This is a genomic window from Actinoplanes sp. NPDC051405 (assembly GCF_055586185.1).
On the sequence record NZ_JBVJIR010000016.1, the window covers coordinates 56,744 to 113,324 of the forward strand.

Sequence of the window (56,581 nt, forward strand, 5' to 3'; positions counted from 1 at the left end):
TCCACCACCTGCGCCCGCAGCGGATCGGCCAGCAGCCGCACGACATCGGAGCCGGCTGATATCAGCGAATCCTGATGCGAAGGCGCCGCGGAAGAGGTCAGCAGGCCACCCAGCAGGTTCATCGCCTCCTTCTTGACCCAGTAATAGACCCACGTCCCGCGCCGCTCGCAGTCCACGAGACCGGTCTCCCGCAGCACCCGCAGGTGATGCGAGATGGTCGCGCCCGTGACCTCGAACGCGTCCGTCAGGTCGCAGACGCAGATCTCCGTAGTAGCCGCGATCAGCGACAACAGCCGCAGCCGCACCGGATCGCTGAGCGCCTTGAACATCGGTGCCAGCTCGACCGCGGCCTGCGGGGCGAGCGCCTGCGCCGACAGGGGAGGGCAGCAAGCCGCCGCCGGCGGGATCTCGACCACGGGAAGAACAGACATGCGGATAGCTTGACACCCGTCTAAGTCCGATGCAAGGTGGGGAAGGAGTTAGACCGCTGTCAAGCAAGAGGAGCTAGGGGCCATGAGCGAGAAGTGCTGCGGAACCACCGAGGCGACCGTGGCGAGCCGCAGTGAGGCATCAGGCGTGACTGATGAGTTGACCGGGTTGCCGGTTGTTGTCATCGGTGCCGGCCCGGTCGGGCTTGCCGCCGCCGCTCAGCTGCGCGAGCGGGGCCTTTCCTTTCACCTTCTCGAGGCCGGTGCCGGCCCGGCCGCCGCCGTCCGCAGCTGGGGGCACGTGCGCCTGTTCTCCCCGTGGCGCTTCAACATCGACGCCGCGGCGGCCAGTCTCCTGACCGACGCCGGCTGGGTGCGCCCCGCCGACGATCAGCTTCCCACCGGCGCGCAGCTGGCCGCTGATTATCTGCAACCGCTCGCCGACCTGCCCGAGATCAAGCCGCACGTCCGCTACGGCGCCCGGGTCGTGGCGATCACCCGGCTCGGCCTCGACCGTGTCCGTACCGTCGGCCGCGCGACCGCCCCCTTCCTGGTCCGCCTGGCCGACGGCGAGGACATCCTGGCCCGCGCGGTCATCGACGCCTCCGGCACCTGGGGTACGCCCAACGTCCTCGGCGCCTCCGGCATCCCGGCGCACGGTGAGGCCGAGGCGGCCGCGTTCGTGGAGTCGGCTCTGCCGGACGTCCTGGGCCGGGACCGTGAGCGGTTCGCCGGCCGGCACACCCTGGTCGTCGGCGCCGGGCACTCCGCCGCCAACACGCTGCTCGCCCTGGCCGAGCTCGCCGAGCAGGTTCCCGGCACCCGGGTGACCTGGGCGATCCGGGCCACCGACCCGGCCCGCAGCTACGGCGGCCAGTCCGCCGACGCGTTGCCGGCCCGCGGGGCGCTGGGCAGCCGGCTGCGCGCCCACGTCGAGAGCGGCGCCATCACGCTGCTCAGCGGCTTCGGTGTCCAGCGGGTCACGGCCCGGCCGGACGGCCCGGTCGAGGTCTCCGACGGCACCCGTACGGTCACCGCCGACCGGATCGTGTCGGCCACCGGTTTCCGCCCGGACCACTCGATCGCCGCGGAGCTGCGGCTGGATCTGGACCCGGTGCTCGGCTCGACCCGCGCGCTGGCTCCGCTGATCGACCCCAACGAGCACTCCTGCGGCACCGTCCCGCCGCACGGCGTCGACGAGCTGGCACACCCGGAGCCGGGCTTCTTCGCCATCGGGGTGAAGTCGTACGGCCGCGCGCCGACGTTCCTGCTCGCCACCGGGTACGAGCAGGCCCGTTCCGTGGCCGCCGCGCTCGCCGGGGACTGGGCCGCGGCCCGCGACGTGCAGCTCGACCTGCCCGAGACCGGAGTCTGCAACAGCGACCCGGTCGACGGCGACGCCGGGCGCGGGCTGGCCACGGGAGTCGCGGGCGGGCTGCTGTCCGCGCCGCTCGCCCTCGTCTCCGTGTCGGCCGGGGACAGCCAGGCCGGCAGCTGCTGCGGGTGACCGGGGGACGCCCCGGCCCGGTGGCCGCCGATCCCGCTATCGGCGGTCACCCCGGCACCCGGGTGCGCGCCCGCCGCACGGTCGCCGCGCTCGCGATCACGCAGACCGTCGGCTACGGCACGCTCTATTACTCCTTCGCGGTTTTCCTGACCCCGCTCGCCGCCGAGCTGCACACCACGACAACCGCGATCACCGGTACGTTCACCGCCTCCGTCCTGGCCGCGGCGATCCTTGCCGTGCCGGTCGGACGGTGGCTGGACCGGCACGGCGGCCGCGCGCTGATGACCGCCGGCTCACTGCTCGGCGCGCTGCTGCTGGTGGCCTGGTCGCAAGTGGACAGCCTGTGGCAGCTGTACGCGGTCCAAGTCGGTCTCGGCGCCGCCGGTGCCGCCAGCCTCTACGAAGCCGCCTTCGCCGTGGTCATCGCCTGGCACACCGCGGCCGAACGCCCGAACGCCCTGCTCGTGCTCACCGTCGTGGCCGGCTTCGCCAGCACCGTCTTCCTGCCGCTGACCGGTCATCTCGTCGAGCGGTACGGCTGGCGCACCGCCCTGCTGATCCTCGCAGCCATCCAGGCGCTGCTCACAGTCCCGCTGCACGCGATCGTCCTGCGTCCCGCCGCGCCCGTCGCCCGTGCGGCCCGGGTCCCGTTCCGGCCCGACCGGGCGTTCTGGCTGCTCACGCTGGGCTTCACCGCCAACACCGCCGCCATCTCCCTGGTCACCGTGCACCTGGTCGCGGCCCTGCTGAGCTGGGGTCATCCGCTGTCGTTCGCGGCGACGACCGCCGGGCTGTTCGGTCTGCTGTCGGTCACCGGCCGGTTGGCCACCACCGCACTGCAACGCCGGTTCCGCACCGCCACGGTCGTCGCCGTCGTCTTCACCGTGCAGGCGGTCGCGGTGGCCACGCTGCCGTTCACCGGCCGCACCACGGTCGGGGCCGTGATCGGTGTGGTCGGCTTCGGGCTCGGCTTCGGCGTCGCCACCATCGCCAAACCGGTGCTGCTCGCCGACCGCTACGGCACCAGCCGCTACGCCACCATCGCGGCGATGCTGGTGGTGCCGGTGACGATCGCCAAGGCGACCGCCCCGCTGGGCGCCGCGGCGCTGCTGACCCGCGCCGGCAACTACACCAGCGTCTTGCTGTCGACCGCCGGCCTGTGCGCCGTGGCCGCGGCGGCCCTGTTAATCACCCGAGAGCCGTGACCGCCCGGGCGGTGTCCTCCATGATCAGATCCGCGTTGAGCTGGGCGCCGACGTGCAGGCCGGCGGCGGCCGCACTGACCACCTGGGCCATCTGGTCGGTGACGTTGCCGGCGACCCAGACCCCGGGCACGTCGGTACGCCCGTTCGGCTCGGCCACCACCGCGCTGCCGAAGTCGTTGTCGGTCGCGGTCAGGCCCAGTGCCGGCAGCGGTTCCGCGTTGGCCAGGAAGCGGGGGGCGACGACCAGGGTGTCGCGGGCGACCACGGTGCCGTCGGTCAGCCGTACCCCGGTCAGTTTGTCTCCCTCGGCCAGCACCTCGGCGACCTTCTCGGTGATCACCGTGATGCCCCGCGCGGTGAACTGCCGGGCCTGCTCGGCGTCCGGCTCGGGCGCGGTGTGCAGGAACAGCGTGATGTCGTCGCTCCACTGCCGCCACATCAGCGCCTGGTGCAGCGACATCGGCGACGAGCCGATGATGCCGATGGCCCGGCCGCGTGCCTCGTAGCCGTGGCAGTACGGGCAGTGGATCACGTTGTGCCCCCAGTGCTCGCGCAGGCCGGGGATGTCGGGCAGCTCGTCGGTGAGTCCGGTGGTGACGAGCAGGCGCCGTGCGGCGTACGACCGGCCGTCGGCCAGCGTCACGGTGAGCAGGTCGCCGTCGCGGCCGGCCGCGGTCACCCGGCCGTCGACGATCTCGCCGCCGTAGTGCCGTACCTCGCTCTGCCCGGCCGCCCGGAAGTCCGCCGGCGCGATGTCGTCGCGGGTCAGGTAGTTGTGGATGCCGTCGGCCGGCGCGTTGCGGGGCTCGCCCGCGTCGATCACCAGCACCGACCGCAACGCGCGGCTCAGGGCCACCGCGCCGCTCAGTCCGGCGGGCCCGCCGCCGATCACGATCACGTCGTATGTCATGGCACCACGGTCGCCCCATCCGGCGGAAAGTGGCAAGCTTTGTTGCCATGACGGCAAACGACGACGTGCTCGCCGCGGTCGGGCCCCGGCTGCGCGCGCTGCGCCAGGAGCACGGGACCACGCTGGCCGCGCTCTCCGAGACGACCGGGATCTCGGTGAGCACCCTGTCCCGGCTCGAGTCCGGGCAGCGGCGGGCCACGCTGGAGTTGCTGCTGCCGCTGGCCGGGGCCTACCGGGTGCCCCTCGATGAACTGGTCGGCGCCCCGCCCACCGGCGATCCGCGGATCTACGCCCGGCCGCTGCGGCACCGCAGCGGCCAGACGATCCTGCCGCTGAGCCGCCAGGCCACCGGACTGCAGGCGTTCAAGCACGTCATCGCGGCCGGCCCGGCGGCCGAGCCGGACCCCAAGACCCATGAGGGGTACGAGTGGCTGTACGTCCTGCACGGCCGGTTGCGTCTGGTGCTCGGCGAGCACGACCTGGTCCTGCCGGAGGGCGAGGCGGCCGAGTTCGACACCCGGGTGCCGCACTGGTTCGGCAGCGCTAACGGCGAGGCGGTCGAGTTCCTGAGCATCTTCGGCCGCCAGGGTGAGCGCATGCACGTCCGCGCCCGCTCGACCCGCTCGTAGCGGCTACCAGCGCAGCGGCAGCGTCGCGAGGTATGCCTCCAGCCGGTCGGTGATCACCTGGTGGTCGCGCAGGGACGGGTGCCAGTGGCAGCCGCCGAAGTCCAGCCCCGCGCTGTCGTAGTACCAGTAGCGGACCCGGCTGTCGCCACGGTCGTTGCTCTCCTGCACGACCTGCCGTGCGGTGTCGGCGAACGCCGTGGTGCCGGACACCGCCGTCGCGCTCACCACGATGATCGTCCGAGGTCCGTAGCGGGCCCGCAGCTTGTCGAGGAAGCCCAGGTAGGCGGTGCGGTACGCGGCGATCAGGCTCTCCGGCGTCCACTGCTCGCCCGGGTTGATCGCGGTGGAGAAGTCGTTGATGCCCAGGCCGACCACGACCAGCTGGGGCCGCCACCGGCCCGGCCGCCAGACGTCGCCGTCCACGCTGAGCAGCGCCCGGTCGTAGTAGGTGCGGTAGCTGGTCCCGGGTTCGCCACCGTTGTAGTTGCGGACCATGCCACGGCCGGAGAAGGCGTTGAGCTGGTAGTCGGCGTGCAGGCGCCGAGCGGTGAGGGCGCCGAAGCTCAGGTCCGCGTTGGTCGTGCGGTTGACCTCGTCGCCGGTGCAGTCGCGGGAGGCGGAGAGGTTGCCGTAGCCCGCGGTGTACGAGTCACCGATGAACTCGATCTGCCGGTGCCGGGGCGGGGGACCGGGCAGGATCGCACCACCGGCCGCGGGCACGAACCCGCCGAACTCGCTGACCGCCCACGGGCTCTCCGACCGCTTGACCAGCCGGACCCGGTGCGGGCCGGGCGCCAGGTCGCGCACCCGGTAGGTGGTCCGGCCGGGCATGACCAGGGTGGCGACCGTCGCCCCGTCGATCTGCACGTCGTAGTCGGCGGCGGCGTCGTTGAGGACGATCCCGACGCCGGTGCCGCGGAAGCGGCCCTCGAAGTAGACCCCGGGCCAGCTGTACCGCAGCGCGTTCGCGGTCGTCTGGACGCGCCCGGCGGTGTGCACAGGCGACAGTGCGGTGGCGGGCCCGGCCGGCGGAGGTGCCGCACCGGCGCTCGTGGACAGCAGCAGGGCCGGCACCAGGGCGGCGGCCAGCAGGGTTCCGGTCAGGCGGCTCGGTCGCACGGGCTCTCCTCGGGGTCACTCCCGGCCAACTCATTCGTGATCGTCGATGTCACCACTGAACCGGTCAAGTGTCAACCGGGCAGGTGTTTCGCGAACCAGTGGTCGGCGTACAGCCGGTCCCGGTGCGGCGGGATCTCGGCGTAGCCTTCGGTGGCGTACATCGCGCGGGCCTCGACCAGGTCGTGGCGGGTGTCCAGGCGCAACGTGCGCAGGCCCTGGTCGCGGGCGGTGTCCTCCACGGCGGCCAGCAGGCGGCGGCCGATCCCGAGGCGGCGGTACGGCGGGGACACGTACATCTTGGTGATCTCGCCGGTCCGCTCCTCGGCCCGGCGCAGACCCACACACCCCACCGCGGCCCCCTCCCGGTACGCGACCAGCAGCACCGCCACGTCGTCGGCGGGTTCGTCGGCAAGGACCTCGTCCACGGCAGACGCCGGCATCCGCCGGCCGTGATAGCGGTCCACCATCTCCGTCAGATAGGACCGCACCAGGGCGACAGCTTCCGGGGCGTCCACGGCCACCGGCCGGATCGAGATCATGGCCGGATCGTGCCCGCCGTGACCCCCGGACTGCGACCCAATTTGGATCACCGGACGCCGCGGACCGATAGCCCATCGGGCCCAATTGTGCGCAGCGTGATCAGGTGTTCACCCATTCGGGTGACTCGACTAACCCAAGACAGGCAAATACGTTGTCAACTGACATGAGTGCCCCTGACCATGCCCGGACACCGTCCGTCACGTGGATCCCAGATCCGGGCGACGGGCAGTTCGCGGCGTCCGGTGGACCTCGCTCAGGCCGCCCGGCGAGCGGTGGACATCTGCCGGGGCACACTCACCGTGGTGAGGGGCTGCGGCCGTCGGCCGAGGACTTCCAGCGCGTCCAGCAGCATGGTCTGAACGACCGCCGACTCGGGCAGCTGCCAGCCGGTCTGCTCCGGGGAGACGGCCCAGCGGACCGGGCCCTGCGGGGTACGGCTCGGTGCCGCCGGGATCCACGAGCCGCGACCGTGGCGCAGGACGTCCAGACAGGACCCGAGCTCCGGCCGCAGTTCCGCTCCCGGGCGTACCAGGAACATCCAGCGTCCGGACGGCGTCACCACGACCGGACCGCGGGCGTCTCCGCTCGCCGGGCCGAGGACGCCGGTGTGCAGGCGCACCGCGCCCAGCACCCGCAGGCCGACGGCCGCAGGCACCTCCAGCACGTCGAACTTCCAGCCGGTGGCCAGCAGCACCGTGTACGGCCGGCGGTGCCACCAGCGCGCCACTCGCGCCGGGTCGGTGCTGGAGTCCTCCTCCCAGGACTCGATGGCGGGGTGGCAGCCCATGATCGGGCAGCCGGGCCGGCCGCAGGCGAAGCGGTGACCGGCCAGATAGGCGCCCGGGGTCACGGCCCAGCCGTGCGCGGCGTACCGCAGGGCGGCCCGCCGCAGTCGCAGCCGATCAACGTACTCCCATGGGCCGATCGGCCATCGGTTGCTCCACTGCATGGTCGGAATACCTCCGATCCGGCACTAGTGGCCGCTATAGCAGTCGCAACTGCCGTTACCAAGCTCGACACGCCTCGTTTGTCGGGGCAGATCACGTATTGCAACTTGCATGAGAAACTATCGAGCATCGGTGGGCAGACGATCACACAACCTGTGCGACCCGCACAGAGGAGTGAGGTCCAAACTGCAGCTGACACACCGCAATGCTCACCGGCGGGGGTCGCCGGATGAGTGGGGGAGGCACCGTGGACGAGCTGCCGATCGGCCGCCGAGTCGCCTACTGGCGCGGCCGCCGAAAGATGTCCCAGCAGGTCTTCGCGGACCGGCTGGGCAAGTCGAAGAGCTGGGTCGACAAGGTGGAGCGAGGCGTCCGCCGACTCGACAAATTCTCCGTCGTCTATGAGATCGCCGACGTCCTGCAGATCGACGTCCAGCTGCTGCTGGGCAAGGACGTCGAGCGCAGGCCGGAGACGCAGAACTGCATCGACCAGGTCGAGGTCGAGGAGATCCGCGCGGCGCTGGAACGCTACGACCAGATGAGCGCCTTCTTCCACCCGGTGCCGATGGCACCGCCCCTGGCGGAGATGCGCAAGGCGGTGAGCCACGCCTGGCTGACCTACCAGCACGCCAAGTACGGCGTCCTCGCCCGCAAGCTGCCACAACTGCTGCGCGACGCCCAGGCCGCCGACAGCGCCCACGCCACCGGTGAGGAAGCCCGCGACGCGGCGCACCTGCTCGGGCAGGTCTACCAGATCGCCTCGTCGGCGCTGCGCAAGGTCGGCGAGCACGAGCTCTCCTGGCTGGCCGCCGATCGCTCGATCGCTGTCTCGCAACGCGCCGGTGACCAGCTGCTCGCCGGAATGGCGACGCACCGGGTCGGTATGGCGCTGCTCTCCCTCGGCCGGATCCGCTCCGCGCTCGAGGTCAACGTCAACATCGCCAACCGGCTGGCGCCGACCACCCCGGAGTCGGCCACCCCGGAGCGGCTCTCCGTCTACGGCCTGCTGCTGCTCACCGGCGCCATGGCCGCCGCCCGGATCGGCGACAGTGCCACGGTCCGTGACCTGGTGTGCGGCGCCGAGCAGGCGGCCGGCGCGCTCGGCGGTGACTACAACCACTACTGGTCGTCCTTCGGGCCGACCAACGTGGAGCTGCACCGGGCCGCCGCCGCGGTCGAGCTGGGCGACGGCGGCAAGGCGATCGAGACGCACAACCGGATCAACAAGGAGAGCTTCGCCGCCATGCTGCCGGAGCGGCGGGCCCACCACTACCTGGACATCGCGCGGGGCTACACGCAGGTCGGCGACGTGGAGATGGCCAGCGAGATGCTGCTGGAGGGCGATCGGCTGGCCCCCGCGGAGATCCGCTGCCGCCCGCTCGCCCACGAGGTCATCTCCGACGTGTTACGACGCACGCGGGGTACACCGCCGGCACCCATCGCGGAGCTGGCCGAGCAGATGGGAGTCGGCGTATGAGGTGGGTTCTCGGGTGATGGACATCAACACCTCACCCGGCGTGCTGTACGTCCTCGTGTGCGGCTCGCCCATCGCCCGCGACGTCGGCCTGCTGGTGGACCTGGCGCAGCGGGACGGCTGGGAGGTCTGCGTGATCACCACGCCGGACGGGCGCAAGTTCATCGACGCCGCCGCGCTGCAGGCCCAGACCGGGCACGCGGTACGCAGCTACTACAAGAACCCCGGCGACGAGGACCTGCTGCCGCCGGCCGACGCGATGATCGTGGCCCCGGCGACGGTCAACACGATCAACAAGTGGTCCGCCGGCATCACCGACACCCTGGTGCTCGGGCTGCTGGTCGAGGGGTACGGCTTCAACATCCCGACTGTCGTGGTGCCGTACACGAACAGGGTCATGGCTCTGCACCCGACGTTGCACGAGAGCATCGCCCGGCTGCGCAGTTGGGGCGTTCAGGTGCTTTACGGCGACGACGTCGTACGCCTCGGCGGACCGGGACAGAACGACCGTTTCCGGAGCCAGTTCCCGTGGCGGCGAGCGCTGCAGGCCCTGCAGACCCGTTTCCCGGCCGACAACCGAGTCGAGCCCGGAGCCCGCTCCTGAGGCTGGGTAGAGTGGGCGGCCGTGAGCGTCTCTGCCCTACCCCCACCGACCGTCCGTGACGTGGTGGGCGCCCTCGACGCCCGTTATCCGCGTGCCTGGGCCGAGCAGTGGGACAGGGTGGGCCTCGTCCTGGGCGAGTTCGACACCCCGGTCAGCACGGTTCTCTGCGTGGTCGACTGCGTCCCGGAGACCGTCGAGGAGGCGGTCGAGGCCGGGGCGAGCCTGATCGTCGCCCACCACCCGCTGCTGCTCAAGGGCGTCTCGTCGGTCGCGCCGGACACGTACAAGGGCCGGATCGTGCACCGGCTGATCAAGGCTGACATCGCGCTGTACGTCGCGCACACCAACGCTGACGTGGCCAACCCGGGCGTCTCCGACGCCCTCGCCGCCCGGCTGGATCTGGTCGATCCGCGCCCGCTTGTCCCGGCCGCGCCGGGCAGCCCGGCCGCCGGCGCGGGGCGCGGCGTGGGCCGGGTGGGCGAGCTCACCGCCGCGATGCCGCTGGCCGAGCTGACCACCTTCGTCGCCCGCCGGCTGCCGGCGACCGCTGCCGGGGTGCGTGCCGCCGGAGACCCGCAAAGACTCATCCGTACGCTCGCCGTCTGCGGGGGAGCGGGCGACTCGTTCCTGACCGACGCCGGCCGGGCCGGAGCCGATGCGTACCTCTGCGCCGATCTGCGGCATCATCCCGCGAGCGAGCACCTGGCCACCGGCGGCCCGGCGCTGCTCGACGCCGCCCACTGGGCCACCGAACGCCCCTGGCTCGACGAGCTGGCCGGGTGGTTGCGCGCCCAGTTCCCGGTCACGTCCCTCGTGTCCGACCTCGACACCGACCCCTGGACCGTGCACGCGGTCAGTGGAAAATAAGGAGACCTGACGTGAAGGCCGCCCCGCAAGACCAGCGCCGACTGCTCGATCTGCAAGCCGTCGACATCGCCCTGGCCCAGCTCGCCCACCGCCGCAAATCCCTGCCGGAGCTGGCGGAGATCGCCACCATCTCCCGCGAGCTGTCCGCGCTGGAGGACGAGCGGGTGCGTGCCCAGGTGGCCGTCGACGACCTCGACCGCGACATCGCCCGCTTCGAGAAGGACATCGAGCAGGTCCGCACCCGCAAGGACCGGGACCAGGCCCGGCTGAACGCCGGTGGCGCGCTGCGCGAGATCGAGGGCCTGCAGCACGAGCTGGCCACGCTGAACCGCCGCCAGTCCGAGCTGGAGGACGCCGAGCTCGAGCTGATGGAACAGCGGGAGACCGCCGAGCAGGCCCTCAACGACGTGAAGAAGAAGCTGGCCGAGGCGAGCGAGCGCCGGGCCGCGGCCGAGGCCCGCCGGGACGAGGCCAACGCGGAGATCACCAAGGAGCAGGAGTTCAAGACGCAGGCCCGCGGGCCGCTCGTCGCCGACCTGCCGGCCGACCTGATCACCCTCTACGACAAGATCCGCGCGGACTCGGGCCTGGGCGCCGCGTTGGTGCGCTCCGGGCGCTGCGGCGGTTGCCGCATCGAGCTGTACGGCGCCGACCTGGCCCGGGTGAAGTCCGCGCCCGCCGACGAGGTCGTCCGCTGCGAGGAATGCCGCCGGATCATGATCCGTACCGCGGAGTCCGGCCTGTGACCACCGAGCTCAGGGTCGTGGTCGAGGCGGACGGGGGGTCGCGGGGCAACCCGGGACCGGCCGGTTACGGTGCGGTGGTGCTCGAGGAGGGCACCGGCGAGGTGCTGCTCGAGCGCTACGCCTCGCTCGGCGTCACCACCAACAACGTCGCCGAGTACCAGGGTCTGATCGCCGGCCTGCGCGCCGCCGCCGAGCTGGGCGCCGCCCGGGTCGACGTCCGGATGGACTCCAAGCTGGTGGTCGAGCAGATGTCCGGCCGCTGGCAGATCAAGAACCCGGGGCTGCGCCCGCTGGCCGCCGAGGCGGCCAAGCTGGTCGACGGCTTCGCCGCGGTGACCTTCGACTGGATCCCGCGTGAGCGCAACAAGCTGGCCGACGCGCTGGCCAACCGGGCGATGGACGAGGCGGCCGGCAAGCCGGTGGGCTCGGCCGCCCCGAGTTCTGGCGCCGGGACCTCGGCGTTCGCGGAGCCGACCGAGCCCAAGGCGCCCCGGAACTGGGCGCCGCCGTCGCTGGACACGGCCACCCGGCTCATCCTGGTCCGGCACGGCGAGACCGCGATGACCGCCCAGGGCCGCTACTCCGGCCGCGGCGACGTCCCGCTCTCCGAGCAGGGCGAGGCCCAGGCGATGGCCGCGGCCGGGCGGGTGGCGGGCATCTCGCGCGACGTCACGGCCGTCGTCTCCTCTCCCCTGACCAGGTGTACGCGCACCGCCGAGCTGATCGCCGCCGAGCTGGGCAACGTCACGGTCACCGTCATGCCGGAACTGATCGAGTGCGACTTCGGCGACTGGGAGGGCCTGACGTTCGCCGAGGTCCGCGAGCGCTGGCCGGAGGAGCTGGACCGCTGGCTGGACTCGACGGCTGTCGCGCCGCCCGGTGGGGAGTCGTTCAAGACAGTGTCGAAGCGCGTACGCGGGGCCCTGGCGACGCTGCGGGCGGCGTACCCGTCGGGGACCGTTGTCGTGGTCTCGCACGTCTCGCCGATCAAGCTGATCCTGCGCGACGCGCTCGCCGCCGGCGACGCCTTCCTGCACCGGCTCTTCCTGGACGCGGCCGGCGTCTCCACCATGGACATGTGGCCCGACGGTGGGATCGCCGTTCGCTCGGTGAACGAGACGGCGCACCTGCGCTGAGGTATTGACCCCGCCGGGTGCGGACGTTTAGCTTCCTCGATTAGGAAAGTTTCTTCACCATTCCTCTTCGACAAGCTCCGTCCGCCCCTGGAGGGCTCATGCGCGGATTCTCCCGTCGTCTGCTGGCCGTCGGCGCCGCCGTACTGGTCGGCGTCACGGCCGCACCCACCACCGCCCAGGCACACCAGAAGAAGTCGTACGTCAAGGTCGGATACTTCACCCAGTGGGGCATCTACGGCCGCGACTTCCAGCTCGCCAAGGTCCAGCAGTCCGGCGCCGCCGCCGGCCTCACCCACCTCAACTACGCCTTCGGCCCGGTCACCGCGGCCGGTGTCTGCGACTCGGCCGACTCCTGGGCCGACTGGGGCGTGCCGTTCAGTGACGCGCTCAGCGTCGACGGCGTCGCCGACGTGGCCGGCCAGCCGATCGCCGGCAACCTCAACCAGCTCGCCGAGCTCAAGAAGAAGAACCCGAAGCTGCGGGTGCTGATCTCGCTGGGCGGCTGGACCGGCTCGGCGACCTTCTCCGACGCCGCCCTGACCGACGCGTCCCGCAAGAAGCTGGTCAGCTCCTGCGTGGACCTGTGGATCAAGGGCAACCTGCCCGGCCTGCCCGCGGGCGTCGCCGCCGGCATCTTCGACGGCATCGACCTGGACTGGGAGTGGCCCGGCTCCGAGGGCAACGCCGGCAATGTGATCCGGCCCGAGGACAAGCGGAACTTCACCCTGCTGACCGCCGAGTTCCGCAAGCAGCTGGACGCGCTGGCCCGTAACCGCAAGCACTACGAGCTCACGGCGTTCCTGCCGGCCGCTCCGGCCAAGATCGACGCCGGTTTCGAGGCGAAGAAGATCTTCAAGTACCTCGACTTCGGTACGGTCCAGGGCTACGACTTCCACGGCTCCTGGGAGGCCCGGGCCAACCAGCAGTCCGCCCTGCGGGTCCCGCCCGGCGCGCCCGACAACCCGGACTTCTCCGTCGAGGGCACCATCGACGCGTGGCGTGACCGTGGGGCCCCGGGCCGCAAGCTCGTGCTCGGCATCCCGTACTACGGCCAAGGCTGGACCGGCATCACCGCCGCCGGCAACGGTCTGTTCGCCCCGGCCACCGGCGGCGCGCCCGGCAAGTTCGCGGTCGGCACCGAGGACTACAAGACCCTGAAGAACCTGCCCGCGCAGGGCTTCAAGGTGCACCGGGACTGGCGATCGGGCCACTCGTGGCTCTTCGACGGCACGACCTTCTGGACGTACGACGACCCGGCGCAGATCCTGCAGAAGACGGCGTACATCCGTACCGAGGGGCTCGGCGGCGCGATGATGTGGTCGCTCGACGGCGACGACGAGAAGGCCTCGCTCACCCGTACCATCTCGGCGGGTCTCTGGACCCCCTGGCGGTAGCAGGTCCTCCGGCCGGGGTGGGGTGCCGTTCGGCGCACCACCCCGGCCGTTCGGCGCAGGGTGATCACGGCCTGGCGCACCGTCTCCGAAACCTCTCGGTAACCTGCGGTTTCATCCAGTCCCACCCTCGTCTGCGCTCCGATGAGGAGGCACCGCATGTCCGCACCGCGCAGCGACCGCAGCCCGTGGAACTGGCTGCTGGTCATCCCGATCGTGCTCCCGCTGATCACCCCGTTCTACAACTTCGACTCACCGAGGCTCTGGGGTTTTCCGGCCTTCTACTGGCTGCAGTTCGCCTTCATCTTCGTCGGCGTCATCACGACCTCGATCGTCTACCAGATGACCCGGAAACCACCGGCCGTCCCCGCGGGGGACCGCACCACGTCGCCGGAGGCCTCCGATGAGTGACCACATCACCGAGATCGTCGTCTTCACCTTCCTGTTCCTGCTGGTCAGCGCCATGGGCTTCATCGCGGCCAAGTGGCGCCGGCCGACCGACATGGCGCACCTGGACGAGTGGGGACTCGGCGGGCGCAGCTTCGGCGGCTGGATCACCTGGTTCCTGGTCGGCGGTGACCTCTACACCGCGTACACGTTCGTCGCGGTGCCCGCGCTGATCTTCGGAGCCGGCGCGGCGGGCTTCTTCGCGGTGCCCTACACAGTGGTCATCTACCCGCTGTTCTTCCTGATCCTGATCCGGCTCTGGTCGGTGTCGCACCGGCACGGCTTCGTGACCCCGGCCGACTTCGTCCGCACCCGCTTCGACTCGCCGCTGCTGGCGCTGCTGATCGCGATCACCGGCATCGTGGCGACCATGCCGTACATCGCGCTGCAGCTGGTCGGCATCGAAGCGGTGCTCAAGACGATGGGCGTGACCGGGGAGAGCACGCTGGCCCGGCACGCGCCGATCATCGTGGCGTTCGCGATCCTGGCCGCGTACACGTACCAGTCCGGGCTGCGGGCGCCGGCGCTGATCGCCTTCGTCAAGGACACGCTGATCTACATCGTGATCATCGTGGCGGTGCTGTACCTGCCGTACAAGCTGGGCGGCTGGGGCTCGATCTTCGACGACGCGAACGCGAAGTTCCAGGCGTCACCGGCGCCCGGCGACGGCATCACGCTGAATGCCAACAACCAGATCCAGTACATCACCCTGGCCCTGGGCTCGGCGCTGGCGCTGTTCCTGTACCCGCACAGCATCACCGGCGTGCTGGCCAGCAAGAACCGCAACGTGATCAAGCGGAACATGTCGGCGCTGCCGGCGTACAGCTTCCTGCTCGGCCTGATCGCCCTGCTCGGCTACATGGCCATCTCGGCCGGGGTGAAGCCGCTGCCCGGCAACACCGCGGGCAGCGTCGACAGCAACACGGTCGTGCCGCTGCTGTTCGACCAGCAGTTCCCGGCCTGGTTCGCGGGCATCGCCTTCGCGGCGATCGGCATCGGCGCCCTGGTCCCGGCGGCGATCATGTCGATCGCGGCGGCGAACCTGTTCACCCGCAACATCTACAAGGAGTACATCCGCAAGGACGCCACCCACGCCCAGGAGGCGGGCGTCGCCAAGATCGCCTCGCTGGTGGTGAAGGTCGGCGCGGTCGCGTTCATCATCTTCCTGGACCCGCAGTTCTCCATCGACCTGCAGCTCATCGGCGGCATCATCATCCTGCAGACCGCCCCGGCGGTGGCCATCGGTCTCTACACCCGGTGGCTGCACCGCAACGCCCTGATCGTGGGCTGGGCGGCCGGCATGGGTCTGGGCCTGTGGATGCTCTACCAGATCCCGAACGCGGCGACCAAACGCGCCCACTTCGGCGGCTCGGCGTTCCCGCTGGAGAAGTTCGGCTTCGACACCCCGAAGACGATCTACGTCGGTTTCGTGGCGGTCGCGCTCAACCTGCTCGTCGCGGTGATCGTGACGCTGATCCTGCGGGCCATGAAGACCCCGGAGGGTTTCGACGGCACCGAACCGGACGACTACTTCGCCGACGAGGGCGACCCGCGGCTGGAGAAGGCCCGTACCACTCCGGAGACCCTCGGCTCCTCCACCTGACCACGACCCGCTCGCGATCCGCGGCCCCGGATGTCCTATCCGGGGCCGCGGCCTTTCAGGTACGCGTCCATGTCCCGGGTCAGCCGTTCCAGCATGCCCGCCAACTCCTGGCGTTCGTCGGAGGTCCAGTCCCGCAGCACCTCGTCGTAGACTTCACGGCGGGCCTTGCTCACGGCGTCCACCTGCGCGAGGCCCTTCTCGCTGGCGGCCACGACACTGCCTCGGCCGTCCAGCGGATCAGGGGTACGCACGACGAGGCCGTCGCGGTGCAGGGCGCCGACCTGCCGGGTCACCGTGGAGCCGTCGAGATTGAGCCGGGTGGCGACGGCGGAGACGTTCTGCGGGCCGGCCTCCTGCAGGAAGCGCAGAATCACGTACGCGGCGCGGTCGAGCGCGCGATGCGGCCGCGGCGCGGAACGCCGGGTGGCCTCACCCAGCCGCATGAGCATGGCCACCTGGGTCTCGATGACCCTGAGAGCCGAGTCCTCGTCCGCCATCTTTCCTTCCCCGGTCACTGTGGATCTTCCAGCTTTCTGGGCCCGTCAGCGGAATGCCCGCCACAACAGGATGAGCCCGACAACGGTCCCAAAGGTGACGATCAGCCCTTTCAACACCCGCGCGGGCAACCGGCGTGCGATGTGCGCCCCCACATAACCGCCGACAATCGTGGCCGGGGCGACGGCGAGCACCGCACCCCAGTGCACCGGCGCGAAGAACGCGAAAACCACCACGGTGACCAGCCCGACACCGGCGGAAAGCACATTCTTGAGCGCGTTGATCCGATTCAACGTCTCGTCCAGCACCAAAGCAAGCGCAGCGACGTACATGACCCCCAGCGCGGCACCGAAGTAGCCGCCGTAGACCGCCCCGATGAAGACGACGAGCTGCAGGGTGACCTTCTTCTCGCCGGTCGACCGCCCGACCAGACCCTTCAGCCGGTCCTGGAAGAAGAGGATGGCCGCGGCGCCGAGCACCAGGAAGGGCACGACAACCTCGAAGGCGCGGGCGGGCGTGCCGAGGAGAAGGAAGCAGCCGAGGGTGGCGCCGACCAGGGCGGTGGGGACGATGGCCCGCAGCCGCCGTCCTTGGCCGGCCAGGTCGGCGCGGCTGCCGACGACGCTGGAGACGTAGCCGGGGAAGACGGCGGTGGAATTGGTGACGTTGGCGTCGACCGAGGGAAGGCCGACGGCGATCAGGGTGGGGAAGGTGATCAGCGAGCCGCCACCGGCGATCGCGTTCACTACGCCGGCGGCCAGACCGGCGGCGACGAGCAGCACGATGTGGGCGAGATCCATGATGCCGAAGAATCTACGGGCCGGGGGTGGGGGGTGCTGGATCGAGGCCCGGGTGTCGGCCTGCCCGGCCCGAGCCGGCTTTCGGTCCGTCGCCCGCGGGGACGTCGGTGGCGTCGGTAGGATGGTCACGCGACGGACGAGTCGACCGGGCGGTCGCGTCGGTGTTCCTCCGGGAGCATCGCCGAGGAACGTCCGGACTCCACAGAGCAGGGTGGTTGCTAACAGCAACCCGGGGTGACCCGCGGGAAAGTGCCACAGAGAAGAGACCGCCGGCCTCGTGCCGGTAAGGGTGAAACGGTGGGGTAAGAGCCCACCAGCACCCCGGGCGACCGGGGTGGCTCGGTAAACCCCACCCGGAGCAAGGCCAAGCAAGGCCACCGCCGCGAGGCGGGGGCCGGCGCAGGCATTCGAGGGCTGCTCGCCCGAGTCTGCGGGTAGGCCGCAAGAGCATGTCGGCAACGGCACGCCTAGATGGATGACCGCCGCCGGCGGCCGCGAGGCCGCCGCGCACAAAATCCGGCGTACAGGTCGACTCGTCCGTCGCCTTCCTGGCCGGAACCCTGATCATGCGCCTTGAACAGGCCCTACTCCAGTGGCTAGTGGTCAACGTCGGTCGGGCGTGAGTGGACGTTTGACGGCCCAAATACGCCCCGAAGCGCTTTCTGACGGCCCACAGACGGCCTGCCGAGGACTGTTCCAGTTCGTGCTATGGACAGTGTTTGTCCGGCAGTCGACCGCCAGTCCGGGCGACGCGGCCCAGCTGCCCGGGTTGGCCGTCGCGCGTGTAGCAGGCCGAGGTTGGTGCGGTTACGGCGCCTCCGGCGGGGGCGCACAGGCTCTGAGATGGCCTCGTAACCGTCCCCCCGGTCCCGGGCAAGCCGAGCGACCCCGACCGGCGCCCGCCGGCCTGGCTGTCTAGCGTCAAGGCCGTCTTGACACGGCGAGCGGCGGCCGGGTTCTGCTTCCCCGGTGGGCGGGGCGAGGCTGACGGGATGCCGAGGCCGACTTCCTTCAAGGTCCTTCGTTCGGGTGAGCGCGGGTGGAGGATGCGTTGCGGCATCCTGATAGACCACGTGGTGACATCAAGCGAGGAGCTGAGCACCAATGGTTGATCTTGGGGTGTTGGTGCAGGATGTGATGCCGTTCGTGACGGCGGCTGCCGGCGCGTACGGGGGCGCGGTGGTGCAGAAGGTGACCGACGCGGCTGCCGATGCGGGGGCGGACGCGACAGTGGGGGTGGGCCGGCAGTTGTTGCGGCGGCTGTTCGCCTCCGGCCGGGGCGACCAGATCCAGGCAGCGGTCATGGAGCTGGGCGAGTCTGCCGGGGATGAGGCATCGGTGACGGTGTTGCAGGGGCAGGTGATGAAGGCATTGGCGCAGGAGCCGCAGCTCGTCGCGGATCTGTCCCAGCTGCTGCGCGAGGCCGACGTGGGCGGGGACAAGTACACAGTGTCCGTGTCAGGCGGGCAGGGTGTGCAGGTCGGCTCAGGTAACGCCCAGACCAACACGTTTACCTCGCTACCGTCGTGAGCGCCGGCAAATCGACGCACACCGGCGGCGACGGCTATGAGGTGGACGTCACCGGCGGCCAGGGTTCGCAGATCGGCTCGCACAACACTCAGACCAACATCGCGGCTCAGACCAACATCGGTGTCGACCCAGCGGGGTTGCCGCCGCCGCAGACGGCCGGAGGCGGCGTGGGGGTGCATAACCTGCCGCGAGCATCGGCGGTGTTTCTGGGCCGTGACCTCAACGTGCTTGCGGATCAGCTCGGCGGCGACGACGTCGGGGTGGTGGTCGGGCAAGCCGGTGCGGTGCACGGGCTCGGTGGGATCGGTAAGAGTGAGCTGGTCAACCACTATGCCCGGAAGCACCTGTCGCAGTATTCGCTGATGTGGTGGATCACCGCGGACAGCGCCGAGAACCTGAATCTGGGGCTTGCCGCATTGACCCGCCGGTTGCATCCGGTGGCGACGCTGGCAGACGCGCACGCGTGGGCAGTGGGGTGGTTACAAGCCAACACCGGTTGGTTACTGGTGCTGGACAACGTCGAGGACATCAATGACATCGCCGATCTGCTGGGAATTGTCGGCGGCAACGGGCAAATTTTGTTGACCACGCGGCGGGATCTGGGCGCAGCGCGGTGGGCAATGCTCGGGTTGACCCCGTTCCGGCTGGGTGTCCTGCCCCGCCACGCATCGGTGGAGCTGCTGACCCGGCTGACTGACCGGCCCGGTGACAGCGAGGGTGCGGACCGGCTGGCCAACGATCTCGGGGATCTACCTCTGGCGTTGGAGCAGGCCGCCGCGTATGTCAGTCAACACGCCTCGATGAGTTTCGACGACTACCGGACGCTGTTGGCTGGGCAATTCGCTCGGGTAGCAGCGAGTAGCGGGTTCGGAGGTAGAGACGGTCGGGCTGTGGCGTCGGTGTGGACGTTGACCATGACCGCTATCGCCGCGACGAGTCCGCTGGCCGCCCGGGTGATGGATGTGCTGGCCTGGCTGGCTCCTGACGACCTACCAGATGAGGTTTTGGCCCGGGTGGCCGACGATCCAGCAGATGTCAATGACGCGCTGTCGTTGCTGGCGTCCTACAGCATGATCAGCCAGGCTGACCGGATGGTAAGCGTGCACCGGCTGGTCCAAGCCGTGACGCGGCACCACCAGCAGGAAGCCGGCACCGCGGAAGCCGTGCAGCAGCAAACTGCGCGACTGCTCAACGCCGCGCTCCCGAATGACCCGATCACCAACGTGCAGGGATGGCCGCGCTGGGCCACCCTGCTACCCCACATCGACGCGTTCAGAGCCGAGCTTCCTAACGACCACAACATCACAATTGTTGCCCACATGAGGGACCGAGCTGCCACGTACCGACAGCAGCAAGGCCAGATCAAGGCGGCGATCGAGGCGTTCGAGAGTGTGCTGGCCGACTGGCGGCGGCTGCTGGGCGATGAGCACCCGGACACGCTTGCCACGCGGCACAACCTCGCCGGCGCCTACCAGGCGGCGGGGCGGCTGGACGAGGCGATCGAAGCGTTCGAGGCGGTGCTGGCCGACCTGCGGCGGCTGCTGGGCGATGAGCACCCGCACACGCTTGCCACGCGGCACAGCCTCACCGGCGCCTACCGGGAGGCGGGGCGGCTGGACGAGGCGATCGAGGCGTTCGAGAGTGTGCTGGCCGACCGGCGCCGGCTGCTGGGCGATGAACACCCGGACACGCTTGCCACGTGGCACAGCCTCGCCGGCGCCTACCGGGAGGCGGGGCGGCTGGACGAGGCGATCGAGGCGCTCGAGAGTGTGCTGGCCGACCAGCGGCGGCTGCTGGGCCATGAGCACCCGGACACGCTGATCTCGCAGGGCAATCTCGCCAACGCCTACCGGGAGGCGGGGCGGCTGGACGAGGCGATCGAGGCGTTCGAGGCGGTGCTGGCCGACCTGCGGCGGCTGCTGGGCGATGAGCACCCGCACACGCTGACCACGCGGCACAATCTCGCCTACGCCTACCGGGACGCGGGACGACTGGACGAGGCGATCGAGGCGTTCGAGAGTGTGCTGGCCGATCAGCGGCGGCTGCTGAGCGATGAGCACCCGCACACGCTGATCACGCGGAACCAACTTGCCTACGCCTACCGGGAGGCGGGGCGGCTCGACGAGGCGATCGAGGCGTTCGAGAGTGTGCTGGCCGATCAGCGGCGGCTGCTGGGCGACGAGCACCCGGACACGCTGATCACGTGGCACAATCTCGCCGGCGCCTACCGGGACGCGGGGCGGCTGAACCAGGCGATCGAGGCGTTCGAGGCGGTGCTGGCCGATCAGCGGCGGCTGCTGGGCGACGAGCACCCGCACACGCTGATCACGTGGCACAATCTCGCCTACTCCTACCAGGCAGCGGGGCGGCTGGACGAGGCGATCGAGGCGTTCGAGGCGGTGCTGGCCGATCAGCGGCGGCTGCTGGGCGACGAGCACCCGGCCACGCTGATCTCGCAGGGCAATCTCGCCGGCGCCTACCGGGAGGCGGGGCGGCTGGACGAGGCGATCGAGGCGCTCGAGAGTGTGCTGGCCGACCAACGGCGGCTGTTCGGCCACGAGCACCCGAAAGCGCTGATCACGCAGGGCAATCTCGCCGGCGCCTACCGGGAAGCGGGGCGGCTGGACCAGGCGATCGAGAGGTAGCTACCAAGCCGCAGCCGGTCCGGACGAAGGTAGTGCTGGCTGCGCATCCGTCGTCAGGTCAAGCGGGTCCACTCCAGGTTGGTGTTCGGCTTGCCCAGGAACGACGAGGAGCGTCGGACACCACTTCCGGAACCCTGTCTGCCGGGTGATGGAGCCCCGTAAGCTTGTATTCGGGGCCGAGCGGGTATGAAGCGTTCTGTGACCGCGAACCAGAAGGACAAGCGAGGCACCGCTACAGCGATGCATGAGACCGCCGAGGCGCTCGAGCGCAGCGAGGCCATCCTGCATGAGAGCGCCGAGGATTCTCCCGATGCCGAGACGCGGCAGCGGTTGCATCGGCTCGGCGATGAGGTCACCCGGCAGGCCATGGACATCGAGCGGCGGGCCGACCTCCTGCCACCACCGGACAGCCAGGATCGTTGACGCCGGCCCGGCGTGGTCTCACGCTGGGTGCATGGCGGTTTTTCGGGTACGGCAGAGCGGCCGGCGGGTCTCCGCGGTCGACGCGTACGAGTTCCCCAGCGGGGTGCGGCAGCGGTTCGCGCTTCGGCACGGGGAGCTGTCCGGTGATGCCGTCCGGTCGGTTGAGGCCGCGGCCCGGCAGTGGTTCCGGCTCGCCGCCCGGCATCCGAAGGCGCGGCTGGCCATGCCGTCCGTGATCGTTGACGAGTTCTGCCGGGAGTTCCGGCTACACACCCGGGAGTACGCGGAATTCTGTGCCACGGCGCTCGGAGGTGCCGTTCCCGCTGATGGCAGCCGGCCCGGGGAACTGGCAGCTACCTTCCGGTTCGCGCAGGAGGACGAGCCGCGCGAGGCCGGGCTGCTGCCCGCGTTGTTCCGCGTGGACCGGGAGGTCGCCGTCGCGGGTGGGCGGCACTATCTGGCCGACTGCGGCGGCCGCGGCATCTGCTACGAGCTCAAGGGCACCGTCTGCCTGCAGCATCTCGGCGGCGCCGGTAAGGCGCTCACCGGCCGCAGGTGGGACCTCAAGCGAGGTGGGACCGGCGCCGATGGCATGTCCGGGGACAGCTACGGCGGTGGCGGTGGCTGTGGCGGTGGCGGCGGTTGTGGTAGCGGCAACTGACATCGCTGACATGAATGAACTGTGCCAATTTCGGTGACCGGTCCGACCACTCTTGCTGACCGGGCCGGCGACAATCGTCAGGGAACAGCTTGCCCGGTCGGGGCTGCGGATCGTTGGCCGGCGTCGTCGGCCAGGCCGGGTTTGAATGGTCGACGGGCCGACCGACCATCGAAAGAGTTGACGATCAAAATCGGGCGGTAAATGCGCCGTTATACCGTGGTCGTCATCGTAACGATTCAATGCCCTTCACCTGCGCTTATTCACGGAACCGTCCGATGTGGGGTGGGCGCCGCGATGGGCCGGGGCCGGCGCCGGTGAGCCGGTTCGGCTACTCAAATGGGCAGGTCAGGTCGGGTCCGCCGCTTGCCGGCCGGCACGTATCCGCAGGTGGTCGGCACTGTCCAGTGCGGACCTGTGGGTGAGTAGACTGCTCGGCCGGAACACCTCACCGGGTGCCCGGCTTGTGAGTTTCTCCTCTGCCCGCTCCGGTTGACGTGCAACTTGCACACTCATAGTGTCTGGAGGGTGACGGCGGGTGCTCACTGGGTAGGATCCCGGTACGGTCGCGCCACGGTACGTCCGTCGACCATCCGGCCGTAGGGAGTTCTTGGTGAGTATCGCGATCGGCATCAACGGTTTCGGTCGGATCGGCCGCAGCGTGATGCGTATTGTCGGTGCCTCAGCGGACACGGGAATCACCGTCGCCGCCATTAACGACATCGCTCCGGTCGACCGTTTGGCATACGGCCTCAAACGCGACAGCGTGCGCGGGCGATTCCCCGGAACGGTGTCCGCCGCCCCCGGCCAGCTCATTGTCAACAATCGCCCGATCTGGGCGTTCCAGGAGTCGCAGCCGGGCCGCATCCCGTGGGCCGAGGCCGGTGTCGACGTGGTCATCGAGGCCAGCGGACGGTTCCGCAGCGGCGCCGGAGCCCGGGACCACATCACCGGCGGCGGCGCCCGCAAGGTCGTCATCAGCGCCTCGGCCGACGACCCCGACGCGGTGCTGGTCTACGGGGCCAACCACGAGCAGTACGACCCTGCCCGCCACGACGTCGTCTCGCCCGCCTCGTGCGGCGTCAACGCGTTGTCGGTGATGGCCAAGGTCCTGCTCGAACGCTTCGGCCTGCGCTCGGTGCACACCTCGGTCGTGCTGGCGGTCCAGGGCTGGCAGAAGGCGCAGGACTCGCTCACCGGCTCCTCGCGCGACGACCCGCGGCTGGGCCGGGCGATGCACGACAGCATCATCCCGCACAACCACGTCGCCGGTGACCTGCTCAGCGTCGCGCTCCCGCAGCTCGGCAAGGTGCGCTACAGCTACTACTGCGTGCCCACCCCGATCGGCTCGCTGGCCGAGCTGACCGGCTTCACCGACCGCCCGGTCAGCCGCGACGAGATCAACCGGGCGATGGCCGAGGCGGCCGCGGGCTTCCTCGGCGGCGTGCTGGACTACGAGCCTGATCCGACGGTCTCGGTGGACGTCCGGGACAACCCGGCGTCCTGCCTGTTCGACCCGTCCGGCACCCAGACCAGCGCCGACGGCGGCGTGCAGGTGCGCGGCTGGTTCGACAACGAGTGGGGCTTCTCGCACCGGCTGCTGGATCTGGCGCGCCTGATGGGGGAACGTGAGGCCGTACCGGTGGGGGCCCCGTACCGGTCCGGCGTCGTGTAGAACTGATCGGTGATTGCCACCAGTGAGGTCGAGATCGCGGCCCGCCGCATCGCCGGGCGGATCAGGCGCACCCCGGTGTTCCGGGACGGGCCGGCGCTGCTGAAGCTGGAGTTCCTGCAGCACGCGGGGTCCTTCAAGACCCGGGGCATGTTCAACCGGATCCTCGCCGCGGCCGAGCACGGGCTGCCGGCGGCGGGCGTCATCGCGGCCTCCGGCGGCAACGCCGGCCTCGCCGCGGCGTACGCGGCCCGCGAGCTGGGCGTGGCCGCCGAGATCTACGTGCCGGTCACGGCCCCGCCGGTCAAGGTGGCGAAGCTGGCCAAGCTCGGCGCCCGGGTGGTCCAGGTCGGCCACGAGTACGCGGAGGCGTACGAGGCCGCGGTCGTGCAGGCCGAGGTGACCGGGGCGCTGTTCTGTCACGCCTACGACGATCCGGACATGGTGGCCGGCAACGGCACCCTCGGGCTGGAGCTCGCCGAGCAGCTGCCGGACGGCTTCGACACCGTGCTGGTCGCGGTCGGTGGGGGCGGCCTGATCGCCGGGGTCGCCGCCGCCCTGCACGACCGGGCCCGGGTGGTCGCCGTCGAGCCGGTCACCTCCGCGGCTCTGCACGCGGCCCTCGAGGCCGGTGGCCCGGTGGACACCGCGGTCTCCGGGGTGGCGTCCGACTCCCTGGGTGCCCGGCGGGCCGGGACGATCGCCTACCGGACGGCCGCCGCGGCGCAGTTGCCGTCGGTGCTGGTCGACGACCAGGCGATCGTGGAGGCCCGGCGGCAGTTGTGGGAGGACTACCGGATCGTCGTCGAGCACGGCACCGCCGCCGCGCAGGCCGCGCTGACCTCGGGCGCGTACGTGCCGGAGCAGGGGGAGCGGGTCGTGGTGCTGCTCTGCGGCGCGAACACGAATCCGGCCGACCTTGCTTGAGCAGGTCCGCCTCATCGAGCGGGTGCGGGAGGTGTGCCGCGCCGACAGCCGGGTCGAGGCCGCCCTGATGTACGGCTCGTTCGCCGACGGCTCGGCCGACGAGCACAGCGACATCGAGTTCTGGATGTTCTTCACCGCCCTGCCCGCCGACCCCCGCGCCTGGATCGAGCTCGTCAGCCCGGTCACCCATCTGGTCCACAACGAGTTCGGCGCGCACGTGGCGTTCTTCCCGGGCCTGATCCGCGGCGAGTTCCACTTGGCCGGCACCGCGGACATCGCCTCCGTCCGCGACTGGCCGGCCGGCGACATCGTGCCGGTCGTCGACAGACACGGTCTGCTGGAGCAGTCACGCCCGCAAGGCGTCACGGACCGTACGGCGGATGTCTGCGGTCGCTTCGCCAACTGGCTGCTGCTCGCCCATCACGTCGGGCAGCGCGGTGAGGTGCTGCGGCAGCGGGACGCCCTCGCGCACGCCCAGCGCCATCTGCTGTGGATGGCCCGGCTGGCCGAGGGCCGCACCGAGCACTGGCTCACCCCGTCGCGGCAGGCCGAGGCCGAGCTCAGCGCGGCCACGATCGCGGCGCTCTCGCGTACCCATGAAGATGTGAGCGCGGCCTGGCTGGCAGGCCGCGCCCTCTGGATCAAGCTTGAGCCGGACCCTCCGGAGCGGCTTTTCGCCGAGCTGGACCGGGCGCTGGGGAGCTGACCGCGGTCGCGCCCAGCAGGACCAGCAGCACCCCGCTGAACCACAGCATCGCGGTGGTCGCCGGCAGGAAGTGGGTCGCGATGCCCAGGCCCAGCGCCGGGCCGATCAGGCCCAGGTAGGCGATGAGGAAGAGCCCGGCCAGGGCCTCGCCGCGGACGGCGGGCTCGGCCATCGCCGCGACGGCCCCGACCGCGGACTTGAAGAGCAGGCCCGCGCCGCCACCGGCGACGGCGCCGCCGAGCAGGAACAGCGCCAGCGAGGACAGGTGCATCCCGGCGCCGAGCACGACCAGCCCGGCGGCCTCGGCGGCCAGGCCGGTGGTGAACCGGTGGGCCGGGCCGAGCAGCGTCGAGCCGGCCTGGGTGGCGGCCGCGGCCCCGAAGACCAGGAACACCACGACGCCCGCGAGCAGCCGGCCGGGGTGGTGCAGCGAGCCGGCGACGAAGCTGGGCGCCAGCGAGGTGAACAGGCCGAAGACCGCGAAGCCGGCGAACGCGCCGGCGGCGGCGACCGCGTAACCCAGCCGGTCGGCGGCGGCGACCCGGATCCGCTGCGGCCGGTAGCGGGGTGCGACGGCGGGCGCGACCACCGTCTCGGGCGTGGCCGCGACGGCGACCGCGCTGAGCGCGAGCAGGACCAGAAAGACGAGGTACGGGGTACGCAGGGGAGCGTCGACGAACTGCGCCAGCGCCCCGGCCACCAGGGTGCCGGTGCCCAGCCCACCCAGGTTGGCGGCCGCGGAGATCAGCTCGAAGCGGGCCTGCCCGGCGTGCGGCCGGTGCGCGACGTGCAGTTCCAGCAGGTACGCGGTGGCGGTGGCGGTGATCATGCCGACGCCGAGGCCGGTGACGAACCGGGCGACCAGCAGTCCGGGCAGGGCCGGCCAGAGGAGGAACAGCACCGCGGCGACGGCTTCCAGGGCCAGGGCCGGCAGCAGGACGCGCTTGCGGCCGACCCAGTCGGAGACGTGGCCGGCGAGCAGCAGGCTGGTGACGACGCCGACCGCGTACACGGCGAAGACGACCGTCACGGTGAACGGAGAGAAGCCGTCCTGCTGCTGGTAGAGCGGGTAGAGCGGGGTGGGCACGGTGGAGAACGCCATCGAGATCGCGAAGACGGCGGCGATCAACCAGAAGCCGGTGCCGTGCCGGGCCGAGCCCGTACGGGTCCGCGGCAACTGGGGTGGGGCACTAACGGTCATGTCCTCACAGTGCGCCGGTCCAAGCATCTCGTCCAACGAAGTTTTCTGCTCACATCTATCACCGAATGCGATAGTTGAGGGTATGGAGCTTCGTCACCTGGCCTACTTCGTCGCCGTCGCCGAGGAGGGCAACTTCACCCGGGCCGCCACCCGCCTGCACGTCGTGCAGTCCGGCGTCTCCGCGGCGATCAAGGCGTTGGAGCACGAGCTGGACGCGCCGCTGCTGGAACGCACGTCCAAGCGGGTCGCGCTCACCGACGCCGGTGCCGCCCTGCTGCCCCGGGCCCGGGCCGCGCTCGACGCCGCCCGGGCGGCCCGGGACGCGGTGGACGAGGTCCGCGGTGGGCTGCGCGGCACCGTACGGATCGGCACGCTGACCGCGATCGGGCTCGTCGACCTGCCGGCGCTGCTGGGCCGCTTCCACCGGACCCACCCGGCCGTGACCCTGCGACTGACCGTGTCCACCCGGGGCTCCGGCGGCCTGGTCGACGCGCTCACCGACGGCAGCCTGGACCTGGCGATGGTCTCGGTGCCCGGGCGCCCGCCGGCCGGGGTCCACTTGCGGCAGTTGCTGTGGCGCCCGATGGAACTGGTGCTGCCGGCCGGTCACCGGCTCGCCGGACGGCCGGAGGTGCGGGTCGAGGACCTGGCCGGCGAGCAGTTCGTGGACTTCCCGGTCGGCTACGGCAATCGCACGGTGGTGGACCGGGCGTTCGCGGCGGCCGGGGTGCAGCGCCACGTGTCGCTGGAGGTCGTCGACATCAGCACCGGTGCGGGCTTCGTGCGGCACGGGCTGGGCATCGCGATCCTGCCGCGTTTCGCCGTACCGGATGAAGCGGATCTTGTGGTCCGGCCGGTCGCGGACGCCGACCTGGACTGGCCGCTCGGGGTCGCCACCTCGGCGGTACGCGCGCCGGGCGCGGCCGCGCGGGCCCTGCTCGGCATGATCGACGATCACCTGCGCCCGCCCGGCGCTCTCCGCGATGCTGGGTGAATGTCCTCCGACCAGCAGATCCAGTCGGTTCGCCAGTTCCGCCGGTTCGCCCTGGTGGTATGCCTGGTCGGCGTGGCGGTGCAGCTGGGCCTGACCGCCTACTACCTGGGCATGGGCCACCAGGCCACCCCGCGCGACGTACCGGTGGGCCTGATCGCGCCGGACGCCAAGCGGGCGCCGATCGCCGAGCTGCTGGAGCGCGACGGCGTCTTCGCGGTGAGCGACTACGCCAACGTCACGGACCTGCGGGCCGGGATCAAGAGCCGCGAGGTGTACGGCGGGGTCGACGCGAGCGCCGCGCAACCGCACCTGTATCTCGCCTCCGCCGCCGGTACCGCCGCCGCGAGCCTGCTGCGCACCACCTACACCTCGGTCGTCGGCCAGCAGAACGCCGAGCAGCTCGCGGCTCTGGCCGGGCAGGGCGACACAATTTCGGTCGCACAGGCGCGGGCGCTCGCCGCGGCCCCGGCGGTCACCGACGTGGTGGCGCTGCCCGCCGACGACGTCAACGGCGCCTCGCTCGGCTTCCTCACCCAGGCGCTCGCGCTGGGCGGCACCATCGCCTCGGTGGGGCTGGGCCGGCTGATCCCGCGCACCCGGCGCTCCTGGAAGCGCGGCATCGGCCACCTCAGCACCCTGATCGTGTACGCGCTGGGCTCGGCGGCCGTGGTGCTGTGGTCGATGACCTGGTTCGGTGTCGGCGCGGACGCGGACCACCCGGAGATGTTCGGCATCTTCGCGCTGATGTCGCTGGCGATCACCGGCTCGACGGCCGGCGCGGTGGCCCTGTTCGGTCCGGGCGGCGCGCTGCTCGGTGGCCTCTACTTCACCGTGGGCACGGTCATCTCCGGCGCGAGCATCCTGCCCGAGTTCCTGCCGGCGTTCGGCCGCCTCCTCGGCGAGAACCTGCCGACCGGGGCCGGCGTGCAGGCGGTCCGCGACAATCTTTATTTCCCGGCCGCCCCGATCGGCACGCACCTGCTCGTGCTGTCCCTCTACGCCGGGCTCGGATGCCTGATCGTGCTGGTCACGAACTTGCTGCCGAACCGCAAGGACCGCACCAGCGAGGTCGATCTGGAGCTGCGGGACCGCATCGAGGGCACCGAACTGCGCGAGCCGGTGGCGATTCCCCCCGGTATTTCTTGATCCGTTGTGACGTTCGGCTCGTGGTTCCCGTAACAAGTGCGGCGTAAGGTCAATTCCGTGCTTGAAGCGTCAAGTGCTGAGGGAGCTGTCATGTCTTTGGGTATTCGCAGCCGGGTCACCGTGCCGCTGAAGTTCGCGGACGGATACGTCACCACGGCCGAGGTGATCACCTTCGACGGGCTCGCCGACGGCAAAGAACACCTCGCGCTTGCCCTCGGCGACGCCTTCGGGGCCGAGGTACCGCTCGTCCGCCCGCACTCCGAGTGTCTGACCGGTGACGTGTTCGGCTCCGAGCGCTGCGACTGCGGCCCGCAGCTGCGCGAGGCCGTGGAGCGGATCGCCGGCGTCGGCGGCTTCCTGCTCTACCTGCGCCAGGAGGGCCGCGGCATCGGGCTCTACGCCAAGCTCGACGCGTACGCGCTGCAGGACCTGGGCCTGGACACGTACGAGGCGAACCGGGCACTCGGGCACGCCGACGACGAGCGGGACTACACCGCCGCGGCGCAGATGCTGACCGCCCTCGGTGTCGGCCCGGTCGACCTGCTCACCAACAACCCGGACAAACCGGCCCAGCTACGGTCGTTCGGGGTCGACGTGCGCGAGGTGGTGCCGACCCACGTGCACGCCTCCGCCGCCAACGTGCGCTACCTGCAGGCCAAGGTCGCGCACACCGCGCACACCATCGACCTGCCCCTGGCGGTCTGACTTCCGGTTTCCGCTCAGTCATATTTCCGGAGCGCCGAACGGTAGGGCGACATGCCGTCGGAGCACGGAGGTAGTTCGCTGTGGGGATCGAGGCCGTCAACAGCCGGATCGCGGACATCCAGAGCCGGATCATCGCGATGCAGACCCAGCAGGCCACGGCGGCCAAGACGTCGTCGGCCACGTCGACCGACCCCGCGTCGGGCGGCAGCTTCGCCACCGCGCTCGCGGACGCCATGGGCACCCAGTCCTCGGCGGCGTCCGCGGGCCCGGCGAAGTCGTACTCACTGAACAGCAAGGGGATCCCGACCGAGCTGGTCGGCTACGGCAACGGCAAGATCCCCGCCAACGCGCTGGAGAAGGTGGGCAACACCAACCACAAGCTGTGGGCGCCGGCGGCCGAGTCGCTCAACAAGATGATCGGCGACGCCAAGGCGCAGGGCGTAACCATCGGGATCACCGACTCGTACCGCTCGTATTCCGAGCAGGTCGACGTCGCCCGCCGCAAGGGCCTCTACTCGCAGGGCGGGCTGGCGGCCAAGCCCGGCACCAGCGAACACGGCTGGGGCATGGCCACCGACCTCGACCTGAACAACAAGGCGCTGGCGTGGATGCGGGCCAACGGCGAGAAGTACGGCTTCGTGGAGAACACGCCCCGGGAGTCGTGGCACTGGGCGTACAAGCCGAAGTCGGTCTAGGCCTTCACGTAGAGCAGCTCGCCGTGCAGCAGTGACATCCAGCCGTCGGGGTGGGCGGCCCAGGCCCGCCACGCGTCGGAGATGCTCTGCAGGTTCGCGCCCTGCTCGGCGGCCTGCCGGGCCAGGTCGGACTTGAGGATGCGGTCGGCCCACATGCCGCCCCACCACTGGCGGTCCTCCGGCGTCGCGAAGCACCAGGTGCTCGACGTCACGACCGGGTCGCTCAGCCCGGCGGCGTGGGCCCAGGACAGCAGCCGGCGGCCGGCGTCAGGCTCACCGCCGTTGTTACGGGCGATCCGGCGGTACAGGTTCAGCCACTCGTCCAGCTCCGGCAACTGGGGGAACCATGCGAAGGCGGCGTAGTCGCTGTCGCGTACCGCGACCACGCCGCCGGGCCTGGTGACCCGGCGCATCTCGCGCAGGGCGGTGACCGGGTCGCCGACGTGCTGCAGCACCTGGTGGGCGTGCACGACGTCGAACGTGTCGTCGGCGAAGTCCAGCGCGTGCACGTCACCGACCGCGAAGTCGACGGTGTCCAGCCCGCGCCGGGCGATCTCGGCCCGGGCCAGGTCGAGCGCCGGCCCGGTGGGCTCCAGGGCGGTGACCCGCCCGGGTGTGACTTGCGTCGCGAGATCAGCGGTGATGGTGCCGGGCCCGCACCCTATGTCCAGCAGCGTGTCGCCGGATTTCAGCCGTGGCAGCAGATACGCCGCCGAATTTTCTGCGGTGCGCCAGCGGTGTGAGCGCAGGACCGATTCGTGATGCCCGTGGGTATAGACAGCAGCCATGCCGCGAACGCTATGCCGACGTCTCGCATTTCGGGAGAGTTATCCTGCATTCTGAGATGGGAGTGGATACCCGATTTCGTGTAGTGGCAGCCAGGCCGTAGTTTTGTGGCCATGAGGATCGGCATCGTAGGCGCGACGGGGCAGGTCGGCGGCGTCATGCGCCGCATCCTGGCCGAGCGCCAGTTTCCTGTAGACCAGCTCCGGCTCTTCGCCTCCGCCCGCTCCGCCGGGCGCACCCTGTCCTGGGGTGACGGCGAAGTGACCGTCGAGGACGCGGCCACGGCCGACTACCGCGGACTGGACATCGTCCTGTTCTCCGCGGGCAAGGGCAGTTCCAAGGAGTACGCCCCCAAGGTTGCCGAAGCCGGCGCGGTGGTCATCGACAACTCGTCGGCGTACCGGATGGACCCGGACGTCCCGCTCGTGGTGGCGGAGGTGAACCCGGACGCGATCGCGCAGCGCCCCAAGGGCATCATCGCCAACCCGAACTGCACGACGATGGCCGCGATGCCGGTGCTGCGCCCGTTGCACGACGAGGCCGAGCTGGTCGCGCTGGTCGCCACGACGTACCAGGCGGTCTCCGGCGCCGGGCTGGCCGGCGTGGCCGAGCTCGACGACCAGATCAAGAAGGTCGCCGACCGGGCCACCGAGCTCGCCTTCGACGGCAGCGCCGTCGAGTTCCCGGCGCCCCGCTCGTTCAGCCGGCCGATCGCCTTCAACGTCCTGCCGCTGGCCGGCTCGATCGTCGACGACGGCCTCGGCGAGACCGACGAGGAGCAGAAGCTCCGCAACGAGAGCCGCAAGATCCTGGGCATCCCCGGCCTGAAGGTCTCCGGCACCTGCGTGCGCGTACCGGTCTTCACCGGTCACTCGCTCCAGGTGAACGCGCGCTTCGCCCGGCCGATCAGCCCGCAGCGCGCCCGGGAGCTGCTCTCCTCGGCGCCCGGCGTGGAGCTGTCCGACGTCCCCACGCCGCTGCAGGCGGCCGGCCGGGACCCGACGTTCGTGGGCCGCATCCGCGCCGACGAGACGGTCGACAACGGTCTCGCGCTGTTCCTCTCCAACGACAATCTGCGCAAGGGCGCGGCCCTGAACGCGGTCCAGGTCGCCGAGCTGGTGGCTGCCGCGCTCTGAGTCCCTGCTCCGGCCCGTTCCACCCTTGGGTGGGGCGGGCTTTGTCGTTCCTTCGGGGAGTCTTTTCGACAATCCACTATGGAAAAACCGGGCTTTTTGCCTGAATCGGTAGCGCATGGTCGATTTGAGGTGCACAGTGATTGCATGAACGACAGTGGGCCCGGCGGCGGCTACTTCTGGTGCCTCCGCCACAACCGGGTCGAGACCGGGGACGACGTGTGTCCTGCGCAGTACCGGCTCGGTCCGTACGCCTCCGCTGACGACGCCACGCGGGCGCTCGAGACCGTCGAGAAGCGCAATGCGACGTGGGATGCCGAGGACGCCCGCTGGACCGGGGAGGTCAGCTAGGCCGGCTCGACCCCTGTGTCCAAGCCGGAATCCTGCAGTCTCCAGGCGGAGACGAGCCCGCAGTCATTCGCAAGGAGGAACTTCCCCATGGCCGTGCCCAAGAAGGCCCCGACCCGGGCCGCCACGACCGGCGCCAGAAGCGCGCGGGTCGCCGCGTCCCCGGCAGCTGCCAAGCCTGCTGCCGCCAAATCCGTTGCTGCCAAGCCTGCCGCGGCCAAGCGGACTGCTGCGGCTAATTCTGCCAATGGGCAGTCGGTTGCTGTGCGGTCCGCGGTCAAGCCCAAGACTTCGGCTGCTGCCAAGCCGGTTTCCGCCGCCAAGCCGGTTACCGCTGGTAAGTCGGTTTCGGCCGCCAAGTCCGGTGCGGCCGGCAAGGCCCCGGCCAGTAAGACGACCGCCAAGAAGGCGCCTGCCACCAAGTCGGCTTCGGCTCGGGCGGGCGCTGTGAAGCGGGCTTCCGGGGCGGTCCAGCCGGTTACTGCCGCGGCTGCGCGTTCTGGCGCGGCGGCCGGGAAGTCGTCGACCGCTGCGAAGTCTGCGGGTGCCAAGGCCACCACGGCCTCGAAGTCCACGGCGGCGAAGTCGGCGGCTGGGAAGTCTTCCGCGGCGGCGAAGTCGACTGCCAGGTCCGCTGCTGCGAAGTCTGCGGGCGCCAAGTCCACGGCCGCTAAGTCCACGGCCGCTAAGTCCACGGCTGCGAAGTCTTCCGCGGCGAAGTCTTCTGCGGGCAAGTCGGCGGCTGCCAAGCCGGCGGCGGTCAAGTCCGCTTCCGCTCGTTCCGCTTCGGCTCGTTCCGCTTCGGCGCGTTCGTCTTCGGCTCGTTCGTCTTCGGCCGGGGGCACCTCGGTTCGTTCCACGGCTGCGAAGTCCACCGCGGCGAAGACCACGGCGAAGTCCTCCGCCGCCAAGTCGACGGCTGCCAAGTCGACTTCCGCTAAGTCGACGGCCGTTAAGCCAACTGCTGCCAAGCCAACTGCTGCCAAGTCGACGGCCGCCAAGTCGACGGCTGCCAAGTCGACGGCTGCCAAGTCGACCGCCGCCAAGTCGACCGCTGCCAAGTCGACCGCCGCTAAGTCGACTGCCGCTAAGCCGTCCGCAGCCAAGTCGACAGCCGCGAAGTCGACTGCCGCGAAGGCTGGGGCCGGTAAGTCGGGGGCGGGTAAGGCGACTGCGGGTAGGGCCACCGCTGGCTCGTCCGCCGCCGCCGGCAAGGCTTCGGCCGCGGTCAAGGCCGCCGACAAGTCCGCCACCGCGGCCAAGACCTCGGCCGGCGCGGCGAAGAAGGCCATGGCTCGCAGCACCGGCAACGCGGCCGCCACCAAGGCCCGGACCACCACCGCCGGCAAGGCCGCCAACGCCAAGCCGGCCGGCATGACCAAGACGTCGGCCACCAACGCCGGCCGGGTCAAGAAGCCCGCCTCGGCTGCGGCCGCCCGTACCGCCACTGCCGGCAACAGCCGCCTCTCCGGGAACAGCCGCGTCTCCACCGCCGCCGGCTCGGCCCGCAGGGCGACCGCCAAGCGCTGAACCCCGGCACACCAGGGCCGCGCCGATCACGGCGCGGCCCTTCTGCGTACCGGAATTGTCGGTGCGGCCTGGTAGGAATGACCCGTGCCGATCAAACGGGTGTGGGCGCCACACATCGACTTCTCCCTGCTGCGCCGTGAGCTCGAGTTACCTGCCGAGTTCCCGGCCGACGCGATGCGTGAGGCGCAGGAGGCTGCGACCGGGGTCCCGTTGCCGGGCGTCGATCGCACCGACATCCCGTTCGTCACGGTGGATCCGGCCACCTCGCGCGACCTCGACCAGGCGATGGAGCTCACCCGCCGGTCCGGCGGCGGCTATCGGGTGCGATACGCGATCGCCGACGTCGCCTCCTATGTGCGGCCGGGCGGCGCGCTCGAGGCCGAGACGTGGGTGCGCGGCCAGACCATCTACTTCCCGGACGGCAAGGTTCCGCTGCACCCGCCAGTGCTCAGCGAGGGCGCGGTGAGCCTGCTGCCCGACGCGGACCGCGCCGCGGTGTTGTGGACCATCGACCTGGACGCCGACGGCGAGATCACCGGCATCGCCCTGGAGCGCGCGCGGGTGCGCAGCCGGGCCAAGCTCGACTACGCCGGCCTGCAAGCGGACGTCGACGCGGGCACCGCGCCCGAGCCGATCGCGCTGCTGCCCGAGCTGGGTGCGCTGCTGGCCCGCCGCGCAGCCGATCGCGGGGCGGTCAACCTGCCCCTGCCCGAGCAAGAGGTCGAGCAGAACGGCGACGGCTGGCAGCTGGTCCTGCGGGCGCCGCTGGCCGTCGAGGAGCACAACGCCCAGATCTCCCTGCTCACCGGTATGGCCGCCGCCACCCTGATGTTGCAAGGAGGGATCGGGCTCCTCCGCACCATGCCGCCCGCCCGCCCCGAGGCAGTGACCAAACTCCGAGCGGCCGCCGCCTCCCTCGACGTCCCCTGGCCCCCGGACGCCTCCGTCGGCGCGGTCGTAGCCTCCGTCGACCCGGCCAGCCCCCGCGGCGCCGCCTTCCTCAACCAGGCGGCCGAGCTCCTGCGCGGGGCGGGCTACACGGCCTTCGACCAGGAGACGCCCGCAGAAACCGGCCACGGCGGAGTGGGCGCGCCCTACGCACACGTGACAGCACCGCTGCGCCGCCTGGCCGACCGCTACGCGACGGAGGTGTGTCTGGCTCTGCACGAGGAGCGCGAGGTGCCGCAGTGGGCCCGCGAGGCATTGCCCCGTCTCCCCAAGTGCATGGCGACGACAGACCGGGTTGCGTCCGCGGCCGACCGCGGCGCCGTGGGCCTTGCCGAAGCGGTGTTGCTCGCCCACCGGGTAGGGGAAACCTTCGAGGCCGGCGTCCTCGACGTCGACGAGGATCGCACCGTCGCGAAGGGTGGTCAGGACGCCGCCCCGGCAAAGCCGGATGGTCAGACCGCCGCTCCCTCGGCCGAGCCGGCGGCGGCCTCGAAGCAGAACGGACGCGACAAGCCGAACAACCGCCGTCCCCGAGGCGGCAAGGTCGCCATCGACGAACCGGCCGTCCAGGCCCGCTGCGTGGGCGAACTCCCCCTGGGCGACCGCATCCAGGTCCGCCTGACCCAGGCCGACCCCAAAACCAGAGAGGTCCTCTTCGAACGAATCTGACCCGCTGCCTTCCGCCCGCCACGCCGGAACGGGGGGTCCACGTCCGGTCGCCATGACCCACACGGCACGCGATCAAGGGCTGACCTCTGCCCGCCGTCGCCGCTCGCCCGTCCGGTCCTCTCCCGTCGCGGGCTTTACCCAGTCGAGCGGCATCTGCCGCCGCGGGCGTCGCTGGGCCGGTGGCTTTCGCGGTCGCGGGCGTCGCTGGGCCGGTGGCTTTCGCGGTCGCGGGCGGCGCAGGGCCGGTGGCTTTCGCGGTCGGGGTATCACCGGGCCGCGTGGCATTCGCCGCCGCGGGCGTCGCTGGGCCGGTGGCTTTCGCGGTCGCGGGCGGCGCTGGGCCGGTGGCTTTCGCGGTCGGGGGTATCACCGGGCCGCGTGGCATTCGCCGCCGCGGGCAGTGCAGGGCCGGTGGCGTTCGCCGCCGCGGCGGCGCAGGGCCGGTGGCTTTCGCCGCCGCGGGCGGCGCTGGGCCGGTGGCTTTCGCGGTCGCGGGTATCACCGGGCCGCGTGGCATTCGCCGCCGCGGGCAGCGCACGGCCGGCTGGCAGCCGCGGTCGCGGGTATTACCGAGCCGCGCGGCATCCGAAGTCGCGGGCGTCGCAAGCGTTCCGAGGAGCTGTGGGATCTGCTGGACCAGTGCGGTTGTTGCCACGACCCCCGGTCAGGGGAGTTGCGGGACGCCTGCCGGGTCCAGGGGCCAGGCCGGGTTGTGGGTGATCTCCCACAGATGCCCGTCCGGGTCCGTGAAGTAGCCGAGATACCCGCCCCACTCCGCCGCGCCGCCGGCTTTTACCAGAGTTGCGCCGGCTTGGACTGCTGAGCGCAGCGCCTCGTCCACCGCCGCCGGGCTTTCCGCGTTTATCGCCAGCATTGTGCCGCGGAAGTCGGCTGCCGGGTTCGGTGGCGGCTGGCGGGGCGGCAGGCCCGCGTCCGCCGTCATGTCGTCGGTCGCCACCAGGGACAGCAGACCGCCGGCGGTGTGGAAGAAGCTGACCACGCCGGGCACCGAAGCCGTCGACAGCCGCCAGCCCAGGGACTCGTAGAACTCGGTGGCTCGGGCCACGTCGGCCACGCCGAGGGTGGCCAGGCTGACTCGGGCAGGAACGGACATGGCAGGAAGTCTGCCACTTGTCCGATCTTGCCCGGGCCGTACCCCTGGCTCAGAAGGTGTGTTCCTCCGCCGGGAACTCACCACCGCGGACCTCGTCCGCGAACTGCCTGGTCGCTTCGGTCAGAATGCCCGACAGGTCGGCGTAGCGCTTCACGAAGCGTGGCGCCTTCCCCTCGCGCAGGCCCGCCATGTCCTGCCAGACCAGCACCTGCGCGTCCGTGTCCGGGCCCGCGCCGATGCCCACCGTCGGGATCGTCAGTTCCTTGGTGATCTGCTTCGCCACCTCGCCGGGCACCATCTCCAGCACCACCGCGAACGCGCCCGCCTCGGCCACCGCGCGGGCGTCGGCGATGACCTCCTCCGCGTCGCTGCCGCGGCCCTGGACCCGGTAGCCGCCGATGGTGTGCTCGCTCTGCGGGGTGAAGCCGATGTGCGCCATGACCGGGATGCCCGCACCGGTGATCGCCCGGATCTGCTCCGCGGTGCGGCGGCCGCCCTCGAGTTTGACGGCGTGGGCGCCGCCTTCCTTCATGAAGCGGACCGCGGTGCGCAGCGCCTGCGTCGGGCCCTCCTCGTACGAGCCGAACGGCAGGTCGCCCACCACCAGCGCCGTTTTCGTCGCGCGGACCACTGCGCGTACCAGGGGGAGCAGCTCCTCCGTGGTGACCGGGAGGGTCGTCTCGTAGCCGAAGACGTTGTTGGCCGCGGAGTCACCGACCAGCAGGACCGGGATGCCGGCGCGGTCGAAGATCGCGGCCGTGTACTGGTCGTAGGACGTCAGCATCGGCCAGCGGTCGCCGCGTTCCTTCGCGGCGATCAGGTCGCGGGTGCGCACGCGGCGGGTGGCGGGGCCCCCGTACAGGGTGGGGATCTCGGACATCTCTGTCTCCTTCCCTCGAGGCCGCGGTGTGCGGTCCCCGGGTCTGCCCCAAATCGTCGCACCCGGCATGCCACACCGGTCAGGGTTCAGTGGAGCCCGTCACACGCCTTCCCTGAAGCGGTTCGTGATCGGCAGGCGGCGGTCGCGGCCGAACGCCTTGATGGAGATCTTGGTGCCCGGCGCTGACTGCCGGCGCTTGTACTCGGCCAGGTCGACCATGCGCAGCACCCGGTCCACCAGCGCGGCATCGTGGCCGGCCGCGATCAGGTCGTCGCGGCCCTGGTCGCCGTCGATGTAGCCGGCCAGGATCGCGTCCAGCAGGTCGTAGTCGGGCAGCGAGTCGCTGTCCACCTGGCCCGGGCGCAGCTCCGCGCTGGGCGGCTTGGAGATCGAGTTCTCCGGGATGGGGGAGTCGGCCTGGGTGTTGCGCCAGCGGGCCAGCTTCCAGACCATGGTCTTCGGTACGTCCTTGAGCGGGTTGAAGCCGCCGACCGAGTCGCCGTACAGGGTCGAGTAACCCACCGCCAGCTCGCTCTTGTTGCCCGTCGTCAGCACCAGGTGTCCTTCCTGGTTCGACAGGGCCATCAGGATGACGCCCCGGACCCGCGCCTGCAGGTTCTCCACCGCCAGGCCGGACAGCGACATGTTGGCCAGGAAGGCGTCGACCATCGGCTGGATCGGTTCGCTGCGGTAGTCCAGGCCGGTGCGCTTGGCCAGGTCCGCCGCGTCGTCGCGGGAGTGGGTGGACGAGTAGCCGCTGGGCATCGAGACGCCCACCACGCGTTCCGGGCCCAGCGCGTCGACGGCGATCGCGGCGACCACCGCCGAGTCGATGCCGCCGGACAGGCCCAGCACGACCGAGCGGAAGCCGTTCTTCTCCACGTAGTCGCGCAGGCCCAGGGTGAGCGCCGACCAGATCTCCGCCTCGTCGTTGACCCGGTCCGCGATGCCGCCGACCGCCGGGCCGTCGGTGAGCGGGCGCAGCGGTGCCGGCACGGTCACGCGCTCGACACCCATGGGCTCGGCGGCACGCTCCTCACCTGCGGGAGCGGGCATCTCGGGTCCGGGCTCGTTGGCGACGGCGTCCGCGGCCGGCAGCTCCAGGTCGTGGATCAGCAGTTCGGTGGTGAACTGGCCGGCCCGGGTGAGCAGTTCGCCGGTGGCGGTGACGATCATCGAGTCGCCGTCGAAGACCAGTTCGTCCTGGCCGCCGACCATGTTCACGTACGCGATGGTCGCGCCCGCCTCGGCCGCCCGGCGCTTGACCAGCGGCAGCCGGATGTCGTCCTTGTTCAGCTCGTACGGTGAGGCGTTGATGTTGACGACCAGCCCGACGCCGGCCCGCCGGGCCGCGGCGAACGGGCCGCCGGCCTGCCAAAGGTCCTCACAGACGGTGAGGCCGACGTCGACGCCGCCGACGCGCACCACCGTCAGCGAGTCGCCCGGCTCGAAATACCTGTCCTCGTCGAAGACGCCGTAGTTGGGCAGGTGGTGCTTGAAATAGGTCGCGGCGATGCCGCCGCCGAAGAGCAGCGCGGACGCGTCGCGCCGGCCGCTGCCGGGCACGGCGTCGGCGCTGGTCGGCGCCGGGCCGTCGGCGTCGACGTAACCCACCACCACGGCGATGTCGCCCAGGCCGTCGGCGGCCAGGTCGGCGGCCAGGGTACGCAGCGCGCTCTGCGACGCCCGCACGAACGAGTCCCGGAACACCAGGTCCTCGATCGGATAGCCGGTCAGCATCATCTCCGGGAAGGCGACCAGCTGGGCCCCGGCGTCGGCGGCCACCCGGGACCAGTGCCGGACAGCCGCGGCGTTGCCGGGGATGTCCCCGACGGTGGAGTTCACCTGGGCGAGAGCGACGCGCAACGAAGGCATGACGCTATTCTTCCCCAGCGTTGGCGTCCCGTGCCGCCGTCCCCTGCCGTACCGTCTGTGATCGACGTCGGGCCTTACCCGGGGGCAGCCCGCGGGCCATGGTCAGCGTAATCTCGGCGTAACGGGACCGGGAGAGACTGGGCGCCGGCAAGTACGAGGGGTTGACGTGGACCGACAGCAGGAGTTCGTGCTTCGTACGCTCGAAGAGCGCGACATCCGTTTTGTCCGGCTTTGGTTCACCGACGTGCTCGGCACGCTCAAGAGCGTGTCGGTGGCGCCCGCAGAGCTGGAGTCCGCCTTCGAGGAGGGCATCGGCATCGACGGCTCGGCCATCGAGGGCTTCGCCCGGGTCTCCGAGTCCGACATGGTCGCCATGCCCGACCCCACCACGTTCCAGGTCTTCCCGTTCGAGGGCGGCGCCAGCGGCGAGAGCGCCCGGATGTTCTGCGACATCCTGCTGCCCGACGGCAGCGCCGCGTGGGCCGACCCGCGGCACGTGCTGCGCCGGATGCTCGCCAAGGCGGCCGAGAAGGGCTTCACCTTCTACACCCACCCCGAGGTCGAGTTCTTCCTGGTCCAGGACGGCCCGCTGGACGGCTCGGTGCCGGTCCCGGTGGACGGTGGCGGCTACTTCGACCACACCACGCACTCGGTCGCCCGCGACTTCCGGCGCCAGGCCGTGCTCGCGCTCGAGCGGATCGGCATCTCCGTCGAGTTCAGCCACCACGAGGTCGCCCCCGGCCAGCAGGAGATCGACCTGCGGTACGCGGACGCGCTGACCACAGCCGACAACATCATGACCTTCCGGCACGTCGTCAAGGAGGTCGCGCTGTCGCAGGGCGTGCGCGCGACGTTCATGCCGAAGCCGTACACGGACCAGCCCGGCAGCGGCATGCACACGCACCTGTCGCTGTTCGAGGGCGAGCGCAACGCCTTCCACGACGGCGAGGACCCGCTGAAGCTGTCGAAGACGGCCCGCGCGTTCATCGCCGGCCTGCTCGTGCACGCCCGGGAGTACACCGCGGTCACCAACCAGTGGGTCAACTCCTACAAGCGGTTGTTCCCGATGCAGCTGCCCGACCGGATCACCGAGTCGCCGGCGTTCGTCAGCTGGGGCGCGCTGAACCGTTCCGCGCTGGTGCGGGTGCCCGCCTTCGGCAAGCCCAACTCGGCCCGGGTCGAGGTCCGCTCGCTGGACTCGGCGACGAACCCGTACCTGGCCTTCGCGGTCATGCTCGGGGCCGGTCTCAAGGGCATCGAGGAGGGCTACGAGCTGCCCCCGGGCGCCGAGGACGACGTCTGGTCGCTCTCGCCGGCCGAGCGCAAGGCAGCCGGCTACGAGGCCCTGCCGGAGAACCTCGCCGAGGCGATCGACGTGATGGCCAAGTCGGAGCTGATCCCTGAGGTGCTGGGCGAGCACGTCTTCGACTTCTTCCTGCGCAACAAGCGGCAGGAGTGGGAGCAGTACCGTCGCGAGGTCACGCCGTACGAGCGTCAGCGCTATCTCGGCACCCTCTGATATCCACAATCGGCCCGGCGGTGGATCACCGGAGGGCGCTGGTCCGATACGGTGCCCTCTGACGTCATGACGAGGGAGAAGCCGTGCTGGAAGATCTGCTTGAGGGTGCCGGGCGCAGCATTGTGTTCGGCCTGGTCGGTATCGGGCTGATGGCCGTCGGCTTTCTGCTGGTCGACCTGCTGACCCCGGGCAAGCTGCGGGACCTGATCTGGGTGGACCGCAACCCGAACGCCGCCCTGCTGCTCTCGGCGAACCAGCTCGGCATCGCGCTGATCGTCTTCACGGCGATCTTCACCAGCTACGACGAGTTCGGCCGGGGCCTGGCGTCCACGGTGATCTTCGGCCTGCTGGGCATCGCGGTCATGGCTGCGGCGTTCGTGGTGCTGGACTGGATGACCCCCGGCAAGCTGGGCGAGGTCATCTGCACCCCGGACCGGCACCCGGGAGCCACGGTCAGCGCGGCCTCGCACTTCGGCGCGGCGCTGATCGTCTGCGCCTGCATCGCCTGACCCGGCCCGCTTGCTCGCCCGCCGGGAGAAAAGCCGGGCTCGGGCCGGGAGAAAAGCCGGGCTCGGGCCGGGAGAAAGCCGGGCTCGGCCCGGGAGAAGCTTGATCGCCCTGGGGAGCCGCCGGCCGGCGGCTCTCCGGGGTCTCAGGAGCCCGGGGTACGCCCGAAGTCGCTGATCGCCGTGCTGCCGGTGCGCCGCATGCCCGGCAGGTCCTCGATGATCGCGGCCGCGGCCATGATGAGCGGGATCGCGGCGAGCTGGGCCACCGCCACCACGTGCCCGAGCGGGATGGTCGCCAGCACGACGAGCGCCGCCACGATGCGGTGCCGCCAGCCGCCGATGCCGAGCCGCAGCAGGAAGCCGGCGTGCCCGAGCTGGTAGATCGCGACCCCGCCGGCCAGGGCGATCGCCTCGCCCCAGTGCAGCGGCTCGAAAGCGTGCCCGACCGTCTTCTTGATGCCGACGGCGAGCACGACCACGCCGAGCAGCATCACGTAGTGCGCGTACCCCCAGCCGTCCAGCGCGAGCCGGGCGCGCCGCCGCGGATCGGTCGTGCGGGCCAGGACGTGCTCGGAGCGGTCGTTGTCGCCGGCGAAGTAGATCCACCACAGGTAGTAGGCGATGCAGAGGCCGAGGACCGCCACCAGGATCGCGCCGCCGCCGAGGTGGACCCCGCGGAAGCCGAGCCCGATGGCGACGATCGACTCGCCGATCGCGACGATCATCACCAGGCCGTGCCGCTCGACGAAGTGCCCGGCCAGGATCGAGTGCATCTCGATGTCGTGCACGTAACCGGCGGCGATCTGCACCAGCGGCGCGGCGATCCAGCACAGGTGCCGGTACGGCTCGGGCAGCAGCCCACCGGTCAGCACCAGCAGGGCGGCCAGGATGTTGAGCGGGGCCAGCTGCCGCATCGCCTTGCGCGCCCCGGGACCGGCCTGCAGGAACAGCGCCGAGTGGACCAGGGTCACCACGAGATAACTGACGCCGAAGAGCCAGCCGTACTCGCCGAAGGCCTCGGGCACCGCCAGGGCCATCACCAGGAAACCGGCCATGCCGGCCAGCAGCAGGGTGCGCCGGACGGAGCTGTTCGGGGCGACCGCGTTGGTCAGCCAGGCGTACCCCGAATACATCCACCAGATGACGAAGAGCATCAGCATCACGTCGCCCAGGGTGGCCAGGGTGACGTGCTCGGCGAGCGTCTCGGTCAGCTGGGTGATCGTGAAGACGAAGACGAGGTCGAAGAAGAGCTCCAACGTCGACACCCGGACCCCGGACTCCGGCGCGGCGGTCGTTGATTCCGTCATGGCCCGCAGCCTAGGGGCCGGGGCGGGATTCTGTCGTACCCCGGGGCTAGCGTCGCCGGCGTGAACCGTACCGATCGGCTCTACGGACTCGTCGAGGAGTTGCGGGCCGTCGCGCCCCGGCCCCGCAGTGCGCGCTGGCTCGCCCTGCGGTTCGAGGTCTCGGCGCGCACCATCGAGCGCGACATCTCCGCGTTGCAGCAGACCGGCGTGCCGATCTATGCCGAGCCCGGGCGCACCGGCGGTTACTGCCTGGACCGCACCCGCACCCTGCCGCCGGTCAATCTCACTCCTGCCGAGGCCGTCGCCATGGCGCTGGCCCTGCAGAGTCTCGACGGCACGCCGTTCCGGTCCGCCGCGCGCACTGCCCTGCACAAGCTGGTCGCCGCGATGCGGGAGGACGACGCCTGCGCGGCACGGGAGCTGGCCGCGCGGGTCCATCTGGTCGGTCGCGACGGGCCGGCTGCCCCGATGCCCCGGCTTGTCGCCGACGCACTCTCCGAGCGGCGCGTGCTGCGCATCGGGTACGGCGACCGCGCCGGCGCCGCCACCTTCCGCGAGATCGAGCCCCTGGGGTACGTGGGCAGCCCCACCCACTGGTACCTGGTGGCCTGGTGCCGGATGCGCGCCGCCGTACGCGCGTTCCGTACCGATCGGATCAGCACCGTGACCATGACCGCCGAGGCCGTCCCGCCGCGCCGGCTGGCTCCCGGCGAGCTGGACATCCCCGACCGCCTCGTGACGCAGCTGACCCTGGGCTGAAACCGGTCGACCCGCCCGGCCGCGATCCGCGAGGATGCCCGGCGTGGACCTCACCCTCGAAGCCGTGACCGCCGCCAACTGGCGGTCCTGTGCCGCCCTCACCGTGCACCCCGACCAGCGGGGGTTCGTCAACGCCGTCACCTACTACCTCTGCCTGTGCAACTACGGCGACACCTGGCAGCCGCTCGCCGCCGTGCGCGACGGGGAGGTCGTCGGCTTCTGCATGTGGGGGATCGACGACGACCGCAGCCGGTGGATCGGCGGGGTGGTGGTGGACGCCGCGCGCCAGCGCACCGGGATCGGCCGGGCGATGATCGGCGCGCTGGTGGAGCGGCTGGCCGCCGACCCGGACTGCCCGAACGTCGCGCTCAGCTACTCGCCGGACAACAAGGCCGCCCGGGCGCTCTACGCCTCGCTGGGCTTCGTGGAGACCGGGGAGCTGGAGGACGACGAGGTCGTGGCCCGCTGGACGAGATCGTAAACACCGACAGGGGGTTGTCGCCCGGCTCCGCGAAGGTCATCACAACGACCTGCGCGGAAAAGGAGACGACCATGAACAACGGCATCGGATGGTTCGAGATCGGCACCGACCGGCCCGCCGAGGTGGAACGGTTCTACGGCGAGGTGCTGGGCTGGACCTTCGGGGATGACGACGACTCGACGGCGGCCGACGGGGCGCCGTACCGGATCATCACGACGCCCGCGGCCGAGAGCATCCGCGGCGGCCTCTACGCCACCGGCGGGAAGGTCCCAAACTACGCGGTCTTCACCGTGCTGGTCGCCGACACCGCCGCGACCTGCCGGCAGGCCGAGGCCGCCGGGGGAAAGGTGCTGGTCGAGCCGGTGACCGAGCCGGGCGGGCTGACTTTCGCGCACCTGCTGGACCCGTCCGGCAACCACTTCGGGGTCTTCACGCCCCCGGCGAGCCACGACAGCTGAGCCGACCCGCGGCGGAAAACCCATGCGAGTTCCCACACCGACCACGGGAACGGGTGGGCCGGGGGTCGGTGTCGGTCCCACCCGATAGCCTCGGAGCGTGGGTACAGCGCTGGTAATCGAGAACGATCCGTCCGACGATCTCCGCAGGCTGGGTGAGTGGCTCACCGAGGCCGGCCTGGAGCTGACCGTCGTGCGCCCGCACTTGGGCGACCCGCTGCCCGGGACGCTGGACGAGCACGTGGCCCTGATCGTGCTCGGCGGCGACCAGAGCGCCTATCCGAACGCCGCGGGTGATCCGGGCGCGTCCTGGTTCCCCGCGGTGGAGGGGCTGCTGCGCAAGGCGGTCCGTCACCACGTGCCCACGCTCGGGGTCTGCCTCGGCGGGCAGCTGCTCGCGACGGCGCACGGCGGCCTGGTCGAGCGCAGCACCTCCGGCCCGGAGATCGGGCCCGGCCTGGTCGGCCGGCGCGACGCCGCGGACGGCGACCCGCTGTTCAAGTACGTGCCGCTGCTGCCCGACGTGGTGCAGTGGCACAGCGACGAGATCACCGAGCTGCCCATCGGCGCCGTGCTGCTGGCCGCCTCGTCGCGGTATCCGCACCAGGCGTTCCGGCTCGGTGACCGGGCGTGGGGCCTGCAGTTCCACATCGAGTGCGACGCCGAGATGATCGCCGACTGGACCCGGACGGACGTGGCGGCGCTCGACGAGCTCGGTTACGACGCCGAGGCGGTCGTGGCGGCCACCGCCGAGATCCTGCCGGACGTCGAGGAGGTCTGGCAGCCGTTCGCCGCCCGGTTCGCGGCGCTGGCCCTCGGCACCCTCCCTGATGCCGACATCCCCAATCCCGGGACCATTCGCACCCTCCCGCTGCTGGGGCAGTAGGCATGACCGCCTGCACCGCGCGGCACCAGGCTGCGGCGAACCACGGCATCGCAGGCGAGGGCCAGGGCATGCCGAAGGAGGGCGCCGCATGACCAGGCCCAGCCGGCTGGCCCGGTACGGCTTCGCCGACAACGGCACCCGCGCCGCCGACCTGCTCGGCCCCGGCGGCCTGCGGCTGTGGGACGCCGAGGCGCAGGCCCCGGTCGACGGCGACGCGGGTGAGCTGATCCACGCCCTGTCCCGGGCCGCCGATCCCAATCTCGCCCTGCGCCAGCTGCACCGGATGGTCGACGCGGTGGCCCGGGCCGCCCAGCGTGGCAGCGGCGGCCCGGTGACCGGGCCCGGCGAGGAGATTTCCGACAGCCCGGCAGCCGACGCCGTGCTGCACGCCATCTACACCGATGCCGGGCTGCGGCGCCGGCTGATCGCGGTGCTCGGCGCCTCCTCCGCGCTGGGTGATCACCTCGTCGCGAACCCCGATCAGTGGCGGGTGCTCGCCACCGGCAAGACCGGCCTGCCGCCGAACGCCGAGGGGCACCTCGAGTTCGGTGACTCGATGGGGGAGGGGCCGCCGACCGTCCCGCTGCTGCGTACGGCGTACAGGATGGCCCTGCTGCGGATCGTCGCGGCCGATCTGACCGGCGGCCGGGGTCTCGAGCCGACCATGGCGGCGCTGTCCCGGCTGGCCGACGAGACCCTCGCGGCCGCGTACGCGATCGCGCTGGCCGGTCTGCCCGCGAGCACCGCTCATCCGAGGCTGGCGGTCGTCGCGATGGGCAAGTGCGGCGGCTACGAGCTGAACTACGTGTCCGACGTGGACGTCATCTTCGTGGCGGCCGGCGACGAGGACCTCAGCGCGGGCACCACCGTCGCGGCCCGGCTCATCGAGGTGTGCGGGCAGGTGGCCTGGCCGGTCGACGCCGCGCTGCGCCCGGAGGGCAACCGCGGTCCGCTGGTCCGCACCCTGGCCAGCCACCAGGCGTACTACCGCCGCTGGGCCCGCACGTGGGAGTTCCAGGCCCTGCTCAAGGCCCGTCCGGCCGCCGGTGACCTGGACCTGGCGGCCGAGTGGATCGACGACCTGGCCCCGCTGGTCTGGCACGCCGCCGAGCGCCCCGAGGCGGTCGAGGACGTCCGGGACATGCGCCGCAAGATCATCGACAACGTGCCGGCCCGGGAGGTCGAGCGCGAGATCAAGCGCGGTCCCGGCGGCCTGCGCGACATCGAGTTCGCGGTGCAGCTGCTGCAGCTCGTGCACGGCCGGATCGACGAGAGCCTGCGCGAGCCCGGCACCCTGCCCGCGCTGCGCGCGCTGGTGGCGGGCGGCTATGTGGGCCGCGAGGACGGCGAGACGCTGCTGCGCGGTTACCGCTTCCTGCGCAGCGTCGAGCATCGGCTGCAACTGCAGAACCTGCGGCGTACGCACACCGTGCCGGACGATCCCAAGGCCCTGCGCTGGCTCGCCGCCGCGCTGGGCTACAAGGCAGTGGCCGGGCGGGACGCAGTCCAGGCGTTCCGCTCCGACTGGGTCGCGCACGCCGCGCACGTCCGGCGGCTGCACGCCAAGCTGCTCTACCAGCCGCTGCTGGAGGCGGTCGCCCGGGTGCCGGCCGAGGCGCTGCGGATGACCCCCGAGTCGGCCGGCCGCCGCCTGGAGATCCTCGGCTTCGCCGACCCGGCCGGAGCGCTGCGCCACCTGCAGTCGCTGACCGGCGGGGTCAGCCGGACGGCGGCGATCCAGCGCACGCTGCTGCCGATGCTGCTCCAGGACTTCGCGGACTCGCCCGAGCCCGACCGCGGCCTGCTCAACTACCGGCACGTGTCGGAGAAGCTGGGCAGCACCCCCTGGTATCTGCGCCTGCTGCGCGACGGCGGCCCGGTCGCGCGCCGGCTGGCCCGGGTGCTGAGCCTGTCCCGGTACGCCACCGACCTGCTCACCCGCGACCCGGAGGCGTTGCGGCTGCTCGCCGACGACGCCGAGCTCCAGCCGCGACCCCGCGACGTGCTGCGCGACGGCTTCATCGCCGCCGCCGACCGGCACCTGGATGCCGGTGCCACCGACGCGACCAAGGCCATCACCGCCGTGCGCGCGCTGCGCCGCCGCGAGCTGTTCCGGCTGGCCTGCGCCGACATCCTGAGCCGGGCCGGCGAGCTGGCCCCGGCGCATCCGCTGGACGTGCACGCGATCGGCATCGCGCTCTCCGACGTCGCCGACGCGACCCTGGGTGCGGCACTGCACGCCGCCCGGCGGGTGCATCCCGGCCCGGAGGGGCTGCGGTTCGCGGTGATCGGCATGGGCCGGCTCGGCGGGTACGAGATGAGCTACCCCTCCGACGCCGACGTGCTGTTCGTCTACGCCCCGCCGGAGGGCATGTCCGACGGCCAGGCCAGCGCGTCGGCGCACGCCATCGCGGAGGAGATGCGCCGTACCCTCGGCGCCCCCGCGCCCGACCCGCCCCTCGGCGTCGATGCCGACCTGCGCCCGGAGGGCCGGCAAGGCCCGCTGGTGCGCAGCCTCAACGCCTACGCGCAGTACTACGCCCGCTGGTCGAAGGTATGGGAGTCGCAGGCGTTGCTACGGGCCCGCTTCGTGGCCGGCGACGCGGAGCTGGGCCGGGAGTTCGAGCAGCTCGCCGACGGGATGCGCTATCCCAGCGGTGGCCTGACCCGCGAGCAGGTGATCGAGATCCGCCGGATCAAGGCGCGGGTGGAGACCGAGCGGTTGCCCCGCGGCGCGGACCCGAACACCCACACCAAACTCGGCCGCGGCGGCCTCGCCGACGTGGAATGGGCGGTGCAGCTGCTGCAACTGCGCCACGGGTACGCGCTCCCGGCGCTGCGCATGACCCGCACGCTGGAGGCGTTGTCCGCGGAACTGCGGGGCAAGCTGATCGACAAGGTCGACGCGGCGGCGATGACCGCGGGCTGGACCCTGGCCGCCCAGGTCCGCAACGCGCTCACCCTGGTCCGCGGCCGCCCGACCGATCAGCTCCCACGCCACGGCGTGGAACTGGCCGGGGTGGTGCTGCTGCTCGGCGGCGGCGACCCGGGCGAGTTCGTCGACCGGTATCTGCGCATCACCCGCCGCTCGCGGGCGGCGATGGAGCGCGTCCTCGATGCATGAGGAGCAACGGCGCGGGCTCCTGCGGGTGCTGGCGCCGACGCTCGGCGCCGCGCTGGTGCTGGCCGGCGCGTTCCTGCTGGCGCCCCGGATGGGCACCGACCTGGCGGCGCAGCAGGCGCGCGCGGACTTCTTCGCGGGGTACGGCTGGGCGCCGGTCGACTTCGGCTGGTACGGCGGGGTCGGCCAGTTCGGTTACAGCCTGCTGACGGCGCCGCTGGGGTCGCTGATCGGGATGCGGGTGCTCGGGGCGCTGGCGGCGGTGGTCGCGTCGGTCCTGTTCGGGTGGCTGATGTGGCGCACCGGGGTGCGGCGGCCGGTGGTGGGTGCGCTGATCGGGGTGCTGGTCTTCGCCGCCAACCTGGCCAGCGGACGGGTCACGTTCGCGGTGGGTCTGGCCCTCGCGGTGGCCGCGCTGTGCACAGCAGCCGACGCCCGGCCGTTCCTGGCCGGGCCACCGCCAACCAACCCATCCGTGGCTGACCCGCCCCCAGCCGGGCCACCGCCCACCGACCCATCCGTGGCTGACCCGCCCCCAGCCGGGCCACCGCCCACCGACCCATCCGTGGCTGACCCGCCCCCAGCCGGGCCACCGCCCACCAACCCATCCCTAACTAACCAACGCCCAGCCGGGCTGTCTCCGATCGGGCCGTCCCCCACGAGCCCACCCCAATCCGGGCCACCCGATACCGGGCCGTCCCCGATTGGCCCAACTCCAGCCAGGCCGTCCCTGGCCGAGCCGGGCGGGGCTGAGCCGGGCGGGGCTGAGCCGGGCGGGGCTGAGCCAGGCGGGGCTGAGCCAGGCGGGGCTGAGCCGGGCGGGGCTGAGCCGGGCGGGGCTGAGCCAGGCGGGGCTGAGCCGGGCGGGGCTGAGCCAGGCGGGGCTGAGCCGGGCGCGGTCGCGGCGGACGCGGTCGCGGCGGCCAGGGACGGGCGCAAGGCCGAGCCTGGCGGGCTGGGCCGCCGGTGGCGGATTGTCGCCGTCTTCGCGCTGGGCGCTCTCGCGACCTGGGCGAGCCCCGTCGCCGGCCTCTTCGCCGGGCTGGCGGGCGCGGCCCTCCTGCTCACCGGCCCGGTCCGGGCCGGCCTCCGGTCATGGCGCCCCGACGCCCACTGGCCGCAAGCACTCGCCCTCTGCCTGGGCCCGGTGTTGGCCCTCGCCCCGATGGCCCTGCTCTTCGGCAACGGCGGCCGCCAGCCCTTCACCGCCGAGTCCATGAAGATCCACGTCGCGCTGGCCGTGCTGGTCGCCGTAGTCGTTCCGCCGCGCTGGCTCGCTGTGCGGATCGGAGCGGCGCTGACCGTCGTGTTGCTGCTCGGCGCGTTCTATCTGCCCAGCCCGATCGGGTCCAACGCGCTGCGGCTGCCCATGCTCTTCACGATCCCCGTGCTCGCCGCCGTGGTCGCGTTCGGGCGGGTCCGGCTGGCCCTGCTGCTCGTGGCCGTCTTCTGGTGGCAGCCGTTCGTGGTCACCGGCGACCTGGGCCGTGCGGGGTCGCCCGAGTCGCGTCCCGCGTTCCATCAGCCGCTGGTCGACGAGCTGGCCCGGCGGGAACCGGGCCGCGTCGAGGTGGTCCCGCTGCGGGACCACTGGGAGTCCGTGTACGCCGCCGCGCAGGTCCCGCTGGCCCGCGGCTGGGAACGCCAGGTCGACACGGACCGCAACGCTCTCTTCTACCGCGACGTCCTGTCGCCGCAGGACTACGTCGCCTGGCTGCGCGCCAACGCCGTCACCTACGTCGCCATCGCCCCCGGCGCGGTGCCCGACCGGTACGCCCGTACCGAGTCCGCCCTGGTCCTCAGCGGGTTGCCGGAGCTGCGCCCGGTGTGGCAGAACGACACCTGGCGCCTGTACGAGGTCACCGACGCCCAGCCGTTGGTGTCGGCACCGGGCGAGCTCGCGCGCAGTGACCGCGGCGGCGTCACCGTGCGCGTCCCCGCTCGCGCCGACATGCTGGTCCGCGTGCACTGGTCGCGCTGGCTGAGCGTGCGGGGGCCGGGCGGCTGCCTGGCGCCCGGCCCCGACGGCTGGACGGAGCTGCGTGTCACCACCCCGGGTGAGTTCCGGCTCACCAGCTCGCTGCGGCCCGGACCGGCGTGCTGAGCGCAGCCCGATGGGTACGCTGACGCGCATGCCACGGTCACGAGGGGTCCGCACGAGGCCGTTGTCATGATCGAAGGGCTGCTGGCCCGCCCCGCGTTCCTGCGCTGGCTGGGCTTCTTCGGTGCTGGGTGCTGTGCCGTGGACGCGTTCCTCTACGGCGCCGCCCCGTTCATCCGCCGCAACGTGAACGTGGTCAGCGTGCTGCGCGAGCCGGCCGGCGCCCTCATCCTGCTGCTGTGGTTCGCCGGCCTGGCCGCGCTCTGCGTCGCCTGGTGGTACGGCCGGCGCCTCCAGCTCACTCCCCGGTGGATCCTGGTGACCGCCGCGCTCTGGTCCGTCCCGCTGCTGGTCGTGCCGCCGCTGGCCAGCCGGGACATGTACGCGAACGCCTGCCAGGGCGCCCTCGTGCACGCCGGCTTCAACCCGTACCTGGTCGGGGTGTCGGCCCAGCCATGTCCCTGGCTGGACTCCGTCTCGGTGGTCTGGCGCGACACGCCCACCCCGTACGGTCCGGTCTTTCTGGTCCTGGCCGGACTGGCCGCGGCGTTCGGTTCGCAGCTGGCCGCCCTGATCTCTTTCCGGGTCCTCGCCGTACTGGGCGTCGTCGCCATCGCGGCCTGCCTGCCGGTGCTGGCACGGCGCGTGGGCGCTCCCGTGGACCGGGCGCTGTGGCTGGTGCTCTGCTGCCCGCTGGTGCCGGTGCACCTGATCGGCGGCGGCCACAACGACGCGCTCACGGTGGCGTTCATGGTCGCCGGGTTCGCGGTGCTGGCGGCGCCGGTGAAGAGCTGGACCACCCTGCTGGTCGGCGGGGCGCTGCTCGGCCTGGCCGTCTCCATCAAGATCACCATCGGGGTGGTGCTGCCGTTCGCGGCGCTGCTCGCCGTCGGTGGTCTGCGGGCCGCGGGCTGGGCCGGGCTGATCAAGCGCGGGGGAGCGGTCATGGCGGCCGCGCTCGCCGTGCTGGTGGCCGGCTCGTTCGCCTCGGGGCTGGGCCTGGGCTGGCTGACCGCGTTGTCCGGCGCGGGGGAGTCGGTGAACTGGTCGTCACCACCGACCGCCGTCGGTCTCGCGGTCGAGGCGGCCGGCCGCTGGTTCGGCGCCGATCTCGAGGTCGTGCCGGTGGCCCGCGCGGTCGCATTGGTGCTGCTCGGCGTGTCCCTGCTGGTGATCCTCTGGCGCTCCCGGGACAGCGACCCGCTGGTCGGGGCCGGGCTGGCGCTGCTCGCCGTGATCTTCTTCGCGCCGATCACCCAGCCCTGGTATCTGATCTGGCCGCTGGCGCTGTTCGCGGTCGGCACCGCACGGGCCCGGTGGCTGGCCGGGACGGTCGTCTTCGCGATGGCCACGATCCTGCCCGAGGGCACCGGGGTGTTCCGGCCGCTGGGCGTGCCGATGTCGTTCGCGATGATCGTCCTGATCGGCTGGGTCGCGTACCGCAGCGTGACCTGGCTGCGCGGGAGGGAACTGGTGACCGCGGCGTGAGGCTGATCCGGTGGGGCGGGCTGGCCGGGAGCGTGCTGGTCGCGGCGGCCGCCTACCTCGGCGGTTCACCGTTCGCGCGGGGCACCACGGTCACGCCGGGCACGATGCTCGCCGGGCGCGAGGGTGTGCTGCTGCCGCTGTGCTGGGTGCTCGGCCTGGCGGCGTTGCTGTGCGCGTGGTGGTTCGGGCGCCACCGGGTGCCCTCGACGCGGTGGGCGCTGGTCACCGCGGGGCTGTGGATCCTGCCGGTGCTGCCGATGCTGCCGCTGGGCAGCGAGGACATCTACTCGTACGCCTGCCAGGGTTTTGTCCAGCACTCCGGCGGCGATCCGTATGCCGGCGGCGTGCAGGATTTCGGCTGCCCGTGGCTGGGTTCCGTGTCGACCACCTGGCGCACCTCGCCGGCGCCGTACGGTCCGCTCTTTTTGCTGGTGGCCGGTTGGGCCGTGGCGCTGGGCGACTCGCTGCGCGGGGTGATCGCCGGGTTGCGGGTCATCGCCTTCGCCGGCCTGGGCCTGGTCGCGGCCGGGCTGCCGGTGCTGGCCCGGCGGGCGGGCATCGACCCGGCCCGCGCGGTGTGGACGGTGCTGGTCTGTCCGCTGGTGCTGATCCATCTGGTGTCCGGCGCCCACAACGACGCGCTGATGGTGGGCCTGCTGGTGGTGGGGCTGGCCCTGGTCGCCGCGCGGCCGTCACCGGCGCTGCTGGCCGCGGCCGGGGTGGCGCTGGGCCTGGCCGTGGCGGTCAAGGCGACCGCGGTCGTCGTGCTGCCGTTCGCCGTCCTGGCGGCGGTGCCCCCGTCCGCACCGGTACGGACCCTGTGGCGCCCCGCAGCCCTGATCGCCGCCGGTGCCGTCGGCGCCGTGGGTCTGGTGTCCCTGGTCTCCGGGCGCGGCCTGGGCTGGATCGCGGGACTGCTGCGCAGCGGTGACACCGTGGCGTGGACCTCGCCGTCGACCGCCGTCGGACTGACCGTGCAGGCCGTCACCGGCGTGGACGCCGTGGGGGTGACCCGGATCCTCGGTGTGCTGCTGCTCGTGGTCCTGCTGCCCGTGCTGTGGTGGCGGGCCCGCGATGGCGGAGCGCTCCCGGGCGCCGGCTGGGCACTGGGCTTGACGGTGCTCTGCGCGCCCGTCTTCCACCCCTGGTACGCGATCTGGCCCCTCGCCGTGCTGGCGGCCACCACGACGGAACGGCGCTGGGTGCTGGGCCTGTGCGCGCTCGCGGCCACCCTGACCCTGCCGGCCGGCTACAACTGGGCGCTGTTCACCCGGGTGCCCGGTGCGCTGGCCGTCACTGCCGTCCTGCTCGTGCTGGCCGTACGGCAGGCCCGCGAGCTGCGCCACCGTAGAGTGTCCGCGTGACGCGCCGGGCCTGGACCATCGCCGCCCTCGCGGCCCTCGTCTCCGCCGGCGTGCTGTGGTGGAGCGCGGAACTGCACTTCTTCTTCGACTCGCGGGTCTACTCGGGCGCTGTGCGGTACTGGTTCCGCGACGACGGCATGGTCTACGACTGGCTGGAGGACGGCACCCCGTACGGCTTCACCTATCCGCCGTTCGCCGGCCTGGCCATGCTGCCGATGGCGTACCTGCCGTTCCGGCTGATCCTGGTCCTCGCGGGCGCGGCGACAGTGGCCAGCACCGCGCTGGTGACCTGGTGGCTGGCCGGGCCGATCATCGTGCGCTCCCGCTGGACGCCGTGGCTGGCCGGCAGCGTCGCGGTGGCGCTCGCGCTGTGCTTCGAGCCGGTCCGCGAGACGTTCGGCTTCGGCCAGGTCAACACCGTGCTGCTGGCGCTGGTGGCCGGGGACGTCCTCTTCGGGGTGGCCCGCGGGCGCAAGTGGGGCGGCGTGGGCATCGGGCTGGCCACCGCGGTCAAGCTGACCCCCGGCGTCTTCATCCTCTATCTGCTGGTCACCGGGCGCTGGCGGGCAGCCGGTACGGCCATCGCCGCGGCCACCGCAGCGACCCTGATCGCCGCGGGCCTCTTCCCGGACGAGTCCCGCGAGTTCTGGACCGCCGCGCTGTGGGACACCAACCGGGTCGGCAACCTCGAGTACCTGTCCAACCAGTCGCTGCGCGGCCTGCTGGCCCGGCTCCCGCTGGACAGCGTGGAGGCTCGGGTCTGGCTGGTCTGCGTGCTGGCCACGCTGGCGTTCTGGGCGTGGCGGGTCCGCGCTGCCGCCCGGGCCGGGGACCACCTCGGCGGCCTGGCCCTGACCGGTCTGCTGGGCTGCCTGATCAGCCCGGTGACCTGGGTGCACCACTGCGTGTGGCTGCTGCCGGCGATCGTCCGCTGCGTCGACGCCGGCCTGTCCGCGGGCCGCGACCGGCGCGCACTGTGGCTGGGCGGGGCGGCGTACGTCGTGCTGACGTCCCGGCTCACGTGGGCCTGGGAGAACGGGCCGCGGCCGCCGCTCGCGATCATCGGCAGCAACCTCTACGTCTGGTTCAGCCTGGCCCTGCTGATCTGGATGCCGTTGCGGGCGGCGCCGGCCGACGAAGTGCCCGATGCGGAGCGGATCGGCAAGGCGGAGTCACCGGACGTTTCCCGGGTGGCCACCTGAGGGTCGGCGGGTGCCCGTAGGCAGAGCGGGACGCGCAACCCGCTCTCACCCGGAGACACCTCATGCCCGCAACACCGTTACGCCGTACGGGAAAAGCTGTGGCCCTGGGCGGCATCGTGGCCTTCGCCGCGGTCGCCGCGCCGCCCACGACGGCGGTCGCGCACCCGCAGCGGCAACCGCTGAGCTTCCAGCGGCTCGCGACCGTGCCCGCCTACCTGAACTCGGGGGTCGCCGGCACCGCCGCCGCCGAGATCTCCACCGTCACGGAGGACGGCCGCACGGTCGTCTACACCGACAGCCCGGGCCGGCGGCTCGGCTTCGTGGACATCACCGATCCGGCCCGGCCGCGGCCCAGCGGCACCCTGGCCGTGCCCGGCGAGCCCACCTCGGTCGCGCACCTCGGCAACCTGCTGCTGGCCGCGGTCGACACCAGCACGAGCTTCACCGACCCGTCGGGCCGGCTGATCGTCGTGGACGCCCGCACCCGGGCGATCGTGCGCACGCTGGACCTCGGCGGGCAGCCCGACTCGGTGGCCGTCGCGCCCAGCGGCCGCTACCTCGCCGTCGCCATCGAGAACCAGCGTGACGAGGACGTCGCCGACGGGGCCCTGCCGCAGGCGCCGGGCGGCCACCTGGCCGTGATCGATGCCCGCACGTGGGCGGTCAGCCGGGTCGCGCTGACCGGGCTGGCGCAGGTCGCACCGGGCGACCCGGAGCCCGAGTACGTCAGCATCAACTCCCGCGACGAGGCGGTCGTCAGCCTCCAGGAGAACAACCACCTGGCGATCGTGTCGCTGCCCCGCCGCCAGGTGATCCGGCACTTCAGCGCCGGCACGGTCACCGTCACGGGGGTGGACACCGAGGACGACGACCGGATCAGCCTGACCGGCTCGATCACCGCCGCGCGGGAGCCCGACGGCGTCACCTGGCTCTCCGACGAGCTGTTCGCCACCGCCAACGAGGGTGACTACCAGGGCGGGCCGCGCGGCTGGACGATCTTCGACCGGCGCGGCGCGGTGGTCTGGGACGCCGGCAACTCGCTCGAACGCCTCGCCGTCGCGCACGGGCTATACCCCGACAAGCGTTCCGACGCCAAGGGCATCGAGCCGGAGAACGTGGCGTTCGGCCGGTTCCACGGCGTCCCGTACGTCTTCGTCAACGCCGAGCGCGGCAACTTCACCGCGGTCTACGACGTCTCGCGGCCGTCGGCGCCGAAGTTCCGGCAGCTGCTGCCCACGACCAACGGCCCCGAGGGCGTCGTGGCCGTGCCGTCCCGTGACCTGATCGTCGTCTCCAGCGAGGAGGAGCTGCCGGAGGAGGGCATCCGCGGCACCGTCCAGATCTACGGGCCCGGCCCGTCGCTGTTCCCGTCGCTGGTCTCGCAGCGTGACATCCCGTGGGGCACGCTGTCCGGGCTCTCGGCCGTGCCCGGCCGGCCGCGGCAGCTGATCTCGGTGACCGACAGCGCGTACAGCCCGACCCGGCTGCTCACCATCGACGCGGCCGCGCGGCCGGCGGCCATCGTCCGCGAGCTCACCGTGACCAAGGACGGCACGGCGACCGGCTACGACGCCGAGGGCGTCGCCGCCCTGCCGGACGGCGGTTACTGGCTGGCCGTCGAGGGTTCCGCCACCGAACCCAACCTTCTCGTACGCGTGAACGCGCGCGGCGCCGTCCAGCAGGAGATCCCGTTGCCGGCCGAGGTGGCCGCCGCGGTGACCACGAACGGTCTGGAAGGCATCGCGGTCACCGGCACCGACGTGTGGGTCGCGGTGCAGCGCCCGCTCAAGGGCGAGACCACTGCCCGGATCGGCCGCTACCGCGACGGTACGTGGTCCTGGCTGGCGTACCCGCTGGACGTGGCGCCGGCCGGCTGGACCGGGCTGTCCGAGCTGGTCGCCGTCGACCACGACACCTTCGCGGTGGTCGAGCGGGACAACCAGCGGGGCCCGGCCG

At 71.7% G+C, this 56,581-nt stretch carries 52 protein-coding genes and 1 other RNA gene (2 of these 53 cut by a window edge); 39 read left to right on the top strand and 14 right to left on the bottom strand.

Features of this window, described 5'->3' with window-relative positions:
• Positions 1–431, bottom strand: partial view of an ArsR/SmtB family transcription factor gene (locus ACZ6S4_RS30705; protein ID WP_465478251.1) — the 5' portion only. The gene continues 235 nt to the left of window position 1, outside the view; 431 of the gene's 666 nt are visible here — the first part of the coding sequence; it begins with the start codon at positions 429–431; its stop codon lies off the left edge, out of view.
• Between the two features lie 145 nt (positions 432–576).
• Between ACZ6S4_RS30705 and ACZ6S4_RS30710 the strand changes: the two genes are divergently transcribed.
• A complete protein-coding gene (locus ACZ6S4_RS30710; protein WP_465478252.1) occupies positions 577–1,935 on the top strand; it encodes an NAD(P)-binding domain-containing protein in 1,359 nt (452 codons plus the stop codon).
• Positions 1,932–3,140, top strand: a complete 1,209-nt coding sequence (locus ACZ6S4_RS30715; protein ID WP_465478253.1) for an MFS transporter — start codon at positions 1,932–1,934, stop codon at positions 3,138–3,140. Before ACZ6S4_RS30710 ends, ACZ6S4_RS30715 begins: the two co-directional genes overlap by 4 nt.
• Here ACZ6S4_RS30715 and ACZ6S4_RS30720 read toward each other — a convergent pair.
• Complete coding sequence (locus tag ACZ6S4_RS30720; protein WP_465478254.1) at positions 3,124–4,050, bottom strand: NAD(P)/FAD-dependent oxidoreductase; 927 nt, start codon at positions 4,048–4,050, stop codon at positions 3,124–3,126. The genes ACZ6S4_RS30715 and ACZ6S4_RS30720 overlap by 17 nt on opposite strands.
• Before the next feature lie 47 nt (positions 4,051–4,097).
• Between ACZ6S4_RS30720 and ACZ6S4_RS30725 the strand changes: the two genes are divergently transcribed.
• The gene (locus ACZ6S4_RS30725) at positions 4,098–4,679 is read left to right on the top strand and encodes a helix-turn-helix domain-containing protein (protein WP_465478255.1); all 582 of its coding nucleotides are present in this window, start codon (positions 4,098–4,100) and stop codon (positions 4,677–4,679) included.
• Between the two features lie 3 nt (positions 4,680–4,682).
• Here ACZ6S4_RS30725 and ACZ6S4_RS30730 read toward each other — a convergent pair whose 3' ends face one another.
• The 3 genes from ACZ6S4_RS30730 to ACZ6S4_RS30740 all read right to left on the bottom strand — a co-directional run bounded on the left by ACZ6S4_RS30730 (position 4,683) and on the right by ACZ6S4_RS30740 (position 7,287).
• Positions 4,683–5,798: an SGNH/GDSL hydrolase family protein gene (locus tag ACZ6S4_RS30730; protein WP_465478256.1), complete on the bottom strand. Its 1,116-nt coding sequence runs from the start codon at positions 5,796–5,798 to the stop codon at positions 4,683–4,685.
• A gap of 71 nt (positions 5,799–5,869) precedes the next feature.
• Positions 5,870–6,337 (bottom strand): GNAT family N-acetyltransferase, encoded by a 468-nt coding sequence (locus ACZ6S4_RS30735; RefSeq protein WP_465478257.1) that lies wholly within the window; start codon positions 6,335–6,337, stop codon positions 5,870–5,872.
• Positions 6,338–6,591: 254 nt separating this feature from the next.
• Positions 6,592–7,287 (bottom strand): bifunctional DNA primase/polymerase, encoded by a 696-nt coding sequence (locus ACZ6S4_RS30740; RefSeq protein WP_465478258.1) that lies wholly within the window; start codon positions 7,285–7,287, stop codon positions 6,592–6,594.
• Positions 7,288–7,532: 245 nt separating this feature from the next.
• Here ACZ6S4_RS30740 and ACZ6S4_RS30745 point away from each other — a divergent pair, with 245 nt between their 5' ends.
• The 8 genes from ACZ6S4_RS30745 (at position 7,533) to mctP (ending at position 15,553) form a co-directional block, all read left to right on the top strand.
• On the top strand, positions 7,533–8,762 hold the full coding sequence (locus ACZ6S4_RS30745) for a helix-turn-helix domain-containing protein (RefSeq protein ID WP_360548399.1): 1,230 nt from the start codon (positions 7,533–7,535) through the stop codon (positions 8,760–8,762).
• Between the two features lie 16 nt (positions 8,763–8,778).
• Positions 8,779–9,363: a flavoprotein gene (locus ACZ6S4_RS30750; protein WP_465478428.1), complete on the top strand. Its 585-nt coding sequence runs from the start codon at positions 8,779–8,781 to the stop codon at positions 9,361–9,363.
• A gap of 21 nt (positions 9,364–9,384) precedes the next feature.
• Positions 9,385–10,230, top strand: coding sequence for a Nif3-like dinuclear metal center hexameric protein (locus ACZ6S4_RS30755; protein WP_465478259.1), 846 nt, complete (start codon positions 9,385–9,387; stop codon positions 10,228–10,230).
• Between the two features lie 11 nt (positions 10,231–10,241).
• The gene (locus ACZ6S4_RS30760) at positions 10,242–10,976 is read left to right on the top strand and encodes a zinc ribbon domain-containing protein (protein WP_465478260.1); all 735 of its coding nucleotides are present in this window, start codon (positions 10,242–10,244) and stop codon (positions 10,974–10,976) included.
• A complete protein-coding gene (locus tag ACZ6S4_RS30765) occupies positions 10,973–12,112 on the top strand; it encodes a bifunctional RNase H/acid phosphatase (RefSeq protein ID WP_465478261.1) in 1,140 nt (379 codons plus the stop codon). Before ACZ6S4_RS30760 ends, ACZ6S4_RS30765 begins: the two co-directional genes overlap by 4 nt.
• Positions 12,113–12,210: 98 nt before the next feature.
• Entirely contained in the window at positions 12,211–13,506 is a 1,296-nt protein-coding gene (locus tag ACZ6S4_RS30770; RefSeq protein ID WP_465478262.1) for a glycoside hydrolase family 18 protein, read from the top strand.
• Between the two features lie 156 nt (positions 13,507–13,662).
• Positions 13,663–13,914 carry a DUF3311 domain-containing protein gene (locus ACZ6S4_RS30775; RefSeq protein ID WP_465478263.1) on the top strand — a complete coding sequence of 84 codons (252 nt, stop codon included), beginning with the start codon at positions 13,663–13,665 and terminating at the stop codon, positions 13,912–13,914.
• Positions 13,907–15,553 (top strand): monocarboxylate uptake permease MctP, encoded by a 1,647-nt coding sequence (mctP, locus tag ACZ6S4_RS30780; RefSeq protein WP_465478264.1) that lies wholly within the window; start codon positions 13,907–13,909, stop codon positions 15,551–15,553. The genes ACZ6S4_RS30775 and mctP overlap by 8 nt, the downstream gene beginning before the upstream one ends.
• 35 nt (positions 15,554–15,588) lie before the next feature.
• On the opposite strand, the gene ACZ6S4_RS30785 is transcribed toward mctP, so the two are convergent.
• Positions 15,589–16,050: a MarR family winged helix-turn-helix transcriptional regulator gene (locus ACZ6S4_RS30785; RefSeq protein ID WP_465478265.1), complete on the bottom strand. Its 462-nt coding sequence runs from the start codon at positions 16,048–16,050 to the stop codon at positions 15,589–15,591.
• A gap of 45 nt (positions 16,051–16,095) precedes the next feature.
• The gene (locus ACZ6S4_RS30790) at positions 16,096–16,848 is read right to left on the bottom strand and encodes a sulfite exporter TauE/SafE family protein (RefSeq protein ID WP_465478266.1); all 753 of its coding nucleotides are present in this window, start codon (positions 16,846–16,848) and stop codon (positions 16,096–16,098) included.
• A 137-nt stretch (positions 16,849–16,985) separates the two neighbouring features.
• Here ACZ6S4_RS30790 and rnpB point away from each other — a divergent pair.
• The 8 genes from rnpB (at position 16,986) to ACZ6S4_RS30830 (ending at position 25,409) form a co-directional block, all read left to right on the top strand.
• Positions 16,986–17,388, top strand: an RNA gene (gene rnpB, locus ACZ6S4_RS30795) — RNase P RNA component class A.
• 585 nt (positions 17,389–17,973) lie between these two features.
• A complete protein-coding gene (locus ACZ6S4_RS30800) occupies positions 17,974–18,378 on the top strand; it encodes a hypothetical protein (protein WP_465478429.1) in 405 nt (134 codons plus the stop codon).
• Positions 18,375–21,023 carry an FxSxx-COOH system tetratricopeptide repeat protein gene (gene fxsT, locus ACZ6S4_RS30805; RefSeq protein ID WP_465478267.1) on the top strand — a complete coding sequence of 883 codons (2,649 nt, stop codon included), beginning with the start codon at positions 18,375–18,377 and terminating at the stop codon, positions 21,021–21,023. The genes ACZ6S4_RS30800 and fxsT overlap by 4 nt, the downstream gene beginning before the upstream one ends.
• A 198-nt stretch (positions 21,024–21,221) precedes the next feature.
• On the top strand, positions 21,222–21,446 hold the full coding sequence (locus ACZ6S4_RS30810; RefSeq protein WP_465478268.1) for a hypothetical protein: 225 nt from the start codon (positions 21,222–21,224) through the stop codon (positions 21,444–21,446).
• A gap of 31 nt (positions 21,447–21,477) precedes the next feature.
• Complete coding sequence (locus ACZ6S4_RS30815; protein ID WP_465478269.1) at positions 21,478–22,107, top strand: glycine-rich domain-containing protein; 630 nt, start codon at positions 21,478–21,480, stop codon at positions 22,105–22,107.
• 610 nt (positions 22,108–22,717) lie between these two features.
• Complete coding sequence (locus ACZ6S4_RS30820; RefSeq protein WP_465478270.1) at positions 22,718–23,779, top strand: type I glyceraldehyde-3-phosphate dehydrogenase; 1,062 nt, start codon at positions 22,718–22,720, stop codon at positions 23,777–23,779.
• A 9-nt stretch (positions 23,780–23,788) separates the two neighbouring features.
• Complete coding sequence (locus tag ACZ6S4_RS30825; protein WP_465478271.1) at positions 23,789–24,703, top strand: threonine/serine dehydratase; 915 nt, start codon at positions 23,789–23,791, stop codon at positions 24,701–24,703.
• Positions 24,696–25,409, top strand: a complete 714-nt coding sequence (locus ACZ6S4_RS30830; protein ID WP_465478272.1) for a hypothetical protein — start codon at positions 24,696–24,698, stop codon at positions 25,407–25,409. Before ACZ6S4_RS30825 ends, ACZ6S4_RS30830 begins: the two co-directional genes overlap by 8 nt.
• Here ACZ6S4_RS30830 and ACZ6S4_RS30835 read toward each other — a convergent pair.
• Positions 25,345–26,610, bottom strand: coding sequence for an MFS transporter (locus ACZ6S4_RS30835; RefSeq protein ID WP_465478273.1), 1,266 nt, complete (start codon positions 26,608–26,610; stop codon positions 25,345–25,347). The genes ACZ6S4_RS30830 and ACZ6S4_RS30835 overlap by 65 nt on opposite strands.
• An 82-nt stretch (positions 26,611–26,692) precedes the next feature.
• Here ACZ6S4_RS30835 and ACZ6S4_RS30840 point away from each other — a divergent pair, with 82 nt between their 5' ends.
• From ACZ6S4_RS30840 to ACZ6S4_RS30855, 4 genes are all read left to right on the top strand, one after another.
• Entirely contained in the window at positions 26,693–27,604 is a 912-nt protein-coding gene (locus ACZ6S4_RS30840) for a LysR family transcriptional regulator (RefSeq protein WP_465478274.1), read from the top strand.
• Complete coding sequence (locus ACZ6S4_RS30845) at positions 27,605–28,750, top strand: hypothetical protein (protein WP_465478275.1); 1,146 nt, start codon at positions 27,605–27,607, stop codon at positions 28,748–28,750. It begins immediately after the preceding gene.
• Positions 28,751–28,840: 90 nt separating this feature from the next.
• Positions 28,841–29,455 carry a GTP cyclohydrolase II gene (locus ACZ6S4_RS30850; protein ID WP_433726343.1) on the top strand — a complete coding sequence of 205 codons (615 nt, stop codon included), beginning with the start codon at positions 28,841–28,843 and terminating at the stop codon, positions 29,453–29,455.
• A gap of 80 nt (positions 29,456–29,535) precedes the next feature.
• Positions 29,536–30,150: a M15 family metallopeptidase gene (locus ACZ6S4_RS30855; RefSeq protein WP_465478276.1), complete on the top strand. Its 615-nt coding sequence runs from the start codon at positions 29,536–29,538 to the stop codon at positions 30,148–30,150.
• Here the strand turns inward: ACZ6S4_RS30855 and ACZ6S4_RS30860 are convergent.
• Positions 30,147–30,938: a class I SAM-dependent methyltransferase gene (locus tag ACZ6S4_RS30860; RefSeq protein ID WP_465478277.1), complete on the bottom strand. Its 792-nt coding sequence runs from the start codon at positions 30,936–30,938 to the stop codon at positions 30,147–30,149. The two genes, ACZ6S4_RS30855 and ACZ6S4_RS30860, sit on opposite strands and share 4 nt — an antisense overlap.
• Positions 30,939–31,049: 111 nt before the next feature.
• Here ACZ6S4_RS30860 and ACZ6S4_RS30865 point away from each other — a divergent pair, with 111 nt between their 5' ends.
• Together ACZ6S4_RS30865 and ACZ6S4_RS30870 are read left to right on the top strand one after the other, a co-directional pair.
• Complete coding sequence (locus tag ACZ6S4_RS30865) at positions 31,050–32,072, top strand: aspartate-semialdehyde dehydrogenase (protein WP_465478278.1); 1,023 nt, start codon at positions 31,050–31,052, stop codon at positions 32,070–32,072.
• Between the two features lie 144 nt (positions 32,073–32,216).
• Positions 32,217–32,420 carry a hypothetical protein gene (locus ACZ6S4_RS30870; RefSeq protein ID WP_360823314.1) on the top strand — a complete coding sequence of 68 codons (204 nt, stop codon included), beginning with the start codon at positions 32,217–32,219 and terminating at the stop codon, positions 32,418–32,420.
• On the opposite strand, the gene ACZ6S4_RS30875 is transcribed toward ACZ6S4_RS30870, so the two are convergent.
• Entirely contained in the window at positions 32,417–33,709 is a 1,293-nt protein-coding gene (locus ACZ6S4_RS30875; RefSeq protein WP_465478279.1) for a hypothetical protein, read from the bottom strand. The genes ACZ6S4_RS30870 and ACZ6S4_RS30875 overlap by 4 nt on opposite strands.
• On the opposite strand from ACZ6S4_RS30875, the gene ACZ6S4_RS30880 reads away from it, so the two are divergent.
• The gene (locus tag ACZ6S4_RS30880) at positions 33,708–33,947 is read left to right on the top strand and encodes a hypothetical protein (RefSeq protein ID WP_465478280.1); all 240 of its coding nucleotides are present in this window, start codon (positions 33,708–33,710) and stop codon (positions 33,945–33,947) included. The two genes, ACZ6S4_RS30875 and ACZ6S4_RS30880, sit on opposite strands and share 2 nt — an antisense overlap.
• A gap of 84 nt (positions 33,948–34,031) precedes the next feature.
• Positions 34,032–35,564 carry an RNB domain-containing ribonuclease gene (locus ACZ6S4_RS30885; protein ID WP_465478281.1) on the top strand — a complete coding sequence of 511 codons (1,533 nt, stop codon included), beginning with the start codon at positions 34,032–34,034 and terminating at the stop codon, positions 35,562–35,564.
• A 664-nt stretch (positions 35,565–36,228) separates the two neighbouring features.
• Here ACZ6S4_RS30885 and ACZ6S4_RS30890 read toward each other — a convergent pair.
• The 3 genes from ACZ6S4_RS30890 to ACZ6S4_RS30900 form a co-directional block, all read right to left on the bottom strand.
• Positions 36,229–36,678 (bottom strand): VOC family protein, encoded by a 450-nt coding sequence (locus ACZ6S4_RS30890; RefSeq protein ID WP_465478282.1) that lies wholly within the window; start codon positions 36,676–36,678, stop codon positions 36,229–36,231.
• 49 nt (positions 36,679–36,727) lie between these two features.
• Positions 36,728–37,558, bottom strand: a complete 831-nt coding sequence (gene panB / locus ACZ6S4_RS30895) for a 3-methyl-2-oxobutanoate hydroxymethyltransferase (protein ID WP_451912709.1) — start codon at positions 37,556–37,558, stop codon at positions 36,728–36,730.
• Positions 37,559–37,657: 99 nt separating this feature from the next.
• On the bottom strand, positions 37,658–39,433 hold the full coding sequence (locus tag ACZ6S4_RS30900) for an NAD+ synthase (RefSeq protein WP_465478283.1): 1,776 nt from the start codon (positions 39,431–39,433) through the stop codon (positions 37,658–37,660).
• Between the two features lie 166 nt (positions 39,434–39,599).
• Here ACZ6S4_RS30900 and ACZ6S4_RS30905 point away from each other — a divergent pair, with 166 nt between their 5' ends.
• Both ACZ6S4_RS30905 and ACZ6S4_RS30910 read left to right on the top strand, forming a co-directional pair.
• Positions 39,600–40,952 carry a glutamine synthetase family protein gene (locus ACZ6S4_RS30905; protein WP_465478284.1) on the top strand — a complete coding sequence of 451 codons (1,353 nt, stop codon included), beginning with the start codon at positions 39,600–39,602 and terminating at the stop codon, positions 40,950–40,952.
• 83 nt (positions 40,953–41,035) lie between these two features.
• On the top strand, positions 41,036–41,461 hold the full coding sequence (locus tag ACZ6S4_RS30910; protein WP_465478285.1) for a DUF350 domain-containing protein: 426 nt from the start codon (positions 41,036–41,038) through the stop codon (positions 41,459–41,461).
• Positions 41,462–41,604: 143 nt separating this feature from the next.
• Here the strand turns inward: ACZ6S4_RS30910 and ACZ6S4_RS30915 are convergent, their stop codons facing one another.
• The gene (locus tag ACZ6S4_RS30915; RefSeq protein ID WP_465478286.1) at positions 41,605–42,768 is read right to left on the bottom strand and encodes a low temperature requirement protein A; all 1,164 of its coding nucleotides are present in this window, start codon (positions 42,766–42,768) and stop codon (positions 41,605–41,607) included.
• Between the two features lie 60 nt (positions 42,769–42,828).
• Here ACZ6S4_RS30915 and ACZ6S4_RS30920 point away from each other — a divergent pair, with 60 nt between their 5' ends.
• From ACZ6S4_RS30920 to ACZ6S4_RS30965, 10 genes are all read left to right on the top strand, one after another.
• Positions 42,829–43,527, top strand: a complete 699-nt coding sequence (locus ACZ6S4_RS30920) for a helix-turn-helix transcriptional regulator (RefSeq protein ID WP_465478287.1) — start codon at positions 42,829–42,831, stop codon at positions 43,525–43,527.
• Between the two features lie 34 nt (positions 43,528–43,561).
• Positions 43,562–44,008: a GNAT family N-acetyltransferase gene (locus tag ACZ6S4_RS30925; protein WP_465478288.1), complete on the top strand. Its 447-nt coding sequence runs from the start codon at positions 43,562–43,564 to the stop codon at positions 44,006–44,008.
• A gap of 71 nt (positions 44,009–44,079) precedes the next feature.
• Positions 44,080–44,466, top strand: a complete 387-nt coding sequence (locus ACZ6S4_RS30930) for a VOC family protein (protein ID WP_465478289.1) — start codon at positions 44,080–44,082, stop codon at positions 44,464–44,466.
• Between the two features lie 97 nt (positions 44,467–44,563).
• Positions 44,564–45,349, top strand: coding sequence for a type 1 glutamine amidotransferase (locus ACZ6S4_RS30935; RefSeq protein WP_465478290.1), 786 nt, complete (start codon positions 44,564–44,566; stop codon positions 45,347–45,349).
• Positions 45,350–45,437: 88 nt separating this feature from the next.
• Positions 45,438–48,473 carry a bifunctional [glutamine synthetase] adenylyltransferase/[glutamine synthetase]-adenylyl-L-tyrosine phosphorylase gene (locus ACZ6S4_RS30940; RefSeq protein WP_465478291.1) on the top strand — a complete coding sequence of 1,012 codons (3,036 nt, stop codon included), beginning with the start codon at positions 45,438–45,440 and terminating at the stop codon, positions 48,471–48,473.
• Positions 48,466–50,574, top strand: coding sequence for a hypothetical protein (locus tag ACZ6S4_RS30945; protein WP_465478292.1), 2,109 nt, complete (start codon positions 48,466–48,468; stop codon positions 50,572–50,574). The genes ACZ6S4_RS30940 and ACZ6S4_RS30945 overlap by 8 nt, the downstream gene beginning before the upstream one ends.
• A gap of 66 nt (positions 50,575–50,640) precedes the next feature.
• On the top strand, positions 50,641–52,059 hold the full coding sequence (gene mptB / locus ACZ6S4_RS30950; RefSeq protein ID WP_465478293.1) for a polyprenol phosphomannose-dependent alpha 1,6 mannosyltransferase MptB: 1,419 nt from the start codon (positions 50,641–50,643) through the stop codon (positions 52,057–52,059).
• Positions 52,056–53,423, top strand: coding sequence for a polyprenol phosphomannose-dependent alpha 1,6 mannosyltransferase MptB (gene mptB, locus ACZ6S4_RS30955; RefSeq protein WP_465478294.1), 1,368 nt, complete (start codon positions 52,056–52,058; stop codon positions 53,421–53,423). The genes mptB (ACZ6S4_RS30950) and mptB (ACZ6S4_RS30955) overlap by 4 nt, the downstream gene beginning before the upstream one ends.
• Positions 53,420–54,625 carry a glycosyltransferase family 87 protein gene (locus ACZ6S4_RS30960; protein ID WP_465478295.1) on the top strand — a complete coding sequence of 402 codons (1,206 nt, stop codon included), beginning with the start codon at positions 53,420–53,422 and terminating at the stop codon, positions 54,623–54,625. Before mptB (ACZ6S4_RS30955) ends, ACZ6S4_RS30960 begins: the two co-directional genes overlap by 4 nt.
• Positions 54,626–54,687: 62 nt before the next feature.
• On the top strand, positions 54,688–56,581 hold the 5' portion of the coding sequence (locus tag ACZ6S4_RS30965; RefSeq protein ID WP_465478296.1) for an esterase-like activity of phytase family protein. The gene runs 239 nt beyond the window's last position; only the first 1,894 of its 2,133 coding nucleotides appear in the window; it begins with the start codon at positions 54,688–54,690; its stop codon lies off the right edge, out of view.

Coding starts and splice junctions, on each gene's coding strand:
- ACZ6S4_RS30740 (WP_465478258.1), bottom strand. CDS start 7,287: ATGCAGTGGAGCAACCGATGGCCGATCGGCCCATGGGAGTACGTTGAT.
- ACZ6S4_RS30785 (WP_465478265.1), bottom strand. CDS start 16,050: ATGGCGGACGAGGACTCGGCTCTCAGGGTCATCGAGACCCAGGTGGCC.
- ACZ6S4_RS30850 (WP_433726343.1), top strand. CDS start 28,841: ATGTCTTTGGGTATTCGCAGCCGGGTCACCGTGCCGCTGAAGTTCGCG.
- ACZ6S4_RS30940 (WP_465478291.1), top strand. CDS start 45,438: ATGACCAGGCCCAGCCGGCTGGCCCGGTACGGCTTCGCCGACAACGGC.
- ACZ6S4_RS30720 (WP_465478254.1), bottom strand. CDS start 4,050: ATGACATACGACGTGATCGTGATCGGCGGCGGGCCCGCCGGACTGAGC.
- ACZ6S4_RS30735 (WP_465478257.1), bottom strand. CDS start 6,337: ATGATCTCGATCCGGCCGGTGGCCGTGGACGCCCCGGAAGCTGTCGCC.
- mctP (WP_465478264.1), top strand. CDS start 13,907: ATGAGTGACCACATCACCGAGATCGTCGTCTTCACCTTCCTGTTCCTG.
- ACZ6S4_RS30930 (WP_465478289.1), top strand. CDS start 44,080: ATGAACAACGGCATCGGATGGTTCGAGATCGGCACCGACCGGCCCGCC.
- ACZ6S4_RS30775 (WP_465478263.1), top strand. CDS start 13,663: ATGTCCGCACCGCGCAGCGACCGCAGCCCGTGGAACTGGCTGCTGGTC.
- mptB (WP_465478293.1), top strand. CDS start 50,641: ATGATCGAAGGGCTGCTGGCCCGCCCCGCGTTCCTGCGCTGGCTGGGC.
- panB (WP_451912709.1), bottom strand. CDS start 37,558: ATGTCCGAGATCCCCACCCTGTACGGGGGCCCCGCCACCCGCCGCGTG.
- ACZ6S4_RS30845 (WP_465478275.1), top strand. CDS start 27,605: ATGTCCTCCGACCAGCAGATCCAGTCGGTTCGCCAGTTCCGCCGGTTC.
- ACZ6S4_RS30770 (WP_465478262.1), top strand. CDS start 12,211: ATGCGCGGATTCTCCCGTCGTCTGCTGGCCGTCGGCGCCGCCGTACTG.
- ACZ6S4_RS30870 (WP_360823314.1), top strand. CDS start 32,217: ATGAACGACAGTGGGCCCGGCGGCGGCTACTTCTGGTGCCTCCGCCAC.
- ACZ6S4_RS30880 (WP_465478280.1), top strand. CDS start 33,708: ATGGCTCGCAGCACCGGCAACGCGGCCGCCACCAAGGCCCGGACCACC.
- ACZ6S4_RS30790 (WP_465478266.1), bottom strand. CDS start 16,848: ATGGATCTCGCCCACATCGTGCTGCTCGTCGCCGCCGGTCTGGCCGCC.
- ACZ6S4_RS30915 (WP_465478286.1), bottom strand. CDS start 42,768: ATGACGGAATCAACGACCGCCGCGCCGGAGTCCGGGGTCCGGGTGTCG.
- ACZ6S4_RS30725 (WP_465478255.1), top strand. CDS start 4,098: ATGACGGCAAACGACGACGTGCTCGCCGCGGTCGGGCCCCGGCTGCGC.
- ACZ6S4_RS30865 (WP_465478278.1), top strand. CDS start 31,050: ATGAGGATCGGCATCGTAGGCGCGACGGGGCAGGTCGGCGGCGTCATG.
- ACZ6S4_RS30750 (WP_465478428.1), top strand. CDS start 8,779: ATGGACATCAACACCTCACCCGGCGTGCTGTACGTCCTCGTGTGCGGC.
- ACZ6S4_RS30945 (WP_465478292.1), top strand. CDS start 48,466: ATGCATGAGGAGCAACGGCGCGGGCTCCTGCGGGTGCTGGCGCCGACG.
- ACZ6S4_RS30815 (WP_465478269.1), top strand. CDS start 21,478: ATGGCGGTTTTTCGGGTACGGCAGAGCGGCCGGCGGGTCTCCGCGGTC.
- ACZ6S4_RS30890 (WP_465478282.1), bottom strand. CDS start 36,678: ATGTCCGTTCCTGCCCGAGTCAGCCTGGCCACCCTCGGCGTGGCCGAC.
- ACZ6S4_RS30875 (WP_465478279.1), bottom strand. CDS start 33,709: ATGGCCTTCTTCGCCGCGCCGGCCGAGGTCTTGGCCGCGGTGGCGGAC.
- ACZ6S4_RS30840 (WP_465478274.1), top strand. CDS start 26,693: ATGGAGCTTCGTCACCTGGCCTACTTCGTCGCCGTCGCCGAGGAGGGC.
- ACZ6S4_RS30860 (WP_465478277.1), bottom strand. CDS start 30,938: ATGGCTGCTGTCTATACCCACGGGCATCACGAATCGGTCCTGCGCTCA.
- ACZ6S4_RS30900 (WP_465478283.1), bottom strand. CDS start 39,433: ATGCCTTCGTTGCGCGTCGCTCTCGCCCAGGTGAACTCCACCGTCGGG.
- ACZ6S4_RS30835 (WP_465478273.1), bottom strand. CDS start 26,610: ATGACCGTTAGTGCCCCACCCCAGTTGCCGCGGACCCGTACGGGCTCG.
- ACZ6S4_RS30925 (WP_465478288.1), top strand. CDS start 43,562: ATGCCCGGCGTGGACCTCACCCTCGAAGCCGTGACCGCCGCCAACTGG.